Genomic DNA, 55477 nt, shown 5'->3' on the forward strand with positions numbered 1-55477 from the left:
CCACCGCCGCCGACAGCTCCACCGACTCGCTGATCGGCCTGCTCTCCGGCATCGGCGCCCACGTGGCCGAGTTCCTCGAACGACGCCGCGCCGAGGATCTCACCGTGGAACTCGCCCGCAGCAAGGACGAGTACCTCGGCCTGGTCGGCCACGAACTCCGCACCCCGATCACGTCCATCACCGCGTACGTCGAAATGCTGCGCGGCGCCGATCCCGGGACCATCGCCGAGGAACTCCCGGACCTGCTGGACGTCCTCAGCCGCAACAGCGACGCCCTGCGGGAGATCGTCGACCGGCTGCTCGACCTCGTGGCCCTCGACAGCGGGCACGCCAAGCTCGTCCGCGAGCCGGTTGATCTGACGGCGGTCGTGAGCGCCGCCACCGAGGCCGTGCAGCCCGCCGCCGACGCCGCCGGGCTGACGATGACGGCCGAACTGCGCCCGGGCACGACCGTCGCCGGCGATGCCGCACGCCTGCGACAGGTCGCCGACCAACTGCTCGACAACGCCGTCAAGCACACCAAGAGCGAGGGCCGGGTGATCGTGACCCTGACCCGGCCGGACCCGGCCGCCGCCGAACTGACCGTCACCGACACCGGAATGGGCATCCCGGTCGAGGACCATCCCCGCCTCTTCGACCGCTTCTATCGCTCCCAACGCACCCGTGACCAGCGCATCCCCGGCAGCGGACTCGGCCTGCCGGTCACCCGCGCCATCATCGAGTGGCACCGGGGGAAGATCCGCTACGTCCCCACCGGTGAGTCGGGCACCCGGGTCGTCGTGCGGTTACCGGTCGGGTGAGCTCACGGGGCCGTATCGGGCCCGGTGCCGTCGATGTGCCCGGTCTCCAGCACCTTCTCCACGCAGGCCAACAGGTCGGCTGGCAGGAAGGGCTTCAGCAGTACGTCCGTCGCCTGTCCCTCGGTCGGCCGAGCGTCTCCGGGGATCAGGCTGCCGCTCACGAAGATCACCGGAAGGTCCCTGGTCGCCGGATCGGCGCGCAGCGCCAGGCTGAGCTCGACGCCCGTCATCACCGGCATGTCGACGTCGCTGACCACCACCGCCGGATTGTGCTCACGCACCGCTTCCAGCGCCGTGCCCCCGTCGACCGCTTCGATCACGGTGTACCCCGCACGGCGCAGGATTCGAGCGGAGAGCTTCCGGATGTCATCGTCGTCCTCGGCCAGGACCAGGACTGTCATACGTCGCTTCTCTCAGGGAGGGAGTCGGCGCCTCTAGCGGAGCCAGGTGCCAGCGGTTCCTCCCAGCACAGTGCCACAGTTCCTATCGTCAGATCCCGGCGATCGGTGAGGAGGTCCGCGACTCGCGCTGCTGGCCGGGCCGGGCCGGGGAGTTCCCGGGCTCGGTCGTGTGCCGGGTCAGCAGGCGGCGGTGGACGGCGCCGGAGGTGGCGTTCAGCGACCAGCCGGTCGTGGTGGAGGCCAGCCGGATGCGGGTGATCGTGGCGTCCGGGCGGTCGGGGCAGGGATCGCCGGGCTGCGGTGGCGACGTGGTGCCGGAGATCCCGGTGGGGGCGCCGGTGATCCGGAAGTCGAGGTCGCCCTGCCCGGTGCGGGCGATCTCGTCGGAGAGGTCGTACCGGCCGAACTCGCGGTGATGGACCACCGGGCGAACCTCCCGGCCGCAGGTGGCCGTGTAGGTGTCGTCCGTCCAGAACTGGTGGTCGAACCTGATCCCGGCCGCCTTCGACGCCAGCACCGCCGCGCTCCAGCCGAACGCCTTCCGGATCTCGCCGCCCGCGACGTACCCGGTCTTCGTCTCGGGGTCGTACCGGACGGGCGCGGGGTGCAGCGCCACACCGGCCACGGCGAGCAGGGCAAGGCAGCACGAATACATGACGTCCCCCGTCGACGAACGTGTACCTGTCGGAACAACGATGCGCCATCCGGCGTGCGGCTCGCCCCGGATTCGCCGGCTCGCACCGCACGCGCCTCGCCCGGAGGGCCCGCCGGAGAGCCGGCGGGCCCACGTGCGGTGTTCGGTTACGCCGCGGTGCAGGAGACCGTCGGCCAGGTCCAGTTGCCGTTGGCCTGGATGGTGACGCCGAAGTTGTTGCCGCTGCCGTTGGGCTTGGCGACCATCTGCTGGGCGGTGGGCCAGGTCGCCGTGGTGTTCCAGGTGGCGATGACCTTCTCCGGCGACGGGAGGTTCAGGGTCACTGTCCAGTTGTTGGAGCCGGTCACCGCGATGTTGAGGTTGTAGCGGTCGCTCCACCGCTGGCCCGCGGAGAGCGTCGCGGTGCAACTGCCACCGCCGGGCGGCGGGGTCGTGGGGCCGGTCGTGGGGCCGCCACCACCGCCGGGCGCGACGGCACGGCCGGTGGACGGCGAGATCTCACCGGCGCACAGGCCGCGAGCGGCCAGTCCCTGCGCGATCCGCGGGATGGCGGCGACCGTGTTGGCCGGCCAGTCGTGCATCAGAATGATCTGCCCGTTGGTGAGGCGGCCGGCGGCGGCCACGATCGCGTCGGTGCTGGCGTTGTTCCAGTCCTGCGAGTCGACGTCCCAGATGATCTCGGTGAGGCCGTACTTCTGCTCGACCGCCCGGAGCGTCGCGTTGGTCTCGCCGTACGGCGGCCGGAACAGTTTGGGCGTGCCGCCGCCGGCGCCGGCGATGGCGGTCTGGGTACGGGAGATCTCCGAGTCCATCGTCGCCTGGCTCTGCTGGGTCAGGTGCGGGTGGGTGTAGCTGTGGTTGCCGACCCACATACCGGCGTCCACCTGCGCCCGGACCAGGCCGGGATTGGCCGCGGCGTACTGGCCCTCGTTGAACATCGTGGCCCGCAGGCCGTTGTTGCGCAGCGCGGTCAGCAGGTTCTGGGTGTTGCCGGCCGTCGGCCCGTCGTCGAAGGTCAGTCCGACGTATCCGTTGCAGGCGGCCGCCTGTACCGGGTCGGTATCGACACTCACGGTGATGATGCCGGCGGTCGCCACGACGGCCGCCAGGAGGGCTGCGATTCGCATGGGGAGCGTTCCTCTTCTCGGGTTGCGATTGCCGGTGGGGCCGACGTTGACAGGTAGGGACAGCTCGGCGTCGGTGTCACGCCGTGACCGGGATCTTTATTGACGACAGCTGATGTGTGCTGTCAGCGAGAGTATTGGCCCCGTGGGAGCGAAGTGTCAACAACTTTCGGACACATACCGGTAATACAAGGTCATGCGGCGATCGAATGAGAGGCTGAATCGCCAGCTCAGCAACCCTCACGTGGTATACGCGCGGGAGCTCGCTCCGGATCATCCGATTGTTTTCGGAGTTGACTTCCGAAACTTTCGGAGCCATGAGCGTAAATTCGATTGCCGAGCCGGATAACCTGTCCGCCGTGATCAACGCGGCGCATCTTTTGAGAACGTATGACGAGCAGCTTCGTACCGATGCCGAGACACCGGGTGCGATCTCGGTCGCCCGGCACGGACCGCTGCGGCTCGTGACCTTCGAGGGTGGCCGTGGGTTCGTCACCTATCGTGACCTCGGCGGGGCGGACGCCGACGCGATCCGGCGGCTCGTACCCGAGGCGCTCGCCCACTACCGGGCGGACCCCGGGATCAGCCGCGTCGAGTGGAAGACCCGCGGGCACGACCACGCGCCGGGCCTGCACGAGGCGCTGCTGGAGAACGGTTTCAGCGCGGACGAGCCGGAGTCGATCATGCTCGGCGAGGCGCGGCTGCTGGCCGTCGAGGTCGCGCTGCCCGAGGGCGTGACCCTGCGCCGGGTCACCGAGGAGGCGGACGTCCGGGCGATGAGCGCGATGCAGGACGAGGCCTTCGGTGACTCGCTGCGGGAGGAGATGGCGAACGCCCTGCTGCGCCGCCTCGCCCGCCAGGACGGGATGGAGTTGTGGGTCGCCGAGGCCGAGGGCCGGATCGTCAGCGCCGGCCGGCTGGAGCCGGTCGCCGGAACGGACTTCGCCGGGATCTGGGGCGGCGCGACCCGCAAGGAGTGGCGGGGCCGGGGCATCTACCGGGCGTTGACGGCCGCGCGGGCCCGTTCGGCCCTGCGGCTCGGCAAGACGCTCGTCAACAGCGACTCGACCGAGTACTCCCGCCCGATCCTCGAACGTTCCGGCCTGGTCAAGGTCTCGACCACGACGCCGTACCAGTGGCAGCGGTGACGGTGCCGGGTCACTCGGCCCGGACGTTGTCGAGGTCGACGGTGCCCGGGTTGATGTAGATCCACAGGATCCGGACGTCGGCCAGCGCCGTGCTGTCGCACGACATGGCGGAGAGCAGGTCGATCGTCGCGGTGGTGGTCGAGTCCTGGTTGATCCAGGTGAAGTTCGACTGGCACCAGGCGAGCCCGGCGCCGGTCTGCACCGCGATCGCCGCGTTGGTGCCGGCCGCCGGGCCGGTCCGCAGGTCGTACTTGAGCGCCGTACGGGTGGACAGGTCGATCGGCTCGGCGAAGGTGACGCCGAACCAGCCGCCGTCGGCCGCGTTGACGCGCAGCCCGTGGGTGCCGTCGGTGGCGAACTCGGTGGTCTGCTCGACCGTGCCGCCGTTGGCCTGCCAGGGGGCGGACGCCCAGCCCTCGGTGCCGGTCTCGAACGAGGCGAGCACCGCCACCGCGGCCGGGTCCGGCTTCACCGTGACCGTCACGGTTGCCACGTTCGACAGCCGTCCGGCCTGGTCCTTCACCGTGTAGGTGGCGGTCGCACGGCCGGTGAAGCCGGTGACCGGGGCGAAGGTCAGCTCGCCGGAGGCCGCCGCGGTGAACGTTCCGCCGCCGACCGTCAGGGTCCGTTGCCGCTGCGGCGCCGCCGGATCGAGATCGAGGCCGGCCGGCTGGATCCGGCTGCGGTAGCCGATGTCGTTCGCGGTCGGCTGGAGGGTGACCGGGGTGTCGAACTCGGTCACCGCGGTGTCGTGGTCGGCGACCGGCGGCAGGGAGCGCTGTCCCGACTCGATCTCGTGGGTGGCGTTGGTGATGTTCGTGCACACCGGGCTCGGGCAGTAGACGGTGAAGCCGTCGTAGTCCGGGTACGGCGTGCCGTCGTCCTGCGCCCCGGAGAGGATCCAGTACAGGAAGCCGTTGCCGCCGGTGCCGCTGAAATCGTTGAGCCACCGCTGGTAGACCGGGTTGCGGGTGTTCTTGTTCTTCCACCCGAACTCGCCCAGCATCACGGCCTTGCCCAGCTTCCCGGCCTCCCGGTTGTGCCGGGCGATGTACTCCGAGCCCCACTGCGGGGTGCGGTTGCCCCAGCCGTCCGGGTACAGGTGGTACGACATGACGTCGATGGCCGGCAGCTTCGCCAGCGCGATGCTGTCCACGCCCTCACCGCAGTTGTCGATCCAGTCCGGGGCGTCCGGGCCGTCGCAGAAGAAGCCCTCGTCGCCGACGCTGACCAGATGGTTCGGGTCGACGGACTTGATGTGCCGGGACATCTCGTCGGCCCACGCGGTGAGCGTCGGGGTGGTGCAGGCGGAGCTCTGCGGGTAGACGCCCGAGCCCTTGCAGCGCGGTTCGTTGCCCAGTTCCCAGGTCATGATCGTGGGGTCGTCCTTGTACTTCACCCCGGTGATCGTGTTGGTGCGGTTGAGCAGGTAGTCGAGGTACTCCCGGTACCAGCCCTTGATCACCGGGTCGGTGTAGAAGTCGTCGTGGTGCGCGCCGCCGCGCCAGCGTACGTACTGATCCATGCCGCCGAAGTCGGACCAGTTGTTGGTGAGCGGGAGCACGAGGCGCAAGCCGTGGCGCCGGGCCGCGTCGACGACGTAGTCGAGACGCTCCAGGCCGTTCGGACCGTCGTTGAAGGCGGGCTTCTCCCCGTCCCAGTACTGGAAGTAGACCCCGTCCGGGGCCGGTGCCACGGAGTTGGAGCCGTCGGCGTTGCCGATCGCACCGAACGCCCAGGTGCGCAGGACGGTGAAGTCCGCCGTCCGGGCGTCGGCGAGCACGTCGTCGACCATCGTCCGGCTCTTGTAGAACAGGTAGTAGTTGTTGGTGCCGCCGAAGCGGAACGTCTTCCCGTTCAGCTCGAGCCGGTGGCCGTCCCGGGTGACGAAGCCGGTCCGGCTGCCGCCCTGCGACGCCGTGGGCGCCGCGCCGGCCGGTGCGGTCGCGCAGAGCGAACCGATGAGGGCCGCGAGGGCAACGACGATGCGACTCCTCATGCGAACTCTCCCCTATATCGACTGTGGCCGATGCCACCGTAGGCCCGGGACTTTCGTCTGGTCAACGGCGTACGAGGAGAAAGTTAGGGAATTTAAGATAGGCCGGATCAGTTCGTCGTGCAGAGTTGGTCGTTGATCCGGAACTCGACCGGCCGGGGTCCCTTGACGTCACCGGACGCGTTGAAGCCCACCCAGACGGACTTGCCCGGAGCCACCTCGCCGTTGTGCTCCAGGCTGTACCCGGTCACGTCCTGGCCGATCACGACGAACTTCGCCTCCCAGCCGTTACGGAAGGTGTGCCCGGCCGACAGTGAGAACTTCAGGGTCCATCCGTACAGGATGGCCTTGCCGGTGTTGGTGATGACGATGTCCCCGGTGAAGTTCAAGGAGTCGCCGTAGGTCTGGTACCGGACATGGCAGACCGCCGGCTCCGCGGCGGCGGCCGGAGCGGCGGGTATCAGCAGGGCCGCGGCGAGAGCGCCGGTGACCGCATAAAATCGATTCATCACTATGAAACCCCCATGCTTGTGATATCGGTTCCAGTCGATTTATGGTTCCTTGGGCAGGGTGACTCACCGGACTGGATCCTGGCTGGACGGTGACTGGATGACGCGGTTTCACCGCCTTGCCCGGGGGTGAGAGCGTGCGGATTCAGGTGCTGGGACCGGTCCGCGCCTGGCTCGGCGACGTACCGGTGGAGCTGACCTCGGCCGGTCGGCGTGCCGTGCTGGGCCTGCTCGCCATCGCCGGCGGGCAGCCGCTGGGCCAGGCCGAACTCATCGACGCGCTCTGGGGTGACCGCCCGCCGCCGAGCGCGCCCAACATCATCCAGACCCACGTCAAACATCTGCGCCGGCTGCTGGAGCCGGGACGCGCGTCGCGTTCGCACAGCGCCCTGCTGCCCCGCGTCGGTGACGGGTACGCCCTGCGGGTCTCGCCCGACAACCTGGATCTGCTCCGCTTCCGGCGACTGCTCGCCGAAGCGGCCACGGCCCAGCAGGGTGGCGATCCACAGGGCGCGGCCGGGTTGTACGCCGAGGCGCTGGAGCGCTGGCAGGGCGCGCCGCTGATGGACGTACCGCTGCTGGCCGGGCATCCGAAGGTCGTCGCCCTGGCCGAGGAGCGGCATGCCGCGCTGGGCCGCTACGGCGAACTCATGATCACGTTGGGTGCGGTCGCCGAGGCGCTGCCGATCCTGGAGGAGGCCGCCGCGGCCCAGCCGCTGGACGAGGCCGGGCAGGCCCGGCTGATCCGCGCCTACGCCGTGGCCGGCCGCCGGGCGAAGGCGTTCGCGACGTTCCACGACACCCGTCGGCGGCTCGCCGACGAGCTGGGTGTCGATCCCGGTCACGCGCTGTCCGCCGCGCACGAGGCCGTCCTGCGGGATCCCGGCGAACCCCCGGCCGTCCCGGCCGCGACCCCGAAACCTCCGGCACCGGTACGGCCGACGCCCGCCCAGCTGCCCGCCGACGTACCGGGCTTCACCGGCCGCGACGAGGAACTCGCCGCCCTCGACCGGCTCGTCACGGAGAACGACGAGCAGCTCACCGCCGTGGTCATCGCGGCGGTCTCGGGCATGGCCGGCGTCGGCAAGACGGCGCTGGTGGTGCGGTGGGCGCATCGGGCCCGCTCCCGGTTCCCCGACGGGCAGCTCTACGTGAACCTGCGCGGGTACGACACCGAACAGCCGATGACCGCCGAGGACGCGCTCGCCGGGTTCCTCCGGGCGCTGGGCATGTCCGGTCCCGACATCCCGTCCGCGCGGGACGAGCGGGCCGCCGCGTACCGGAGCCTGCTGGACGGCCGCCGGGTGCTGATCGTGCTCGACAACGCCGCCTCGGCCGACCAGCTGCGGCCGCTGCTGCCCGGCACGCCGGCCTGCGCGGTGGTGATCACCAGCCGGGACACCCTGCCGGGCCTGGTCGCCCGGCACGGCGCGCGGCGGCTCGTCGTCCCGCTGCTGCCCCGGGACGAGGCGCTGATCCTGATCACCCGGCTGATCGGGGACCGGGTACGGGACGACGCCCCGGCCGCCGACGACCTGATCGGCCGGTGCGCCCGGTTGCCGCTGGCGCTGCGGGTCGCCGCCGAGCTGGCGATCGGGCGCCCCGAGGCGACCCTGCGGGGCCTGGTCACCGAACTCGCCGACGAGGACCGCCGGCTGAAGCTGCTGAACGCCGGTGGCGACCCGCAGACCGGGGTCCGCGCCGTGTTCTCCTGGTCCTACCGGCAGCTCTCGCCGGCCGCGGCGCGCGCTTTCCGGTTGCTCGGCCTGACCCCCGGGCCGGACGTGGCGGGACACGCGGCCGCCGCGCTGCTGGACACCGGGGTCACCGAGGCCGCCGAGCTGCTGGAAGTGCTGGCCCGGGCGCACCTGGTCCAGCACACCGGCGCCGACCGGTTCACGCTGCACGACCTGCTGCGGGCGTACGCGGTCAACCTCTGCGAGGAGATCGGCGACGGGAGCGCCGCCCTGGACCGGCTCTTCGACGCGACCCTGTTCACCGCGACCGAGGCGATGGACACGCTCTACCCGGCGGAGCAGCACCGGCGTGCCCGGGTCACCCGGCCCCGAACGCCGGTGCCACCGGTCGGCGACGTCGGCGGCGCGCAGGCCTGGCTGGACCGCGAACGGGCCAACCTGGTGGCGATGGTGGGCCACGCGGCCACCCACGGCCGGCCCGCGCACGCCGTCCACCTCACCCTCATCCTGCTGCGATACCTGGAGAGCGGCGGCCACTACCCAGAGGCGGTCGTCATGCACGAGCACGCGGTGCGGGCCGCCCAGCTCTCCGACGACGCCGCCGCCGAGGCGCGGCTGCTGACCAACGTGGCGGTCATGGACGTGCAACAGGGCCACTACGAGCAGGCGGACGCCCTGCTGCGGCGCGCGGTCGAGCTGGCCCGGGGGTGCGGCGACCACGCCGCGGAGGCGCGGGCCCTCGGCAACCTCGGCCACGTCGACCAGTGGCAGGGCCGGTACGACGAGGCCGCCGAACGGCTGCAGGAGGCGCTGGCGCTGTGCCGGCTCACCGGTGACCAGGCGGCGGAGGCGCGGGCCGTCGGCAACCTCGGCCAGGTGTACCGGCGCCAGGGCCGCGACGAGCAGGCGGCGGCCTACCTGAGCGAGTCGGTCCGGATCTGCCGTCGCATCGGTGACCCGGTCGGCGAGGGGTACGCCCAGGTCAGCCTCGGCGATGTGGCCGCACGGCAGCGGGACACCCGGCGCGCGGTCCGCTGCCACCGCGAGGCGCTGGCGATCTTCCGCCGTACGAACGAACGCGCCGGTACGGCGCTGGCCCTCGACGGCCTGGGCACGGTCACCCACGACGTCGTCTTCCTCCGCGAGGCGCTGGAGATCTTCCAGCAGCTCGGTGAGCGTGCCGGCGAGACCCGGGTCAGCAACAGCCTCGGCGAGGTGCTCACCACGACCGGACAACCGGAGAGGGGCCGGGAGGAGCACCTGCGGGCGCTCACCCTGGCGACCGAGACCGGGGACCGCTACGAGGAGGGCCGCGCGCACGCCGGCCTGGCCCGGGTGGCCGAGATGCTCGGCGACCCGGAGACGGCCGACCGGCACCGGACGCTGGCCTGGAGCCGGTACGCCGAGATCGGCGCGCCGGAGGCCGAGGAGATCCGTTCCATCATCGACCGGCGGCAGGCGTCCGGGACGCCGCACCGCTGAGCGCCGCGAGCGTCAGTGCGATTCCAGTCCGGGTCCATTGCGGCTGCCTAGCTTTCGTCTGGCAGGCCTGAACCGGCCCGTTCCAATGATTCGGAGAGGAATCCTGATGAGGGCACGGACGACAAGATGGACGGCCTCGGCCGCCGTTCTGATCACCGCGACGGCATCGGTCGTGCTGGGGCTCGGCAGCAGCGTCTCGGCTGCGGCCGTCACGTCCCTGCAGGCGTACGGGATCTTCGGTGCCGGCACGCGGATGCTGGCCTTCAAGACCGATACGCCCGGCCGCAACGACTGGGTTCAGCGGATCACCGGGCTCGTCGGCGACACCTCGGTGATCGGGATCGACATCCGGGTGCAGGACGGAAAGCTGTACGCCGTCGGCAACCTGGGTGGCATCTACACCATCGGGATCCCCAGCGCGATCGCGACGAAGGTTTCCCAGCTCCAGGTCACGCTGTACGGCACGAAGTTCGGCGTCGATTTCAACCCCGCGGCCGACCGGCTGCGCGTGATCAGCGACAACGGCCAGAACCTGCGGCACAACCTCGCCGACCACTCCACGATCGAGGACACCACGCTGACCACTCCGCCGGCGACCGGGCCGGCCAAGGCTGTCACCGCCGCCGCGTACACGAACAACGACCTGAACGGTACGACCGGCACCACCCTGTTCGTCATCAACACGGCCACCGACCAGGCCGCCATCCAGTCGCCCGCGAACTTCGGCTTCCTGGCCGCGACCGGCAACCTGGGCGGGGACGCCGCCCTGGACGCCGGTCTGGACGCCGGCTTCGACATCTACAGCGACCTGAGCAACGGCCGGACGGTCTCGTCGACCGGGTTCGCGGTCCTCACCCCGGCCGGGAACGACCCGACCTTCTACACCGTCGACCTGCTCACCGGGGCGGCGACCAGTGTCGGGGTGTTCCCCCTGGACGTCTCCGACGTCGCGGTGGCGCTCGACACCTACTGAGCGCCGCGGGACGGTTCATGACAGCCGGTGGTGGGCCCTGTGCCCACCACCGGCCGGGCGTTCGGCGGCCGGCCGGAGGTCCATGAAGGAGTACGGTGTCCGGGTGCCGATGAGGCTCGGGCTCCGGAAGGTGCGCGATGCGGGTTCAGGAGAGAGTTCGAGCCGGACACGAGTTCCGGCTGCTGGTGGTCGCCCCGGACCCGGACCTGCGCGGCTCGCTCGCGGCGCAGTTGAGCCTGGCCGGTTACCTGGTCACGTCGGCGTCGACCGGCGCCGGTGCGCTGCGGCTGCTCGCCGAGCATCGCGTCGATCTGATCGTGGTCGACGTCGAGATCCCCGATCTGACGGCCCTCGCCGAGGACCGGCCGACCTTCGCCGAGCGACCACCCGTGCTGTGCGTGGTGGCCTGCGAATTCCTGGGAACGCTGGTGCCGGCGCTCGGCACCGAGGTCGCGGACTACGTCACCAAGCCGCTGCGGGACGCCGAGCTGCTCGCCCGGGTTCAGGTGCTGCTGCGTGACCGGAGCGTCCGTCCGTCCGTGCTCCGGCACGGTGAGCTGCTGCTCGACGAGAGCACGTGCCGGGGCTGGCGCGGCGACCGGCCGCTCGGCCTGACCCCGGCGGAGTATCGGCTGCTGCGGCACCTGATGCTGAACGCCGGGCGGATCCTCTCCAAGGACCAGTTGGCCTGGCAGGTCTGGAGCGAGTCACGCGGGGTCAACGCCATCGAGCGGCTCGTCTCCCGGGTGCGCCGGAAGGTCGACGACACGTCGCCGCCGCTGATCCGGACGCACCGCGGATTCGGATACCTCCTGACCGGCGACGGCACCGGCGGCACGGCGCGATCGCTTGACTCGACGAGGGCACGGGGGTTGACTCCGAAGCGAAGAACGGCACCAATCCCACAAGCGGCCCTTTCGAGGAGGTACCGCACTGATGGTGCATGACACCCTTGCCGCTTTCCCGATGTCCAGGGCGGCACGATGTCCCTTCGACCCGCCGCCGGGCCTGCACGACCTGCGGGATCAGGCGCGGCTGACCCGGGTGCGGCTCTGGGACGGCTCCACCCCGTGGCTGGTCACGCGCCATGCCGAGCAGCGCGCCCTGCTGGCCGATCCGCGGGTGAGCTCCGACGCCACCCGCCCCGGCTACCCGTTCCCGGGCCCGGCCCGGCCGGGCGCCGACAAGATCGGGTTCATCCTGATGGACGACCCGGAGCACGCCCGGCTGCGGCGCATGGTCACCGCGCCGTTCGCGATCAGGCGGGTCGAGGCGCTGCGCCCGGCGGTGCAGAAGATCGTCGACGACCTGATCGACGACCTGCTCGCCGGTCCGAAGCCGGTCGACCTGGTAGAGGCGTTCGCCCTGCCGGTGCCGTCGCTGGTGATCTGCCGGCTGCTCGGCGTGCCGTACGCCGACCATGACCTGTTCCAGAGCCACAGCCGCAATTTGATCAGCCGCAGTGTCCCGGTCGAGGAGCGCAACGCGTCCTTCCGGGCGTTGCACGACTACCTGAGCCGGCTGCTGGAGCAGAAGGTCACCCGGCCCGGCGACGATCTGCTGTCCCAGCTCGTCGCCCGGGTCGAGGCCGGTGAGCTGACCCTCGCCGACGCGGCCGGTATCGGTGTGCTGCTGCTGATCGCGGGCCACGAGACCACCGCCAACATGATCGCGCTGGGCACCCTGGTCCTGCTCGAACAGCCGGACCAGCTGGCCCTGCTGCGCGACGGTGAGGACCCGAAACTGGTCGCCGGCGCGGTCGAGGAACTGCTGCGCTTTCTCAACATCACCCACACCGGCCTGCGCCGGGTCGCGCTCGCCGACATCGAGATCGCCGGGGTGATCGTACGCGCGGGGGAGGGGTTGATCTTCGCCAACGACATCGCCAACCGCGACCCCGACGCCTTCCCCGAACCGGCCGCCCTCGACCTGACCCGCGACGCCCGCCGGCACGTCGCGTTCGGCTTCGGTGTGCACCAGTGCCTGGGGCAGCCCCTCGCCCGGATGGAGCTGCAGGTCGTCTACAGCACTCTGTACCGCCGCATTCCCACCCTCCGCCGCGCGACCGGCCTCGACGACATCCCGTTCAAGAACGACGGTCAGGTCTACGGCGTCTACGAGCTTCCGGTGAGCTGGTGAAGTCATGAAGGTCAGGTTGGATCAGGACAGGTGCGTCTCCTCCGGCCAGTGCGTGCTCAACGCTCCGGCGGTCTTCGACCAGCGCGACGAGGACGGCGTCGCCGTCCTGCTCGTCGCCGACCCCGACGAGGATCAGGCCGACGACGTACGCCAGGCCGCCGCACTCTGCCCGGCGCTGGCCATCCTCGTCGAGGAGTGACCGCGGCCGACCCCCGGGCCGGTATGCGGCGGATCGCCGTCGTCGGCAACGGGGGAGCGGGCAAGACGACGCTGGCCAACCGGCTCGGCGCTCTCCTGGACCTGCCGGTGACCCACCTGGACGCGCTGCGCTACACCGACGACTGGGCGACGGTCGACGAAGGCACCTTCGTCGACCGTCAGCGGCGCGTCGTCGCCACCGAGCGATGGATCATCGACGGCAACTCGCTGGCCTCGCTGCCGATCCGGGTCGCCGCCGCCGACACGGTGATCGTGGTCGACCCGCCTCCGGTGGTCTGCCTGTGGGGCCTCCTGCGACGCCGATGGCGCTACCACGGCGGCCGGCACCCCGACGGGGTCCACGACCGCATCACGCCGGCCTTTCTCCGCTACGTGTGGCGCTACCGGCGCGACCACCTGCCGGGCGTGCAAGCGTGCGTCGCCGAGCACGGTGGCGATGCCGAGGTGATTCACCTGACCAGCCACGTGCGGGTCGACCTGTTCTACGAGGGGCTCGCCCACCACCTCGGGCGTGGGGCTCGATGATCCTGGCGGTCCCGGCCGGCGGTAGCGTGGTCGAGACCACGGCTACCTGTCGAAGGAGCACGTCGTGAAGTTTCGTACCGTCGTCGAGCCACCGGAGCCCATGCGCGGGTTGGAGGTTCCACCCGAGGTGGTGGAGGCGCTCGGCGGGGGTGCGCGGCCCCCGGTGACGATCACGATCAACGGGCATTCCTGGAAGAGCCGGGTCGCCATCATGCGCGGCCGCCACCTGCTCGGTCTGAGCAACGCCAACCGGCAGGCGGCCGGTGTCGCGGTCGGCGACGAGGTCGAGGTCGAGCTGGAGCTCGACAGCGAACCGCGGGTCGTGGTCGAGCCGCCGGACTTCGCTCAGGCTCTGGACGACGACCCGGTGGCCCGGGCCGCCTACGACGCTCTCGCGTACAGCCACAAGCGCGAGCACGTACGCGCCGTCGAGAGCGCGAAGAAGCCCGAGACGCGCCTGCGGCGTATCGAGAAGGCCATCGCCGCGCTACGAGGCTGACCGGACGGCCGGCGGTTCCGCGGTCATCGGGTCAGCGCCTCCGCCAGCTGGTCCAGTCCCAGCGAGCCGACCTCCATCGCCCGGCGGTGGAACGCGGGCCGGTCGCCGTGGAACGATGATCGGGCCGCCAGCCACACCCGCTCGCCCACCTTGTAGGTCAGCGCCTGCCCCGGCCTGCCCAGATAACGCGCGAGCTCCCCGGCCGCGTACGGGCGCTGGTGGCACCGGTCGCGCAGCAGCCGCAGCGCGGCGTCGGGCGTCCACGTCGCGCCGCCGCCGGACGGCACCGGCAGTCGCAGGTGCAGGCCGATGTCGAGCACGATCCGCGCCGCCCGCAGCAGCTGCGAGAGCAGATACCCGATTCGGGCGCCCGGCTGCTCGTAGCGCCCGAGCTCGTCCATGTACCGCTCGGCATACAGCGCCCAGCCCTCTTGACAGCCGCCGAGCCCGCCGAGCAGGTTCAGCCGCTTTCCGAGGCCGCCCCGGCAGGCCTCGTAGCCGATCTGGAGGTGGTGGCCGGGGACGCCCTCGTGGTACGCGATGCTGTAGGCGTACCAGGTGGGGAAGCTCGTCTGGTCCTCGGGGAGGAACCACCAGACGCGGCCGGGCCGTGCCAGGTCCCGCGACGGCCCGGTGTAGGCGGTGCCGCCCGACACGGTCACCCGGGACTCGATGCGCCGCAGCGGCTCGGGGATGTCGAAGTGCACGCCGTGCAACTGCTCGGTGGCGGCCTCCAACAGTTCCTGCAGCCACACCCCGAACGCGGCCCGGCTGTGCAGGGTGCCCGGCGCGTCGGGTCGGTTGAGCTGGTCGAGGATCTCGGGCACGCTCCCGCCCAGGGCCTTCGCCTCCGCGGTCAGTTCCGCCTCGATCGCGGTGAACTCGTCCCAGCCCCAGTCGTAGAGCTCGCGCAGATCCGGCTCGATGCCGAGAAAGGTCCGCACCCAGAGGGCGTACCGCTGCGGCCCGAAAGCCTCCGCGTCGCCTGCCCGCGGTGCCAGGTCCGCGGTCAGCGTCGCGGCGAGTCGCTGGTACGCCTCCCGCGCGCCCCGCGCCGCCGCCTGCAACGACGACCGCTGCCGTCCGTCGCCGTAGCGTTCCACCAGGGCGGTGTCGTCGTCGATCCAGTTGCGGCAGCGCCGCGTCACGAGCTCCACCTGGCGCCGCGTCGGCAGGTGACCGCGCTCGGCCGCGAGCAGGAGGCTGCGGGCGTATCCGTCCAGGGCGGCGGGGATCGCGGCCTGGCGTGCGGCGACACGGGCCCAGCCGTCCTCGTACGCTCCGCCCTCGGCGTCGAGGCCCGGCACCGCGGCCTCGACGGACTGGCGGATGAGCTGGAGCGGGCCGGTGGCCGCCGCGTGCAGTTCGCGCAGGTCCTCCCCGGCATCGTGGAAGGCGACGCGGGTGCGCAGCCGTTCGGCGAGGTGAGCGTGCAGCGGGTTCGCGGCGGGCAGGGTCTCGAGTTCGCGCAGGGCGCGGGCGGCGAGATCGGCGCGGGCCTGGTGGCCCTCCGGACCGTAGTCGGTGAGCCCGTCGACCTCCTGCTCCCCGACCTCGACCACCGCCGCGCAAGGGTCGAGGCGGGTCACATCGAGCAGGAGCCGGTCGGCGAAGTCCTCGATCACGAAGACGATCTTAACGCGCTGTCCTATTTGGCGCGGAGCGCTCGCGTCCGCATAGCCCGAATCGGCTGAGGTCCTCTGCTTGTGCCAGGTGGCGGTGGCGTGCGGCCGCACCCGCCGTCCCCGTCTCTCCGGATGCCGTTCTGTACGAGCCTGTTTCACGTCGATAACATGCGGCAAGCTCGATGTCTTCGAGGATTGTGCCGACCGTCTGCCGGGGGAGGCGGGTCATGGCGATCGATGCCTGGATGAAGCGACTGTGGGTGACCCTGGCGATCAGCCCGGTGGCTGCGGTTGCGGCGGTGCTCGTCGCCGCGCCGGCCGAAGGGGTGGTCCGGGGCGCCGGCGGACCCGATGCTGTCGCGGGCAGCTACCTGGTGATCTTCAAGGATGCCGCGGTGAGCCGCTCCGCGGTGGCCGCGAGGTCGGACGCTGTCACGGGCCGGCTCGGTGGCCGGGTCGAGCACGTCTACCGGCACGCGTTGCGGGGCTTCGAACTCTCCGCGTCGCCCGCGGCCGCACGGCGGATCGCGGCCGACCCGTCTGTCCGGTGGGTCACGCAGAACAAGCGGCTACGGGCGTCGGACGTTCAGGCACCCGCCCCGTCCTGGGGGCTCGATCGGATCGACCAGCGGGAGCTGCCGCTGGACGACAGCTACACCTATCCGAGACGGGCCGGGAATGTACGGGCGTACATCCTGGACACCGGGATCCGGCTGACCCACCAAGACTTCGGCGGCCGGGCGGTGTCCGGCTTCGACGCCATCGACGGCGGCGCGGCGGACGACTGCCACGGGCACGGCACGCATGTGGCCGGCACGGTCGGCGGCGAGGAGTACGGCGTGGCCAAGGGTGTCACCCTGGTGGCCGTCCGGGTTCTGGACTGCGCCGGTGAGGGTACGACGGCGCAGGTGGTGGCCGGCATCGACTGGGTCACCGGCGACCACGGCACGGGGCAGCCGGCGGTGGCGAACATGAGCCTCGGCGGTGACGCCGATGACGTGCTCGACGCCGCGGTGGCGGCCTCGATCGCCGACGGTGTCAGCTATGCCATCTCGGCGGGGAACGACGACCTCGACGCGTGCACCCATTCACCCGCGCGCACGCCCACGGCGATCACCGTCGGCGCGACCGGCGGCTACCTCGGTGGAAGCGACGACCGGGCGTGGTTCTCCAACTACGGCGACTGTGTGGACATCTTCGCTCCCGGCGTGAACATCGTGTCCGACGTCAACGACAGCGACACGGCGACCGATGAGTTCAGCGGCACCTCGATGGCGGCCCCGCACGTGACCGGCGCCGCCGCGCTGCTGCTGGCGAGGCAGCCGGCACTTACCCCGCGGCAGGTGCGTGATCATCTGGTCGTCGGCGCCACGGTCGACGTCGTCGGCGATCCCGGACCCGGCTCGCCCAACGCGCTGCTCTTCAACGACCCGCCGGAACACGATTTCACGGTGTCGGTGTCGCCCGGCTCCGCGACGGTGGACCCGGGCGGGTCGGCCACCACGACCGTGACGACCGCGACCACGGTGGGCGACCCCCAGGTCGTGCGCCTCTCGCTGGGCGACCTGCCGAGCGGAGTGACGGCGACGATCACGCCGTCGTCGGTCCTCTCCGGTGCTTCGGCGACCCTGCGGGTCACCGCCGCGGCGACGGTGCTGATGGGCACCTACCCGATCGTCGTCACCGGCACCGGAGATGTCACCGGGTTGCGGCACCGCGGCTCGTACGCGCTGGTGGTCAGCGGCCCGGCCGGCTGCGCCGTGACGAAGAGCGCCGACCTGGAGATCCCGGAGTCCGGCCCGGTGGAGAGCGCGATACCGATCCACGGTTGCGCGGGCCACGCGTCGCCGCAGAGCACGGTGCGGGTGCACATCGTGCACAGCTACCGGGGTGATCTGGTGGTGGATCTGGTGGCGCCCGACGGCACCGCGTACCTGCTGCACGACCAGACCGGTGGAAGCGAGGACGACCTCGACCTGACCGCCACCCTGGACCTGTCCGGCGAGCTCGCCGAAGGCGTCTGGAGGCTGCGGATCGAGGACATGTTCGTGCTGGACACCGGCCACCTCAGCGCCTGGGCGTTGAACCTGGCCCCACCGCCACCACCGCCGGGCTGCACCGGCACCAACCCGGCTGACGTGCTCGTCCCGGACTCCTCGACGGTGACCAGCGCGATCCCGATCTCGGGCTGCGGCCGCAACGCCTCCTCGCAGAGCACGGTGGAGGTGCACATCGTGCACGACTACCGGGGTGATCTGGTGGTGGATCTGGTGGCACCCGACGGCACGGCGTACCCGCTGCACGACCGGGCGGGTGGAGGTGCGGACAACCTCGACCTGACCGTCACGCTGAACCTCTCCGACGAGGTCGCCGACGGCGTCTGGAGACTGCGGGTGGAGGACGCGGAGGCGGTCTTCGCGGGCTACCTCGACTCCTGGACCCTCCGCCTCTGAGTCGTACGCGCGCGGGTCATCTCGCGCGACGAGTTCATCGCCATGGCCCGGAAGACCTGGGGATGACCGAGCCGGCCTAGAGCGAGTGGCTCTCCAATGCGTAGCGCACGCCGGTGAGCTGCTCGGAGACCGTCCAGAGGCGGGCGCCGAGCTGTGGGTCCCGGGCGTCGGCCGACGACTCGACGAGCTTCGGGTCGCCGCGCAGCTCGCCCGGGCCGGACGGGCCGTAGAAGTCGCCGCCGCGGACCGGGTCGGCGGTGGCGGCGTACAGGATCGAGAGGGCGCCGCGCGCCGCGCTCTGCGCGATCAACGGGGTGGCGAGGCGCAGCATCAGCCGGTTGGCGCCGACGGTGCCGGCCCGCTGCATGTTCGTCCTGGTGAAGCCGGGGTGGGCGAGCACACTGCGGATGGGGTTGCCGGCCGCGATGAGGCGGCGGTGCAGTTGGAGCCCGAACACCGCGTTGGCGAGTTTGGACTGGTTGTACGCGACCATCGGCCGGTATCCGGTGGCGCCGGTGAGGTCGTCGAAGCGGAGTTCGCCCTTGCGGTGCAGGCTCGACGAGACGGTGACGACGCGTGGGTCGCGGCCGGCGGCGAGCAGGTCGAGGAGCAGGCCGGTGAGGGCGAAGTGGCCCAGATGGTTGACCCCGAACTGCAGCTCGTGGCCCTGGGCGGTCAGGGTGCGGGGCATCCCCATCACACCGGCGTTGTTGATCAGGAGGTCCAGGTGACGGTGGTCGGCGCGCAGGTCGCCGGCGAAGGTCCGTACCGAGTCGAGGTCGGCGAGATCGAGCCGGCGGGCTTCGACGCCGGGTAGTAGGCGGGTGGCTCGTTCCGGATCGCGGACCGCGGCGATGACCTGGTCGCCGCGGTCGAGGAGGGCGCGGGCGGTGGCCAGCCCCAGACCGCTGGTGGTGCCGGTGATCAGCGAGACCGTCATACGGCACAGCATGTCGCTGATGGCACTGAGTGTCAATAGAGGCGCGTAGTATCGTGGCGCGGTGGCGAGCATGGCGGAACGCAAACGGCAGCTGGTGGCCGCCGAGATCACCGAGGCCGCGTTGCAGCTGTGCGCGGTCAAGGGCTTCGACACGACGACGGTCGACGAGATCGTGGTCGCGGCCGGCATCTCGCGGCGTACTTTCTTCCGGTACTTCTCCTCCAAGGAGGACGTGGCCATCCAGCTGCTGGCCTCGCTCGGCACCGACATGCGCGACGAGCTGCGGGCACGGCCGGCCGGCGAGCCGCCGGCCACCGCGCTGCGCCACGCCGTCGGCATGGCCATCGATCACTGCGTCGACGAGCCACTCAAATCGTTGCGGGTGGTGCAGCTGATTCTGCGTACGCCCGTGTTGCACGCCCGCATGCTCGAGCGGCAGGCGCAGTGGCGGGAAGGGCTGACCGCTGAGCTGGCCGTCCGTCTCGGCCGGGATCCGGTCACCGACCTGTTCCCGGAGATGGCGGCCGGGATGGCGCTGGCCGCGTTCGACGCGGCGATGCGGCACTGGAGCGTCAGCGACGGGGCGGCCGACCCGCAGGAGTTGACCGACCGGGCGTTCGCGGTGATCGGGCCGGCGCTCGATCAGGCCGGATAGTCGCTGCCCGGCGGCTGTGACCACCCGAGCTGTGGGCTGGATCACGGTTGAGGTTGACCTGAGGTCAGGGTCGAGGCTCGTCGCAGCGGCCCGGCGCGACCGGGCAGGACAGACCTCAAGGAGCAGGCCGGCATGCCCGAGACGACCCGCGAAATCATTGAAACCCGCTACAGCGACGGTACGACCGGTGTGGACCCGGAGCGCCCGGAGCTGCGAAAGGCGATCGAGGAGATCGTCGACTCCGGCTTCCTCGGGGTGTCGCTGCGAGTGCACGACGATCTGGGCGCATGGGCCGGCAGCGCCGGGGCGGCCGAACTGGGCGGGGCCGCGAAGCCGCTGACGAACGGGCAGGTGCGGATCGGCAGCAACACCAAGACGTTCACCGCGACCCTGGTGCTGCGACTGGTGGCCGAGGGCCGGATCGAACTGGACGCACCGGCGGCGTACCACCTGCCCGAACTCATGCTCGACGACCGGATCACCGTGCGGATGCTGCTGCAGCACACCAGCGGGTTGTTCAACTTCACCGGCGAGGTCTACGAGGACGGGACGGTCGTGCCGGGGATTCCCATCCCTTACGGCGCCACCGGCACGGAGTGGCTCGAAAAGCGATTCCGCAGCTATCAGCCGCGGGAACTGGTGGAGCTGGCGTTGTCCAAGCCGGCGCGGTTCGAGCCGGGGACGGGTTGGAGCTACTCCAACACCAACTACGTACTGGCCAGGCTGCTGATCGAGAAGGTCACCGGCCGTACGGTCGCGGAGGAGACGCGGCGGCTGATCCTGGAGCCGCTCGGACTGTCCGGCACCGTGCTGCCGGGCGCCTCGCCGGAGATCTTCGAGCCGTTCGCCCGTGCCTACTACCGGTATGAGGACTCCGGCGAGCAACGGACGATCGACGTCACCCGCCAGAATCCGTCCTGGATCGCCGGCGGCGGGGACATGATCTCGACCCTCCAGGACCTCCACACCTTCATCTGCGCGCTGCTGGGCGGCAGGCTCCTGCCGGCCCCGCTGCTGGCCGAGATGTGCACCCCACACCCGACGGGCATCCCGAACATGGGCTACGGCCTGGGCGTCTTCGTGGTGGACACGGAGCACGGCGACACCGTCATCTCCCACAACGGCGCCGCCGTGGGCCACGCGACGCTGATGTACGGCACGCCCGGCGGCACCAAGACGCTCACCGCGGCACTGAGCTGTGTGGACGACGCCGGCCTGGCCATCGCGCCCGCGTTCCTGGCCGCCCAGCGGAGACTCCTCAACCAGGTGTTCCGCGGTGAACCGATGGGCAAGGCAGGCTGAGCGGATGAGGAACGGGGTCACGATCGGACAGGCGGCGGGATTCGTCGGTGTCACGGTGAAGACGGTGCGGCACTATCACAAGCTCGGCCTGGTCGAGGAGCCCGAACGCGACAGCTCCGGTTACCGGCGGTACGGCTCGGCCGCCCTGCTGCGGCTGGTGCGGGTCCGGGCTCTGGCCGCCGCCGGGGTGCCGCTGGCCGAGATCGGGTCGCTGCTCGACGCCGACAGCGCGTCGTTCGCCGCCGCGCTCACCGGCGTCGAACGGCAGCTCACCGAGCGGATCAAGGAGTTGACCGCGCGGCGCGCCATGCTGCACCGGCTCGCCGACGGCGACCGGGCTCTGCTGCCCGACCGCGCTGTGGCGCTGCTGGAGCGAATGCTCGGGCGCGGCTTCTCCGCCGCGGAGGTGGCCTCCACCCGGGAGGGTTGGGTGCTGGCGAAAGCCCTGGTGCCGGAGGGCTTCGACGACTACCTGAGCCATTTCGAGCACGTCCTCGAAGACACCCGGCTGGTCGCGCTGACCGAGCGCGCGGTCGAAGCCGCGGCCTGGGATCCGGACGATCCCCGCCTCGACGAACTCGCGACGGCCGTGGCTGACCACTACCTCGCGAACCCGGCACTGCTGAAGACCGTGACCGGCCTGCGGGCCCGCACCGAGACCGCGACCAGGTACACCCTGATCGCCGAGCACGGTGCGGAGCAGACACCGGCCACGGCCAGGCTGGCCACGCTCTTCGAGGCCAGGCTCCGTGCCGAGGGCCTCCGCATCCCCCGCACTGGCTTCCACCCGCCATCATTGCCCGCGTGACCCTGAGCGTTCTGATCTATCTCGGTGCGACCGTATTCGCTGTGGTGTGCGTCCTGCGGCTGAGGGAATGGCGGTCGACGGGAGGTCGGGCCGGTGACGGCCGGCGGATCATCGCCCCTCGGCATCTGGCGCGGCTCGTCACGAGCGCCCTGCTGGCCGCGGCGTTCGGCATGGTGCTGATCACGGTGTTGGCCGCCGTTCTGGTGGAGAGCTACCAGGGGGAGAGGCGTTCCGGCGGCGCGTTCAGTGGGCTGCAGACGCTGGCGATGATGGTGGGCGTCTTCGTCATCGTGGTGCCGATCGCCAACTGGCTGGGACTGCGGGTGCTGGGTGTCCGTCCGGCCGGCCTTGCGGCGTTCGGCTCGTGGGTGCTGCTGGCCATGGCGCTGGTGTTCGCCCAGGAGCACATCCCGGGCGGGAAGATCCAGTCCGCCTGGTTCTACGGCTTCGTCGCGCTGGTCCCGTACGCCATCGCGACGGCCGCCGTCGTGTGCGTTCCACCGCAGGCCGAATGACGCGTCGCGTCCGTCCACTCTGTCCAGGACTGACACATCACGCGAATCATCCACATGATTATTGAGGAGATTGTTGACAATGTAGTCACGCGGGGGAAACCTTGCGCGGGAGTGGACCACACACACCCCGTAGGGGAGACCTCATGCAACGGTTGTGGGCGTCCTCCGGACGCATTGCTCTCGTCGCCGCCACGATCGCCCTCGCGGCGTTCGCCGTGCCGCGATCGGCCACGTCCCACCCCGGCGACCACCACGCCGACCCGGAGGACGCCGCGCTGGTGTTCGACCCGGACGACTACACGACGATCACCGTCTCCGTCGACGGCCGGCCCACGACCGTGCGCTGGTACAGGGAGATCTGCGACGTCGCGAGGCCGGTCGAGGCGGCGGCCCGGCAGACCGGCATCGGCGGTACGACCACCACCATCAGCAACACCCGGTGCGGATACCAGAGCATGAACGTCTTCGTGCCGGAGTCCGCCGTCCACGACCAGCGGGCGCCGATCTACCTCGCGGTCAACAACGCAGGCTGGATGGCCAGCTACCTCCGGGCCGGTGTCGCCGACGGCGCCGCCTACAACAGCGCCACCTCGCCGGTCGGCGGTGCGCTCAAGGCCGGATACGTCTACGTCGACGTCGCCAACCGCAGCCGCGGGCTGGTCGGCGCCGCCGGCGACTGGCCCGGCAAGTCGCCCGCCGCGGTGGTCGACGCCAAGGCCGCGGTCCGCTACCTGCGGCTCAACGACAAGCGGATGCCGGGCATTGCCGAGCGGATCGTGGTCAACGGCACCAGTGGCGGCGGCGCGCTCGCCTCGATCCTGGGCGCCTCCGGCAACAGCCCGGAGCACTACCCGTATCTCGCCCGGATCGGGGCGGCGGGTATCACCACGGACGGCCGCAGCACGATCCGCGACGACGTGTTCGCGATCAACGCGTACTGCCCGATCACCGACCTCGGGCACGCGGACCTGTCGTACGAGTGGCTGTTCAACGTGCTCGGCACCCGGACCGACCTGGGCCAGAACGGCGCTCCCGGGGACGCCGCGGCGATCGCGGCGCGGTTTCCGGCGTACGAGAAGAGCCTGGGTCTGGGGTTGAACGCCGGAAATCTGCTCGAGACCGTCAAGCGGGAAGTGATCCGGTCGGCGGAGATCTACCTGAGGGCGGACCCCGCGAACACGATCCCGCCGCTGGGTGGCACATTCGTCATCACCGGCGGCGGCTTCCCCGGTCAGCCGCCGACCACGAGGTCCTATGTGAACGATTGGATCGACGTCGACAACGCGACCGGCAGGGTCCGGTCGGTGGACGTGAAGAAGTACCTGGACTTCGTCGCCACCCAGGCCACCCTGAAGGGCACGCCCGCCTTCGACCCGCTGGGTGTCAACGGGAACACCACGAGCGGTGCCGAGACGAATCTGTTCGGGCCGGCCGACCAGCGGTACCTGAACTTCACCGAGTACAGCTGGGACCACAACAACGTCGCCGGCGACGGCAGCGGCCTCGACGACACCGGACTGACCTGGGCGCGGTACACCCGCAAGCGGAGCACCACGGTCGATGATCAGGTGCGCCTGATCGACCCGATGTCGTTCATCGGCACCGGTGCGGATACCTCGCCGTACTGGTACGTGCGGGTCGGCTCCCGGGACCGGGACACCTCGTTCATCGTCTCGATCAACCTGGACCGGGCCCTGGCGGCGGACCGGCAGGTGAAGGACGTCGACTACCGGCTGGCCTGGAACCAGCCGCACGCCGGCAACTACGACGTGCCGGAGGCGATGGCCTGGATCGCCGGGGTCGTCCACCGGGCCGGCGACCCGTTGGCTCGCTGACCGGTCTTCGCGGTCCCCGGCCTTGCGGGCCGGGGCCCGCGCCGGGCGGGCGGATTCAGACGGCACCGGCCCCCGAGGTCTCGGTGGGATTTGAACCCACGTCTCGCTTCCCCGAGGGGAGGGCCTAGCAACGAGATCTTCCCGTCGATCATCGCCGATCTCGTGGCGCGCCGCGCTCCCACGAGTCGTGTGGTGCCCGTTCCCGGATCATCGCTGCCGCAATCTCCACCTGGAGCTGATTGCAGAACTTCCAAAGCTCCTTCGCTGCTCGCGAGTACTGGAACAGGACTCGATCAACCTCGAATGCGTCAAGCTCGCCGGCCCGGTAGGCATCTACCGCCTCGCCAGCGCGGGCAACGAGGACTCCGAGCTCGGCTTGGTGATACTCCGCGACCACCGACCGAGCTTCTCGTCGCTCCGGCTTGGCAGACACGCGTACGAGGGTACTTAAAGGCGCAGACTCGCAACGACTCCATCGGACAGCTCACGCGGATCGCGGCAGGTGACGGCACTGCGGGCCGGGGGATTTGACGCCAGTCGGTCGGATTTATCAGGGGCGATCGCGCCGCTGCTTCGCCGCGAGGCCCATGTAATAGCCGGGCGCCTCGTGGACTCCATAGCGTTGCCAGAGTTCTTGGCGGCGATCATCGGGTACCCAGCGCACCTCGTAGTCGGGGCCGTCGTCATCACTTCGGAACGTTCCTTCGAGGATTTGGCGCAGCAGAGCGAAGGGCGGATAGTCTTCCTCGATCTCGATCGTTCCGTCAGCCCAGGTGAACAGAAGCCAGCATCCGATCTGCTTGACGAAGAACAGATTTCTGAATGGCGCGGCTTGGACGGCCAACCAACCGGCGACCGCGCCGTTGTGCACGAGTTCGGCGATCGCGCCGTCGAGGACCGCCAGTCGTGCGCTCAGGTCCCGATCGTCTTCGTCCACCGGGTCATCCTGGCATGGCAACGTCCTCAACTCGGCAAAGTCGTGCCCGCGTTCGCCGGTCGGCGAACGCGGATAGTGACGACCCGTCCGAGCCGGTGCTCGATGGCGGCGGCAAATCCGGATATCCGAGCTTGCGGTGGAGCCAATTCCGGCTAACGGCACATCCAGCCGGCGTGCCGGGTCACGCGGCCATGGCGAGTCACCCGGTCACCACCGCGGTCTACGCACAGCTCGCTGGTCTCGTGATCGATCCAGTAGGACTGCCCGACGTCAATGAAGGTCTGCTCTTGCAGGTGGAACCAGTGGTCCACCGCATCAACGAGGATCAGTCTGTCGGCGATTGCGCGCTTGACCATCTCACCCCTCGAACAGGCATCGAACCCGACGCATCCGCGTGATCGTACGCGATCCGAGGTACCTGGCATTCACCTATAATTTGCCAGCTCAGGGCACAGCACGCCAGCCGCGCCTATTCGCCGCAGATCGGTGCATCGGCCGTCGTGCGAGCCGTAGACCACTCGACGCGTCATTGTTGACCGTTCTCGCTACCGTCTCGGCCATGAGCAGCTATGTCGCCGGTGGATTCATCGGTGTGGCAGTGCTGGTTGTTGTGCTGATCGGGGTGCGGGTGGCCCGGCGCTGGTGGCCGCGGCGAGCCCTGGATCGCGACGACATTCGGCGCCAAGCCGCGCTCGCCACCAAGCAGCTCGCCAAAGGCAGCCGGCGTGCGAGACGGGGAACGATGCGTGGCGGTGGCACTGGCGTAGGGAGCGAGCCGAACAGTGCCGCCATGCTCAGCAACGACGGGCCCGTCGGACTTCCGTAGCCCACCCCACTGCCTCAACGGGTAAGAGCGCGCCTCCGGGGCCCGCCGGCGACGCTCTGTAACGCGCAGATCGTGGCAGATCCGGATGCCGAGCCGGTCGTCAGCTCACTGGAGAAGGCCGGCCGCGGCCTGCCATGAGGTGCGGTCGTCGGGCAAGGCGAGCCGCGCGAACGTCGCTTCCCATGCCAGGGCACGTCGCGATGCGACGTATCGATCCTGAGGCGGCTCGGCCAGGGCGTCACGCTGCCAGACGGGATCATGCTGAGCGATCGCTGCGGCGAATCGGCGCTGCCCTGCAGTGAGTGCTGCTGGCGACGGCAGACCATCGGGAAAGACAGCGCGCAGGTAGGGCTCACACAGCACGGCCTCCAATAGTTGTTCCTCGCCAACGCTGAGGCGCGTTGCGCCGTACGGCACCGATGCCACCGCTGCCGGTACGAGGCGGTCGACATCGCCGATTCTTCGGCACAACTGCTCTGCGAGCACGGCTGCCGCATGCGGCAACGCCGTCAGCGCCATCATGCCCTCGAACGCCTGCATGTCGAGGACGGCCGGATTTCTGGTGACCTCCGCTAACAACACCGCGGTCGCCTCCGGATCGTCGGCGAGCGCCGGAGCAAGCGCGGCGCACACTCGCACACCGGGGTGCGGGTCGCGCAGCCATGCTCGCGGCGCCCCGTCCAGTTCGCCCACACCCAGCAGCATCGAGGCGCGATGATAGGGGTCGTCCGAGGCGCACTCCGCCACGTGATACTCCAGCAATCGGGGCCGGTGCACCACCAAGTCGGGATGGTGGCTGAGCATCGCCGCAGCCGAGGCCGCATGGAGGCGCAGCCGCGGCGACGAAGCGGCCAGCAGCGGCTCGACTGCCGCGAACGCCTCGGGTAGCAGATCGAAGCAGTCGGTACGCGCTGCGGCGAGTAGCACCTGCCCCGGCGAGTCGGCCGCGGTCCACTCCAGAATGGAGCGGGGAACGAGCAGGTACGCGGCCAGCCAGGCTCGCACTTCGGGCTCGTTACGCCGCGACGCGGCCGCCCGGTCGAAACCTGCGAGCGCTACACCGGCAACCTCGCGCAGGAACCATAGGGCTGCGTGGCGCAAGGTTGGGTCGTCGCCACCGAACCCAGGCTCTCCGATCGTCCGGATGAAGAAACGCATGCCCTCGACCGTGGCGGGGGTCAGGCGGCCACCGCAGTAGAGCGCCGATGTCAGAAACGAGTACGGCGCCCGCCAAAACGGCTCGTCAAGCTCCTGGGGACGATCGTCGCCGCGACGCAGGGCATCGAGGAGAGCTTCGTCGTCAACGGACGGGCCATAGGCGTGAAAAGGCATGATTCATCGCCATTAGGGCGAGTGCTGCAACCGGCGGATCATGCCACAGACGGTAACAGCGAGCCTGGTGCACGGGCGCGCACGACCGGCGGCGGATGAGTGCTCTTATATGCCTTGGCCTAAACGGCGGTCAGGTAATAGGTGCCTCGTGTTCAGTGCTGTCGGGGCCCGCGATAACCCGGATCTGTAGTGGCCGGAATCCCGCCGGGTCGGTTTCGCCGACCGTGAACCCGGAAGTTGTAAGCAACGCGGCGACAGCTGGGATCATGGCGGCGGTGATGGCGCCGAAGAGCTCTATCGCTGGATCATCGAGGCGATTCGCCTCGAGGGCCTTGATAGCGTCTTGGACAACCGTCGGCGACGCTTTCCAGGCGATGAAGACACCACCCTCCACGAACGGGTCCACATTAATGGCCGCACCTACGACTGGATCCCCGGACTCGGTTCCTCCGTTGTCAAGGCGCCAAACAGGTAATCCGGCAGCCATTAGCACGTCCCGCGCAGCATCCGCGAGTCGTCGCCTTTCCTCCACGATCTCCGGAGCTGCTACCTCTGGCCCGATCATAAGGTCCGACGATATATGAAACAGCTAGTGTCCAGCCGCTATACCGAGTGATGTACTCACCGATGGCCAGCAGGCACGGACGGCGGCAAAAGAGGACGCGAGGGGCCGCAGTCTCGGTCGAGCGTCTGCCAGTTAGCCTGTAATCCGTGGGCGGGCGGATGCAATGAGCCAGAAGATACTGCGATCAATCGGCTGCTGGAGCGACCCGTCGGCGCCGAATGACTTGCCCGATGTCCGCGACTTCGTCGGTGACGGCTTGTCGGCCGAGGAACGCGACGCGGTGGTCGCCTATCTGCACTCGGGGACGGTGTTCGTGGCTTCCGCTGGATTTTCGGTTTGCCGCGTATGCGGCATTCGCAACGGCAGTACTGAACTGACCGACGGCGAGCACTTCGTCTGGCCGGAAGGCTTGAGTCACTACGTGGAGTCACACGATGTCCGCCTGCCGGAGGAAGTCCTGGCGGTCGCTCGCCGAGGCCCCGCTCGGCCCATCGATCCGTTCACGTTCGAGCGGGCATTGTTCGAGACTCGGGCGGTGGCAATCGATGAGCGGTGGTGGCGAAGTTTGCCGGCGATCATGAGTCGGCGCGACATGCAGCCGACCGATAAGCGGCAGTAAGCGCACCCAAGCGCGCGATCGGCGGTAAATTAGGACGTCTCGGAACCTCCGTACCTCAACAGCTGCCGCAAGAGGGCGCGCGACTCGCAAGCGGTTCTTGTCCGATCAAGAGCAGCGGCGAGCCGATCAGGGCCGCCGCCCGAGCCCTCCAGCACGGGGTCGGCCACTTCCTTCCCGGTCTGGCCGACCTGCGCGCCGCGCCGCCGGACCTCGGCGACCTGCCGGTCACCATCATCTCGGCCGCCCGCGCCCTGAAGAACGGCCGCCTCGTCATCGCCGAGGGTTCGGGTCACAACGTCATGCTCGATCAACCGGCCCTGGTCGTGGCCGGGATCGAGCGCCTCGTCACCGGGTCGTGCCGCGGCGGATCGACTCCGCCCGCCGGATCCGGTCAGGGGTGAACGGCAGGGCGGTACCCGCCCCCACCCGGCGGCCCGGCGTCTCGGCGTCGGTGTCCAGGCGCTTCGCGAGCGCCCGCAGCGTACGGTCGGCCGGCCGCACCGCGATCTCGAAGCGGCCCTCCCGGGGCGTCCGCGGCGAGTCGCCGCCCCAGCTCAGCAGCCCGTCACACTGCGCGACGATGTCCCGTATCACGATCAGCTGGTGGGGCAGGAAGCCGTCCCGGGCGCCGGGCGGGTACCAGCCCGGGCGGATGTCCAGGATGGTGCCCGTCGGGTCGGTGGTGAGATCGCCGGGGTGCAGCGCGTCGATCTCGTAGTGGAAGCGGCGGGCCGCGTAGAGCAGGACCGTTGCCGCAGGACCGGGGAGCAGGGCCACCGAGATGTCGGTGCCCTGCACCGGGTACGTCCGCAGGGCGGGGCCGGGACCGGCCGGCGCCGCCTGGGCCGGGTCCGGAAGGCCGGCCGTGGTCAGCAGGGCTCCCGCTCCCGCCGACGTCAGCAGGGTACGTCGCCGCATCAGGACACCTCTCGTCGCTTCAGCTGGAGCTGTTCGGTCTCGGCCAGCGTGGCCAGCCGGTCGGCGAAGCCACGGCAGAACTGGCGCAACTGCTCGTCCACGCTCGTCGGCGGATCGGCCAGGCCGCGTAGCAGCAGGGCTCTGGCCGCCGTCAGGATGTTGTCGCCGGTGCCGACGAGGATGCTCTGCGCCGCGGTCGCCGCGGCGTTCGGGTCGCTGCCGAACCGGCCGCGGTAGAAGCGGAGGTAGCGGGTGCCGCGGTCGGTCGCGCGCAGGTGACCGCCGAGAGTGCCGCCCGCGGCCAGCGCCGTGGCGGCGTGGTAGGCGTCCACGTCCGCGACCAGCCCGGCGAGATCCAGGGCGGCCGGGATCTCGCTCGTCGCCAGCTTCGCCGCGCAGTAGTCGCGGGCCGGCGTGGCCGGCTCGGTGAAGCGCCAGCCGCCGTAGAACGCGATCAGGTCGCCGCCCCACCCTGCGAAGTCCCCACGGCCCGGCACGGCCTGCGCCGGAGCGCGCAGCAGGGCCAGTGTGGCCGAGCCGAACCGGCTCACGTCCACGTCCACTCCGGCGACGGGGTCGCGGTAGGTGCGGACCCGGGCCAGCCCGGTGGCGTCCACATGGGCGATGAAGCCCGCGTCCGTGCCACCGGCGAGCCGCCGGTTCTGCCAGTTGTCGTAGCGGCCCGCGCGCAGGTACTCCAGCACCCGCTCCGCCGGAGCGCCCCGGTCGTAGGCCACCGCGAGGTCGTGCAGCCGGTCGAGCCAGTCGAGATAGTCGGCGAGCGGCGTCGCGGCGGAGCCGAAGGCGGGCTCGCCCGCGTCGGTGCCGGTCCGCTGCACGCACTTGTCGATCTCCAGGCCGGCGCTGCCGCCGCCGATCCGGATGGTGGAGATCTGGTCGTACGCCCAGTTGCCGGGCAGCGGGTAGGCCACGTTGCCGGTCCAGCCCGAGGTGATGCCGCTGACGAAGCTCCAGCGCGGGAACGCCTCGGCGGCCAGCCGGCTGCAGACGTTGCGGGCCCCGTAGACGCCGTGGGCGTAGCGGCCGCCGCGCTGGCGCAGCCCCGCCTCGACGCCGAGGAAGTGCGGGATCACGCGCTGGGTCACGTCGGTGTCGGTGGCGTCGTAGTCGACGGCGAAGTAGATGACCGCGCCCGCGTCGATGCCGTGCCCGAGCGCCACGTCATGGGCGGTGAGGGCGTCCGTGTAGCCCTGGTTCCAGCTGAAGTAGCTCGCCGAGTCCGCGAACGTCTGGTAGATGGGGAACAGGCTCAGGCCGTTGGCGGCCATCGTGGCGAGCTCGCCGGGCTTGATCTTCTTGTCCAGGCTGGTGCCCTCGACGTTGGTCAGGTACCGGCCGATGGTCCGGTAGCCGGCCGCCCGCAGCGTCTGGGCGCGGGCCGCGGTGACCTCGTCGATGGTGTCGGCGGCCGTGCCCGGACGGGCCTGGTCGCCGGTGCTGATCAGCAACGACGCCCAGGTCGGGAAGTCGCCCTCGCCGTTCTCGGTGAGGTGGCAGAAGGTCTGCAGCGCGCGGGCGTCGGCGGCCAGCGCCTCGTCGAAGTCGCCGGTGAAGCGCTGGGCGGCCGGGTAGTGCGTGAGCACCGCCGAGAACAGCCGCACCCAGGGGCCGGAGGAGCCGGCCTTGATCAGGCCCTTGGCTTTGACGCCGGCCTGGGTCAGCGGGCCGAAGTTGCCGTTCGCCTGCGCGTCGGTCAGGCCGCCCTCGTACTGCACCGCGAAGATGAGGGTGGTGAGCAGGTTGCGGGAGCGCCGGCCGTCGCAGGGCAGCACGAAGAACGCCGACCGGTTCAGGTAGCGGCTGTTCAGCCACTGCTGTGCGGCGCGCAACTGCGGGGATCCGTCGGCGGCCAGCGTGTAGGCGTCCACACTGAGCAGCGCCTTGCAGACCTTCGGGGCGACGGTGCCGTCGATCCGGTCGGCGAGGCCGGCGTCGGTCATCAGGGCCGCCACCGCCCCGGCCGTCGCCGTGCCGAAGACGCCGTTGAGGGCGCCGGGATCGTAGCCCTTGCAGGTGGCGCCGCCCTGGACGATCTTGATCAGGTTCGCGTTCGTCTCGCTCGGACCGATCGGCCCGTGCGCGGTCAGCTTCGCCAGGGTGGTCGAGCCGAAGTTGTCGGCGAGCGCGGTGATCCCCAGCTCGTGCTGCAGCGCCCGGGTCAGCGCGAACATGGTCTGCTGGCCCGGACTGCCGTCCTCGGCGATCGGGACGTAGTCCGAGACCTCGGCATAGGTGGTGTTGACCCAGTGCTGGACCGCCTCTACGGCAGTATTTATCGGCATCTCGCCCCCAACGACCGCAGATTTACGAAGATCATTGCACGGATGGACCACACGGCACTGGCGCCCCCTGTTACTCTCCGGTAACTTGAGGGAAACGAGGTTTGTCTATGCGTCGTCTCGTGGTCGTACTGTCGCTGTTCCTGATGTCCCTCGTGGTGGTCGCGGCACCCGCCTCGGCGGCCACCACCGGTTTCCACTGGAACGACATCACCGCCACCGACGGGGTGAAGCTCAAGTCCAACGTGATCGAACCGGGCGCTCCCGGCCTGCACCCCGGCGTCGTGCTCGTGGCGAGCTGGGCCCTCAACGACCTCCAGTACCTGGCGCAGGAGAAGCGGCTCGCCGAGGCGGGCTACGTCGTCCTGTCGTACACGACCCGCGGGTTCTGGCTCTCCGGCGGCACGATCGACGTGGCCGGTCCCAAGGACGTCGCGGACGCGTCGAGCGCGGTCGACTGGCTGATCGCGAACACCGGGGTGGACCCGGGCCGGATCGGCATCGTCGGGCTCTCCTACGGCGGCGGGATCAGCCTGCTCGCCGCCGCGCACGACGCACGCATCCGCGCGGTGGGCTCGCTCAGCGGCTGGAGCGATCTGGAGGCCTCGCTGCGCGGTGGCGAGACCCGCCGGTCGCAGGCGGCGTGGTTCCTGCAGACCGCGGGGCGGCTCGCCGGGCGCCCGTCGCCGGAGATGAACCGGGTGCTCGACGACTACTGGGCCGACCGCAACGCCGAGGGCCTCCAGCAGTGGGCGCGGCAGCGGTCCGTCCGGTATTCGATCGACGCGATCAACCGCAACCATCCCGCGGTCCTCATCACGCAGAGCTTCGGGGACAGCATCTTCCCGGCGAACCAGATGCTCGACTTCTACACCGCGCTGAACACGCCCAAGCGCATCGAACTGGCACCCGGTGACCACGCCACCGTGGAGCTCTCCGGCCTCGCGGGCCTGCCGAACCACGCGTGGACCAGTGTGCGGCGCTGGCTCGACCAGTACCTGGCTGGCGTCGACACCGGCGTCGGCGAGGAGCCCGGTGTCGTGCTGCGCCCGCACAACTCCTCGGCCGTCGAGCACTACCGCGACTGGGCGCACGTCGCCGGGCACAGCGATCGTCTGCTGCTCGGCGCGCCGCGTGGCGTGATCGCCACCGGCGGACTGAGCCCGGTGTCGACGGTGACCACGTGGAGCAGGCGGATCCGGGCCGGTCATCCCACCGTCGCCGAGGGCGGGGTGGCCCTGCTGACCAATGGGCTCGAGGGGCTGACCGGGATCCCGCCGATCGTGTCGCTGCCGCTGGTGTCGCGCCGTGACGCCGGGGTGTGGGTGTCCGACACCGCGCCGGCCGGTGGCTGGAAGGTTCGCGGAGTGCCGTACCTGCACGCGCCGGTGACCTCGTCACGCCCGGCCGGCACCGTGATCGCCTACCTGTACGACGTGAACGCCGTCGGGATCGGCAAGCTGTTCTCGCACGCGCCGGTCACCTGGAGCGGCTCCTCCACCACCGTGGAGCTGCCGCTGCAGGTCACCGCGTACGACCTGCCGTCCGGCCACCGGCTCGCGCTGGTCATCGACACCAAGGACACGCTCTACCTCGACGCCAACGTCAGGAACTCGGCCATCACCTTCGGCAGCGGATCGTGGCTGGACGTGCCGATCGCCTGACGGGAAGCTCACGGATCATCGCGCCCGGCGGAACTGGCCGGGCGCGAGGCCGTACTCCCGCTTGAACGCCTTGGCGAAGGCGAACGCCGAGGTGTAGCCGACGCGTTGCGCGACGGCCTGGAGCGGTCTGTCGGTGTCCCGCAGCATCCGGGCCGCCAGGGTCATCCGCCACCAGGTCAGATAGCCCAGCGGAGGCCGGCCGGCCAGCGCGGTGAACCGGCGGGCGAACGCAGCCCGCGACAGTCCCGCGATCGCGCCCAGCGCCTCGACCGTCCACTGCCGAGCCGGCTCCTCGTGGATGCCGCGCAGCGCGGCCGTGATCGCCGGATCGTTCAGCGTCGCGGCCCAGCCGGTGGTCGGGCCCGCCGAGGACCGCTCGGCGAGCCAGCCCCGCACGATGTAGAGCAGCATCACGTCCAGCAGCGCCGCGACGACCGCCTCGGTGCCGTGATCAGGATCGGTCACCTCGTCGCCGAGCAGGTTGACCGCCGCGTGCAGCGGCGAGCGGTGACCGAGGCGGGCCGGCAGATGGACGAGCTCGGGAAGCTCCGCGAACAGCGGGTGCGGCCGGGTCCGGTCGAGCGTGTACGCGCCGCACAGCAGGACCGTCAGGGCGCCCGGTCCGTCGTCACGCACCGGCCTGACCTGCGAGAGAGCGCCGGAGGGTACGGCGTCGAGCGGCGTCGACAGACTGTCGGCCAGCGCGTGCCCGCACCCGTGCGGCAGGCACACCACGTCACCCACGCCCAGCGGGACGGGCGGGCCGCCGGCCGGGATCAGCCAGCACGACCCTTCGAGCACCACGTGGAAGCCGGCCCCGGAGAACGGCTCGGCCCGCACGCCCCACGGCGCCCGCTTGCGGATCTCGGCGGAGTGCGGCCGCCCCGTGCGCATGGCGCCGATCGCGTCGCTGAGAACGTCCACGGGTCCGATCGTATCGACCGTCCCCACTCAGCGAGACGATCGGACATCGACGGGAGACGGCGAGCCATGGGCCGCGGCCACCGATCTTCCTAGCGTGAGAGTCATGAAAACGGTGAAGGACCTGAACAGCCAGTACACCGCGGTCGCGACCGCCACCGGCCGCGACGGCCGCGCCTTCAGCTCGGACGGCCTGCTGGACGTCAAGCTCGCACTGCAGCGGGAACTGGGCGGCCCCGGCGGCGGCACCAACCCGGAGCAGCTCTTCGCGGCCGGCTGGGCCGCCTGCTTCGCCACCTCGATGCAGCTGGTGGCGCGGCAGCGGAAGATCGACGTCGAGGGCCTGTCGGTCACCGCCGAGGTCGGTCTCGTCCCCAAGGAACAGGGCGGCTTCACGCTCGCGGCCGTCCTGCGCACGACGCTGCCGGCGAGCGTGCCGGCGGAGGTCGGCCGGGAGCTCATCGAAGCCACCCACCAGGTCTGCCCCTACTCCGGCGCCACCCGCGGGAACATCCCGGTCGAGCTGCTCTGACCGGCGCCGGGCCCGGCACGTACGCAGATTTGCGTACGTGCCGGGCCGCCGTGCGACGGACGACCGGCCGGCCGTCGCTCCGGACGATGGTGCGGTACGGATCGTCGTCGGAGGGGCGCAATGGCATTGGTACGGGGACCGCGGGTGCCGGGCGGCCGGATCGAGCGGATCTGCTGGATCGCGGGTCTGGTGCTGATCGCGGCCGGGGTGTTCCACCTCGCGGTGTTCGCCGTCGCCGGTGGGCCCTGGCACGGGCCGGTGTCGTGGCGTAAACCGATCACTTTCGGGCTGTCCTTCGGCCTCACCCTGATGACCGTCGCCTGGCTATCGGCGTACCTGCCGTTGCCCGCCCGCCGGCGCGGACTCCTGCTCGCCGTCTTCGCGGTGGACTGCTGCGTCGAGGTCGCCGGGATCACCCTGCAGGCGTGGCGGGGGGTGCCCTCGCACATCAACCGGGAGACCGCGTTCGACTCGGCGGTCTCCACGGTGCTCGCGATCGGCGGCGGGGTGCTCGTGGTGGTGCTGGGGCTGATGAGCCTGGCGGCGTTCCGGGCCCGGGTCGCACCGAGCATGCGGGTGGCGTTGCGGGCGGGATTCGCGTCGCTGCTGATCGGGCTGGTCTCCGGGGCGGCGATGATCGCCCGAGGGGTGGTCGAGGTCAACGGTGGGGATCAGCAGCGGGCGTACGAGGTCGTCGGGTTCCTCAAACCCGTACACGCGATGGGCCTGCACGGCGTCCTGGTGCTCCCGGCACTGGCCTGGCTCCTGTCGTTCACCCGCTGGGACGAGGCCAGACGGACCCGTGCCGTCGTCGTGGCGGTGGCCGGCTACGGCGCCGCCACCATCGCGGCCCTCGCGTACTCGCTGGCCTGAGAGGATGCTCGGGTGAGCTGGGCGAGGTTCGGGCAGCCGGCGCGGGCGGACCTGGCGCTGGCCACGCTGCTCGCGGTGGCCGCCGCGGTGGGCAGCGGGGTCGCCGCCCGGCTGGGCCACGCCGCCGTGCCGCTCGACCGCACCGGTTACACCCTGGTGATCGTGGCCGCCCTGGCCCTCGCGGTGCGCCGCCGGTGGCCGCTGGTCACGCTCGCGGTGACGGGGCTGTGCGCCGCCGGTTACCTCGCCGTGGGCTACGCGTACGGCCCGATCCTGCTGCTCGTCATGTTCGCCGTGTACAGCGCGGTCCGGCACGCCCCGACCCGGGCCGCGCTCTGGTGCGCGGGCGCGGTGCTGTCGCTGCTGCTGATCCACCTGTTCACCTCGGACGGCCGGCCCGGCTGGCCGGGTGTGGTCCCGGTCGTCGCGTGGGTGGTCGTACCGGCCAGCGTCGGATACGGGCTGCGGCTGCGACAGGCCGCGGCCCAGCAGGCGCGGGTCGAGACGATCCGGCAACGCGTGGACGACGAGCGGCTGCGCATCGCGCAGGAGGTCCACGACATCGTCGGGCACGGTCTGGCCGCCATCAAGATGCAGGCCGACATCGCGCTGCACGTCCTGGACCGCAATCCCGGGCACGCCCGCCCGGCGCTGGAGGCGATCAGCCGCAGCAGCCGGCAGGCCCTCGACGAGCTGCGGTCGACGCTGGCCGCCACCCGTCGCGTCGACGGCGACGAGCACAACCCGCCGACCGGTCTCGGCGGGCTCGACCAGCTGCTGCGGCGGATGGCCGACGCGGGGGTGCGGGTCGACCTGCGTACCCACGGCGAGCCGGGCACGCTGTTGCCGGCGGCCGTCGACCTCGCCGCGTACCGCGTCGCCCAGGAATCGCTGACCAACGTGCTGCGGCACGGCGGAGGCGGGCAGGCCGACCTCACCATCCGGTACGAGCCCGACGGCATCGCCATCACCGTGAGCAATCCGCTGACCGGCACCCCGGCCGCCGGTACCGGGTCCGGGATCGCCGGCATGCGCGCCCGCGTCGAGGCGCTCGGCGGTCAGGTCACCGCCGGTCCGCGGGACGAGCGCTTCGAGGTCCACGTCCGGCTGCCGCTCGGGGATCCGGCATGATCCGGGTGCTCGTCGCGGACGATCAGGAGCTGGTCCGGTTCGGGCTGCGCACGCTCATCGACAACGAGGACGGCCTGACCTGTGTCGGCGAGGCCGCGGACGGGCTGAGCGCGGTGGCCGAGGCCGTCCGGACCCGGCCGGACATCGTCCTGATGGACATCCGGATGCCCGGCGTCGACGGCCTGGAGGCGACCCGCCGGATCACCGCGGACCCCGGACTGGCCGCGACCCGGATCATCGTGCTGACCACTTTCGAGCACGACCAGTACGTCTTCGACGCGCTGCGGTCCGGGGCCAGCGGCTTCCTGCTCAAGGACACCACCCCGGCCGACCTGCTCCGCGCGATCGCCACCGTCGCGGACGGTGGCGCGCTGATGTCGCCGTCGGTCACCCGGACCCTGGTTCGCGAGTTCGTGACGCTCACCCCGCGCACCCTGTCGCCGCATCCGCTGCTGCCCACGCTGACCGCCCGGGAACGCGAGATCATGGTGCTCGCCGCCGAGGGCCTGGCCAACGACGAGATCGCCGGACGGCTGGCGATCAGTACGGCCACCGCCCGCACCCACATCAGCCGCGCCATGGTCAAGCTCGGCGCCCGCGACCGGGCCCAGCTGGTGGTCTTCGCCTACCAGTCCGGCCTGCTCAGCTGAGCGACGCTGCTCAGCGACGGGACAGCAGGGCCGGTCGCTGCCATCACCGGTCATCAGCTTCGATCTGCTCGACGACGCTTCGACCGTACTGGAGGAAGCCGTCAGTAAGGTCGTGGAATGACCACCGCACGCTCCTTCGACCCACGGACCGGAAGGTCCGTGCCGGCCCTCGCGGACTCCACCCACGCCGAGGTCGCCGCCGCGGTCGCCGCGGCCGCGGCGGCTTTCGCGGAAACGCCACCCGGCGTACGGGCCGGGTGGCTGGAGGCGATCGCCGACGCGCTCGACGCCGGCCGGGACGCCGTGGCCGAGCTCGCCGACCAGGAGACCGCCCTCGGCCTTCCCCGGCTGTCCGGTGAGGCCCAGCGGGCCGCCGCGGCGCTGCGCTTCTACGCCTCGGTGACCCGCGAGGGCTCCTGGCTGGACGCCGTGATCGAAACCGGTGGCGACCTGCCCGACCTGCGCCGGGCCCGGGTCCCGCTCGGCCCGGTCGCGGTCTTCGGCGCGAGCAACTTCCCGTTCGGCTTCGGCGTGCTCGGCCACGACACCGCGACCGCCCTCGCCGCCGGCTGCACCGTCGTGGTCAAGGCGCACCCGGCGCACCCGCGGCTGTCGGCGGCGCTTTTCACGCTGGCCCGCGACGCGCTGAGCGCGGCGGGCGCGCCGGACGGTTCCCTGACCCTCATCTCCGGGTACGAGGCCGGGAGCCGGCTGGTGAGCCATCCGGACATCACGGCGGTCGCGTTCACCGGCTCGCTGCGCGGCGGACTCGCCCTGTGGCGCCAGGCCGCCGAGCGTGACCGGGCGATCCCGGTCTACGCGGAGATGGGCACGGTCAACGCCGCCGTGGTGACCGGAGCCGGTGCGGCCACCCGGGCTCCCGCGATCGCGGCCGGGTTCGTCGCGTCGTTCACCCAGGGCATGGGCCAGTTCTGCACCAAACCCGGGCTGCTGCTCGTGCCCGCCGGAACCGGCCTGCCCGCCCTGGTCGCGCGGGCCCTCACCGAGGCCGCGCCAGAGGGCTGGATGCTCACCGAGCAGATCGCCGACGCGTACGCCACCGGGGTCGGTTCCTTCCTGGCGGCCGGAGCGAAGGTGCTGGCCCGCGCCACGCCGGCCGGCGGTGGCTGGGCCGCCGAGCCGTGCGTGCTCGGTGTGGACCTCGCCGCCGTGACCGGCCTGCTCGAGGAGTGCTTCGGGCCGGTCGCGCTGGTCGCCGAGTATTCCGGCGACGCCGAACTGCGTGCGGTCCTGGACGCCCTGCCCGGCAGCCTCGCCGCGGCGGTGCACGGCGGCGGCCCCGGCGATCCGGCGGTGCCCGGCCTGGTCGCCGCGCTGTCGCGGACCAGCGGCCGGGTCGTGGTCGACGGCTGGCCCACCGGCGTGACCATCGGCTGGGCCCAGCACCACGGCGGCCCGTGGCCGGCCACCACCGCGCCGGCGCACACCTCCGTCGGCGCCGCCGCCCTGCAGCGGTTCCTGCGGCCGGTGACCTATCAGGACGTACCCGATCCGGCCCTGCCTCAGGCGCTGCGGGACGCGAACCCCTGGGGTGTACCGCGCCGCGAGGTGCGCCGGTGACGCCGCTGTCCGGCCTGGTCGTCGCGGATTTCAGCCGGGTGCTCGCCGGCCCGCTCGCCACCATGACCCTCGCCGACCTCGGCGCCGTCGTGATCAAGGTCGAACGCCCGGGATCGGGCGACGACACCCGGTCCTGGGGGCCGCCGTGGGGCGACGGGTCGTCGTCGTACTTCGAGGGCCTCAACCGCAGCAAGTACAGCATCGCCCTGGACCTGTCCCGGCCCGGCGACCGGGAGACCGCCCTCGAACTGGCCGCGCGGGCCGACGTCGTGGTGCAGAACCTGCGACTCGACCGGTTCGAACTGGACTACGCGTCGGTCGCGGCCGCCAACCCCGGCGTCGTGTACTGCTCGATCACCGGGTTCGGGCCCGACGCCGGCCTTCCCGGGTACGACTTCGTGGTCCAGGCCGTCGGCGGGCTGATGAGTGTCACCGGCGAGACGGACGGCGAACCGCTCAAGGTCGGCGTCGCACTCGTCGACGTGCTCACCGCCAAGGACGCCACCATCGGCATCCTGGCCGCCCTGAACCGCCGCCACGAGACCGGGCTGGGCGACCACGTCCAGGTCGACCTGCTCTCCAGCCTGCTCGGCGGGCTGGTCAACCAGGCCTCCGGCTACCTCGCCACCGGAGTCGCGCCGGGACGTCTGGGCAACCGGCACCCGTCGATCGCCCCGTACGAGACGCTGCGCTGCTCCGACGTACCCATCGCCGTGGCCTGCGGCAACGATCGCCAGTTCGCCCGGCTCTGCCGGATCCTGGACCGGCCGGCCCTCGCCTCGGACGCCCGCTTCATCGACAACCCGTCCCGGGTCGCCCACCGGCCGGAGCTGGTCGCGGCGCTCGAGGACGCCCTCGCCGCCGCGACCGCAGCCGTTTGGGAGGAGCGGCTGACCGCGGCCGGCATCGCCGCCGGCGTGGTCCGCGACATCGGCCAGGCCCTCGACCGCGCGTCGGCGCTCGGCCTCGACCCGCTGCTGGAGACCGGCTCCGGCACCCAGATCCGCCACCCCGTCCGGTACGCCGTCGCCCGGCCCGAACCCGCGAGCCGCCCACCACACCTGGGCGAGCACGACGACCTGGTCCGATCCTGGCTGGCGGGCCGGGCCGACCTCGCACACCCCGGAAAGCGGCCCGCATGAACCCCGCCGACCCCGCCCGTCGGGTTATGGGCGCAGCGCGTCGCGAATCGTCTCCAGGTCGTGGATGCGTGTGGGTGGTTGACCACGGCCGACGCCGTGCCACAACTGCGCGGGGGCGGTTGCCGACAGCACCGCGCGTAGCGGCTCGTGGCGGCTGAACTTGGCGCGCATCGCGTCGCGCATCACCAGGTTCCTGCACTCGTCCCACCGGCGCAGCTGGGCGTCGTCCAGCAGCACGAGTTTTCGGTGCCTGCGCGCGGTCGCGCCGTCGCCGCGCGCCAGTTCCGTGTCGCTCTCCAAGGCGAACCGCTCGGCCAGGACCGGGTCCACCAGGGCGATCTTCGCCGCCTGGAACGCGTGCTCGACCGTGCGGTAGGTGCGCTCGCCCAGCGTGAACTCGGCGGGCCAGAAGTTCGACAGCATCCGTCGCCAGTGCGGCACGCCGGCCAGCGCGGCGTAACGGGCCGGGTCGGTGATCCGCTCATGGACGCCCTGCCCGGGTGGCGGATCGGCCGACCCGGAGAAGTAGTACAAGCGGTCCTCAGTCGTCGTCACGGCCGGCACACTATGGCCCGGGTACGACACAAATCCGCGGCCGAGCGCCCGCGGGCACGTCCGGCTCTGCGGGCGCGTGTCGGATTCCTCACAGAAATCGTGGTCGATTCGCTGGAATGGCGGGTTCAAGATCGGCATCGAACAGGGGGACAGAGACAGTCCAACTGTGCTGAGAGGAACCTCCCATGCGTACCTTGCCCCTGGTAGCCATCGCACTCACGGTGACGGCGCTGACCGGCTGCACCGAGGCCGGACCGAAGAGCGTCACGGGTGACGCCGGACCAGCCGGCAGCCCGCCCCCGGTGGTGACCGCCATCCCGTCGTCGCCGTCGTCGTCGCCCAGCGCGACCGCGTCCACCACCGGTAAACCCACCGCCACGAGCACCGCGTCGCCCGCGGACGGGATCCGCGGGACCGACTGGGACAACGCCACGCTCACCAACCTCGGGACCTACGGTGAGATGCGCTTCAAGAACGGCAAGGCGACGAAGGGCGCGAACACGTGCACGATGCTTCCCGGCGGCGCGAAGCCGTTCTACGCCGACTACATCACCGAGGAGCCGGCGAACGCGCCCTCCGTCGAGGACGCGCTCGTGCTCGTCGAGTGCGGCTCCGACGCGTACGAGCAGATGCTCATGCCCGCCCACCTCACCTCCGAGCGGAACGTCTGGTGGGCCGCCGGCGGCGTGATCAAGGCGGACCCGCCGCCGGGCCCGGGCAAGCGGATGACGTTCGTCTCGTACCGGGTCGAGAACGAAACGATCGTGACGACCGTCCGTAAGCCGGACGGCAGCACGCAGGTGCGCCGCTACCGGTACGACAACATCCGGTGGGAGCGGTTCTAACCCGTACGCACGCCCCGCAGGATCGCCTCGGTGTGGTCGGTGTCGTCGACCTGCCGGATCTGCACGTACAGCCCGTAATCGCCGGTCGGCGGCGTGATCAGAGCCTCGGTGAAGGAGACGCTCGTGCCGCCGCACCCGGTCCAGCGCCGCACGACGGCCGTGCGGGCGCCCAGGTGCGGGCGCGGATCGGGCTGGCGGGTGCACGTCGAGTGGTCGGGCAGCGCCGGGGTGGCGCCGCGCAGCGCCGGGCTCACGCCGGCGAAGACGCCGGGCACCGGGCTCGCCGGGTCGTCCCAGGCGGTCAGATCGGTGCCGACGACCAGGCCGTGCGCGCGGCCGTCCGCCAGGCGCAGCGTCCGCGGGTTCCAGCCGGTGCCGCGGACCTGCTTGGCCCAGGCGGCCGGCACCCACACCGAGACCTCGCCGGAGGCGTCGGTCACCCGGGTCCAGGTGGGTACGGCGTCGAACGCGCTCCCCGCCCCCAGCAGCACCGCGCTCAGGGCGGCGGTGACCGCCAGCCGGCGCGCGACGGCGGGCCGCCGCCGCGGTGCCGGTGCGGTGAGCGCCGCCTCCAACGCGTCGGCGAACGCCGCCGCGGACGGCCATCGGCGCGCCGGCGCGGACGCGAGGGCCCGCATCACCACGTTGTCGACCGCGGCCGGAACACCGGGCCGCAGCCTCGACGGGCGTACCACCGGCTGCGCGGCGGCCGCGGGCACGGCCTGGATGGAGGCGGGCAGCGTGGGGGTCCGCCCGGTGAGCATGTGGTAGGTGAGCGCGCCCAGCGCGTACACATCGGTGCGCTCGTCGAGGCCGCCGCCGAGCAGCGCCTGCTCCGGCGCCATATAGCCGGGCGACCCGGCCACGACGGTGAAGCCGGACCCGTGCGCGAGCGCCTTCGCCAGTCCCAGGTCGCCGACGAGCACCCGGTTCTCGTGGAAGAACACGTTGGACGGCTTCAGGTCGCGGTGCACGATGCCGAGCCCGTGCAGGACGGCGACACCGTGGGCGGCCTCCACCGCGACGCGTAACGCCTCGCGCACCGGCAGCGGACCGTCCTCGAGGCGTTCCGCGAGCGTGCCGCCCGACGCGTACGTCATGACCAGATAGGGCCGCCCGTCCGGCAGCTCACCCACGTCGAGCACCCGGACCAGCCGGTCCGACTCGGCGCGGCGCATGATCCGGGCCTCCTCGGTGAACCGGGCCCGCACGTCGAGCTGGTGCGTCCAGTTGTCGGCCAGCACCTTCACCGCGACCGGGCTGCGCAGCTCCTCGTCGTCGGCGAACCACACAGTGGCGAACGCGCCGGAACCGAGGCGCCGCCCGACGCGATATCTACCGATCAGTTCAGGCACCGACACGGCCGTACTATAGGGCGCTCACGGGGGAGGGGCGCCATGGCGTTCAATGAAGAGATCGAGGCCCTGGCCACGGCGGCGGCCGGCGGTGACCGGGCCGCGCTCGACGCGCTGCTGATCCGGATCGGACCGGACACGTTGCTGCGCTGCGGCCGGATCCTGCCGTGCCGGCAGGACGCCGAGGAAGCCTGCCAGGACGCGCTGCTGCGGGTCGCGCAGAACATCACCCGGTTCAACGGCGATTCCACCTTCGCCACCTGGCTGTACGTCGTCGTCGCGAACTGCGCGCGCCAGACCTACCGCTCGCTGAAGCGCCGGGCCGCGGAACGCACCGGCGCCGAGTTGCCCGTCGATCTGCCGGATCCGCGCACCACCAGCGTGATCGCCGGCTCGCGGCTGATGCTGCTCGACGCGCTGGAGCGCCTGGAGACCGAGCGTCCCGGCCTGGCGACGGCGCTGGTGCTGCGCGATCTGAGCGAACTGGACTACGAGGAGATCGCGGCCCAGCTCGCCATCACCGTCGGCGCGGCCCGCTCCCAGGTGCACCGCGCCCGCCAGCACCTGCGTGAGTCACTCGACGGAGCCTTGGCGTAGAGGCGAGCCGCGTACCTGCCTAGACTCTGCCGGGTGATCGTGCGGAAGGCCGGCGTGACGGATGTGGCGGCCCTCGCGGACCTGCAGGACATCGAACCGGACAGGCTCGCGGCGTTCGCCGACTGGGTCGCCGCCCATGCGGAGACGCACCTGCCGTTCGTCGCCGAGGTCGATGGGCGGGTGGTCGGCGCCGCCTGGCTGCTCGTCGCGGAGCGGGTGCCCCGCAACGACTCGCTGGACCGGCGCTACGGCGACGTCCAGTCGGTCATGGTCCGTGAGCAGTACCGCGGCCAGGGTCTCGGCACCGCGCTGATGGCCGCGATCCTGACCGAGGCCCGCGCCCGGAACCTGGCGCACGTGACCGTCCACTCCGGCCGTCGCGCGGTCGACTTCTATCTGCGCAACGGCTTCGGTCACCACCGCCGGCTCCTGCTCTGGGAGCCGGCCGCCCCCTGAGCCGCCACCGTCTCGCCTACCCTGGTGCGCGGTCAGCCAGGGGCATCGGGGAGGCACGGATGACGGACGTCGACTGGTCGCGGATGGGGTACAGGTCGTGGTCGGACCTCGCCGCGGTACAGGCCCGGCTCGCGGCCGGCGCCGACCCGAACACTCTCGTGCGCGGGCACGGGCGACCGCTGCACCACGCGGCGCGGGAGGGCTCGGCCGAGGTGGTGGCGGAGCTGGCCCGGCTCGTCGACGACGTGGACGCCGTCGACGACGGACGCACCGCGCTCTGGCTCGCCGTGCACGCCGGCAAGCCCGCCAACGCCCGGGCGCTCGTGGCCGCCGGCGCGGACCCCGACCGGCCGATGATGGCCGGCTGGTCACCGGCGCGGTTGAGCCTGGCCGGGGCGACGCCCGACCTGTTCGGGACGAGCGCGACGCTGACGGCGACGGAGACCGCCGCCGTCGCTGAGGCGCGCGGGCTCATCGGCGCGCTCGCCGAGATCGATGGTGACGGCATGAGCCTGTGCTGCGTGGGCGGCATCGACGCCGCGGAGGCGGTACGGCGCCTGGGCGCCACGGTGGTCCAGGACGAGATCGTCGTCGAGGACATGTGGGACGCCACCGGCGACGAGTCGATCCGGACGCTCGGCGTCACCGATGTGCCCGGCGGCTGCGTCGTCAGCCAGCCGTGGGCGTACGGCGCGTCGATGCCGCTGGTCGCGCTGCTGCTGTCGGCCGGCACAACCTGCTACGGCATGTACGCCAACCCCAAGAGCGGCAATCAGGGCGCGTCGGTGCACGACGGTGTCGTCACCGGCTGGGACCTGCATCCGGGCGGCGGATGGCCGGCGGCCGACGCCTCCGCCGCCGAGGTCCTGCGCGCTTTCCTCTACCAGCACCACGCCGTCGAGTACTGCTGCGCCTACGCCGGAGTGCGCCCCGCCGACGCTCGTCCGTTCACCGAGCCCGATCGGTGGGTGCGGCTGCCCACCCGCGACTGGTGGGCGGTCTCGGTGAGTTGATCGGCGTGCGAGCCCGCGGCTAGCTGATGATCGCCTCGCGGCGGGCCAGCACCGCCTCGACGATCGCGCGCGGCGCCGTGGCCGGGTCGCCGGCCTGGTAGGGCGGCTGCGGCTGGTACTCGTGGGCGAGCTGGACGACCTGTGCGGTGAAGTCACCGGCGATGCGACCGGCCAGGGTGAAGGCCATGTCCAGTCCGGCCGAGACCCCGGCGGCGGTGAGATACTTGCCGTCGGCGACGACCCGTTCCTGAACCGGTACGACGCCGAACGTGGCGAGCTGGTCGTGGACGAGCCAGTGCGTGGTGGCCCGCCGGCCGGTCAGCAGCCCCGCGGCGGCGAGCAGCAGCGAACCGGTGCACACCGAGGCCGTCCAGGTGCTGTGCCCGTCCGCGTCGCGCAGCCATCGCCGGACCGGGCCGTCCCCCATGTGCGCCGGCTGCCCCGGCCCGCCCGGGATCACGATCACATCCGGTCGGGGTACGTCGGCGAGCGCGGCGTCGGCGTACAGGCGCAGGCTGCCGACGTCGTTGCCGACCGGGCCGGTGCGCTCCGCGACGAAGGTGACGCGCGCGCCGGGCAGGTGGCTCAGCACGTCGTACGGGCCGACGACGTCCAGGGCGGTGAACCGGTCGTAGAGCAGAATCGCGATCTGCACGTACCTCTCCAATCAGAATCGGCGCCGGTACTCGGCGGCCGGGACGCCCAGCGCGCGCACCATGGCGCGGCGCATCGCCTCGGCTGTTCCGTACCCGCAGCGGCCGGCGATCCGGTCGACGCCGTCGTCGGTCTCCTCCAGCAGGCGGCGGGCGGTCTCCACCCGTACCCGCCCGACGTAACGACCCGGCGGCTCGCCCACCTCGGCGGCGAACGCCCGTGCGAACTGCCGGGGTGACAGGTTGGCGCGCTGGGCCAGAGCGGTCACGCTCAGATCCGCGTGCGGGTTGTCGGCGATCCACCGCTGCACCTCACGCAGGCCGGGACGGGTCGCGAGCTGGGCGGAGAGCTGAGCGCTGAGCTGGGTCTGGTTGGCCGGTCGGCGCAGGAACACCACCAGGTGGCGGGCGATCTCCAGGGCCGCGTCCCGGCCGAGGTCCTCCTCGACCAGAGCCAGTGCGAGATCGAGGCCGGCGGTCACCCCGGCCGACGTGGCGATCGACCCGTCCCGTACGAAGATCGGTTGGGGGTCAACGGTGACGTCGGGGTACCGCCGGGCCAGGGTGTCGCAGACCCGCCAGTGGCTGGTGGCCCGGCGTCCGGCCAGCAGACCGGCCTCGGCCAGGAGGAACGCGCCGCTGCACACCGAGACCACCCGCCGGGCCCCGGACGCGTGCGCGCGCAGCCACTCGACGATGGACGGATTCGGCTCACGGGTGCCCTCGCCGCCGGGGACGACCACGGTGTCCGGTGCCGCCACGTCGGCGAGATCCCGGTCCGGCACGAGGGTCAGGCCGCTCGACGTCCGCACCGGAGCACCGCCCGGACCGGCGGTGGTCACGTGGTACGCCGACGGACCGGCGCCCGCGAACACCTCCAGCGGGCCGGTCACGTCCAGACTCTGCACACCCGCGAACAGCAGGATCAGTATGTCACGGCCAGACATGCCACCCAGCCTGCTGCCCGGCGGCGACGGCGGCAATGTCGAAGATCCCACCTTTCCTGCCACGGCTAACCTCTGTGGCCATGAGCTACGCGGGGAGAATCAGGCCGGTCCTCGACCGGGTCTACGTCGGAGCCCGATCGAGCGGCCGTGATCGCGTCCTGGCCGTCTACGCCGAGCACGACCTGCGACCCGGCTTCGAGAGCAGCTTCTACTTCGGCCTGCTTGCCCGCCCCATGCCGGCGGAGAGCTTCGCGGCGGCGACCACCTACAGCGGTGCGGACATGGCCACGCAGGTGGAGCAGGGCACCGCGGTGGTGGACGCCGACGGGACGTGGCGGCTCACCGACCGTGGCCGGGCCGTGGCGCTGGCCGTGCAGCGGGCGCTCGGCGAAGCCGCGGCCGAGCGCTGGAATCCCGGCCCGCCGTTCGACTCGGTGCTGCCCGGACCGGCCGCGCTGCCCCGTCTCGCCGATCTGGTGGGGCGGCTGCTGGCGGCGGGGCAGGCCACCGGAGGCCCGGCCTTCCGGGCGCTGACACCGGTGTACGAGCCGGTGGACGCGTCGCCGGCGGTGCGCCTGACGACCCGGCTGGGTGCGCTGCGCCACCACCGCGCGGACGCGCACCGGGCGGCGTGGCAGGCCGCCGGCCTGACCCTGGAGCAGCTGAGGGCGCTGCCCGCCGGTCCTGAACGGCAAGCCATCGAGGACGAGACCAACCGTCGCGACGAGCCGATCTACCAGGTTCTGGACCAGGAGGAGCGGATCGAGCTACTGGCCGGACTCGGCGCCCTGCCCTGACGTCCGCTCTTGATCTGGGGCGCGCGACAACGACATCGTTCGCTCCGCGAACCGGAACGGGATCCAGTTGCTCTGCGTCCGCGCGGTCGCGGCCGGGTCGTTGCAGCAGACAAACCACTAGGTTCCTAGGATGCTTTAGGCGATGTGGCGGTGAGCAACAAGCCGGCCGGTGAGCAACAACCCGGCCGGTGAGCAACAACCCGGCTGGTGGCAGCGACAAGGCTGGTGGCAGCGACGCGGTTGTCGGTAACGACTGGGACGGTGCCGGCGATGCGGAGACGGTCGAGATCACCGTGGCGCCGGCTCAGCTCGCGGCCGCCCTGTTCGCTCAGGAGTCCGCCGCCGACGGCCTGCTGCGGGCCCACCCGGCAAACCGGAGCGCACCGGGCTGAGCCGCCCGCCCGTCCGCGATCAGGTCAGCACGCGGCGCGGATCTCGGGCAGGATCCAGAGGGTGAACCGTCCGACCGGACCGAGGAGCGAGTCTGATGGAACTGGGTCTGCACATCGCCGACTTCACCTGGAGTGACGGCCCGGCCCGGCTGGGCCCGGCGCTCGCCGGGCACGTGCGCGCCGCCGAGGACGCCGGCATCGCCAGGATCACCGTGATGGATCACTTCTGGCAGATCACCGGTGTCGGCCCGGTCGACCACGAGATGCTGGAGGCGTACGCCACGCTGGGTTTCATCGCCGCGCACACCACCCGGGCGCGGCTGCACGCGCTGGTCACCGGTGTGACCTACCGCGAGCCGGGCCTGCTGGCCAAGCAGATCAGCACGCTCGACGTGCTCTCCGGCGGGCGGGTCGGGCTGGGCATCGGCGCCGCCTGGAACGACGAGGAGTCGACCGGTCTAGGGTTCGCGTTCCCGCCGGCGAGCGAGCGGTTCGAGCGGCTGGAGGAGACGATCCAGATCTGCCTGCAGATGTGGTCCGATTCGGACAGCGAGTTCAAGGGCCGGCACTACCAGCTCGGCCGCACGCTCAACGTTCCGCAGAGCATCCAGCGGCCCCGGCCGTACCTGATGATCGGCGGCGGCGGTGAGAAGAAGACGCTGCGCCTGGTCGCGCGGTACGCCGACGCCTGCAATCTCGGCGGCGACGCCGAGGTGCTCGCCCACAAGCTGAACGTGCTGCGTCAGCACTGTGACGCCGTCGGCCGCGATTACGACGAGATCGAGAAGACCGGCATCTTCGCGATGGACCCGGCCACGACCACCGACGACATCGTGCGCAAGGTGGACGAGCTGCGTGGGCTCGGTTTCACCGTGGCGTACATCTATGCCCGCGACATCACCGACCGGGCGAGCATCATCGGCCGCGTCGGCGCGGCGGTGCCGCGCCTGACCTGAAGCCCCGATCAACCGCGTCAATACCATTTCTCCGGTACGAACAACGGAGTCCCAGGGTCAGGCCTCTCGGCCCAAGCGCTGTGCCAGCCCCACGCGGCCGGCGCCCGAGGAGCGGAACGTGCGCCGGTACGCCGACGGGACGACCCCCGCCTCGGCCGCCAGGTGCCGCCGCAGGGAGGTGGCGGTGGCGAAGCCGACCTCGTGGGCGACCCGTTCCACCGGCAGGTCGGTCGACTCCAGCAGTTGGCGTGCCCGCCGCAGCCGCTGCTGGGTCAGCCATCGGCCGGGGCTCAGGCCGGTCTCCTCGCCGAAGCGCCGGGCGAAGGTCCGGGTGCTCATCGCGGCGTGCGTGGCCAGGTCGTCCAGCGACAGTGGAAGCTCCAGCCGCCGCAGCGCCCAGTCGCGGGTCGGTCCGGTGCCGGTTTCGCCTGCCGCCGGCAGCGGCCGTTCGATGTACTGCGCCTGCCCGCCGTCCCGATAGGGCGGCACCACGCAGCACCGGGCGACGTGGTTGGCGAGCTCGCTGCCGTGGTCCTTGCGCAGCAGGTGCAGGCAGACGTCGACGCCGCTCGCCGCTCCGGCGGAGGTCAGCAGATCACCGTGGTCGACGAAGAGCACGTCGGCGTCCAGTTCGACCCTGGGGAACATTTCCCGGAACCGGCCGGCGAGCGCCCAGTGGGTGGTGACCCGCCGCCCGTCGAGGAGGCCGGCGGCGGCCAGCAGGAAGGCGCCGGTGCAGATGGAGACCAGGCGGGTGCCGGGGCGGACGCGGGACAGGGCGGCGAGGGCCCGCGGGTCCGGGGCGGTGGCCAAGGCGAGGGGGATCGCGTACGGCGGGATGACCACGGTGTCCGCCTCGGCCAGCACCTCGGGGCCGTGCCCGGGGATGACGGTCAGGTCCGCGTCGGTGCGCACGGGCTTGCCGTCCACGCTCGCGGTCAGCACCTCGTAGCGGCCGCCGGCGGAGCCTAGGACCCGGTGCGGGATGCCGAGCTCGAAGGGGTAGACGCCGTCGAGGGCGAGGACGACGACCCGGTGCGCGCCGGGTCGCGGCACCGGGTGCATCCAGCGGTCCAGTTCCTCCGCGCGGTCGTCGGCCGGGTCGATGCGCATGGCAAGAATGTATCGGAGGATGACCTTCCTGCCATCGCCTCGGGGCGGGCCGTGCGGCCAGGATCGAGGAATGACTTCGACGGACAAGCCGGAGAACCGCGACTCCCCGGACGGCGCCCCCGTGATGCTCGCCCTGCACCAGACGGCCCTCGGTGGCCCCGAGGTGCTGCGGCTGACCGAGCTTCCACGGCCTGCGCCCGGCCCCGGGGAGATCCTCGTCGCCGTGCACGCGGCCGGGCTCAACCCCACGGATTTCAAACACCGCGCCTCGCGCGTCTTCCTGCCGCCTCCGCCGTTCACTCTCGGCTGGGACGTCTCCGGCACCGTGGCGGCGACCGGTTTCGGGGTCACCCTCGTCCGCCCCGGTGACGAGGTGTTCGGCATGCTGCCCTACCCGTACGGGGCCGGCTCGCACGCCGAGTTCGTGACCGGTCCGGCCCGCGCCTTCGTCGCCAAGCCGGCCGGGATCGACCACGTCCAGGCGGCCGCGCTGCCGCTGGCCGCGCTGACCGCCTGGCAGGCGCTGGTCGAGACCGCGGGTGTCCGGGCCGGGCAGCGGGTGCTGATCCACGCCGCGGCCGGCGGTGTCGGCCATCTCGCCGTACAGATCGCCAAGGAGCGCGGCGCGCACGTGACCGGGACGGCGAGCGCCGCCAAGCATGACTTCCTGCGCGAGCTGGGCGCGGATTCCTGCATCGACTACCACTCCGGGGACTTCACTGGCGGCGGGGAGCGTTTCGACGTCGTCCTGGACGCCGTGGGTGGAGAGACCACCCTGCGGTCGGTGGAGGTGCTCCGCCCCGGCGGGCTCCTCGTCTCCCTGCTGCCGGTCGCCGGGGACACCCTGGCCGCGGCGGAACGGGCGCGGGTCCGCGCCGTGGTGCTGCTGGTCGAGCACGACCAGGCCGGGATGCGTGCCGTTGCCGAACTCGTCGACCGGGGCCGGCTCCGTGCCCACGTCTGCGCCACGTTCCCCCTCGCCGAGGGCGCCCGGGCCCACGCCGCGGGTGAGACCGGTCGTACCACCGGAAAGATCGTCATCATCGTGCGCTGAAAGCGGCGAGATTTCAGAGAAAATCTGGTCTCGTGGTACTAGACATTCTCTACCGACGCGCGTAGCCTTTCTGACGTTCGCGGCAGAGTTTGTTGGCGAACGGCCGTCGTACGTGAATGGGGCCAGGAAGTTGCGAGGGGCTCCGGCACCGGCGGACAGCACCACAGGAATCGGGAACCAGCGGAAGGGACGGTGCTTTTTGACCCGTAAGCCCTGGGCCCCGGTCGCTTCGACGCCGGGGCCCTCGTCCTGCCCTGACCGCCCGCGGCGCCCTACTGCAAGCCGGTGCGGACCGAGGTGATCCGCTGGGTGTTGAACCCCAGCCAGTGCATACGTCCGACGTAGCGGGCGTGTTCGATCTTGAGGCAGCGATCGACCACGAGGTCCAGGCCGCCGTCCTCGGCGATGGCGTTGCCCTCCTCGTTGATCACGCCGAACTGGCACCAGAGCGCACCGGCACCGATCGTCACCGCGTCCCGGGCGATCTGCGGCAGCGCGCCCGGCGCGCGGAAGACGTTGACCACGTCGACCGGTCCGGGCAGGTCCGTCAGGCTCGGATAGCCGCGCTCTCCGAGGATCTCCTTCTCCCGGGGGTTCACCGGGATCACCCGGTAGCCGTGCCGCTTCAGGTAGAAGCCGACGAAGTAGCTGGCCCGCAGCTCGTTCGCGGAGAGCCCGACGATCGCGACGGTCTTCGCGGTGTGCAGGATCCGCTGGATCGTGGTGACGTCCTGGTACTGGGCGAGATCGGTCATCGTGCTCCCTCCAGGGCCTGCTCCAGATCCCAGATCAGATCGTCGACGGACTCGGTGCCGACCGACAGCCGTACGGTCCCCGGCCCGACGCCGGCCGCGCGCAGCTCGTCGTCGCCGAGTTGCCGGTGTGTGGTGCTGGCCGGGTGGATGATCAGGCTCTTCGCGTCGCCGACGTTCGCCAGGTGCGACCAGAGCGTGACGCCGCGGATCAGGTCCTGCCCGCCTTCGCGGCCGCCGGCGCAGTCGAACGAGAACACCGCCCCCGGGCCGAGCGGCAGGTACTTCTCGACCAGCGGCCGGTACCTGCTGCCGGGCAGGCCCGGGTACGTGACGTTCGAGGCGAGCGGGTGCGCGTCGAGGAACTCCGCGACCTTGTGGGCGTTGGCGACGTGGCGCTCCATCCGCAGCGACAGCGTCTCCAGGCCCTGCAGGAACAGGAACGCGTTGAGCGGCGCGAGCGCGCCGCCGAGGTCACGCAGGGTCTCGGCGCGCAGCTTCATCAGGTAGCCGTAGGTCCCGAACGTCTCGTGGAACCGCAGGCCGTGGTACGCGGGGGAGGGCTCCGCGATCACCGGGAAGCGCCCGTTCGACCAGTCGAACGTGCCGGCGTCGGCGACCACGCCGCCGATGCTGGTGCCGTGCCCGCCGATGAACTTCGTCGCGGAGTGGATCACGATGTCGGCGCCCCACTCGATCGGGCGGCACAGGTACGGCGTCGCGAACGTGTTGTCCACGATCAGCGGCAGGTCATGCTCGTGCGCGATCGTCGCCACGGCCGCGATGTCCAGCACGTTCCCGCCGGGGTTGCCGATCGTCTCGCCGAAGAACGCCTTCGTGTTCGCCCGGACCGCCTTGCGCCACTCCTCCGGATCGTCCGGGTCCACCCAGGTCAGCTCGACGTTCAGTTTCCCGAACAGGTGCTTGAACTGGTTCACCGTCCCGCCGTAGAGCGCGGCCGAGGCGACCACGTGGTCGCCCGGCTGCAGCAGGGTGAAGAACGCGGCCGCCTGTGCCGCGATCCCGCTGGAGAAGGCCACCGCGCCGGCGCCGCCCTCCAGGTTCGCCACCCGTTCCTCGAAGACGGCGACGGTCGGGTTCATGATCCGCGAGTACGTGTTTCCGTACTCCTGGAGATTGAAGTAGGCGGCCGCGGACTCCGGGTCCTCGAAGACGTAACTGGTGGTCTGGAAGATCGGCACCGCGCGGGCGCCGGTGTTCGGGTCGGGCCGCTGCCCGGCGTGCAACTGCCGGGTCTCGAACCCGTACCGGTGGTCTTCGCTCATGCTCGGCTCCCGTTCAGGAATCGGCGGACGAGGGGCGTCTGGCGGGCCTCTTCCAGCAGGAAACAGTCGTGGCCGTACGGCGCCTCGATCAGGTGGTTCTCGACCGGCTTGCCGGTCTCGGCGAGGGCCCGCTCGATCCGGGCCGACGCCGCCGGTGGGTACAGCCAGTCGGAGCTGAACGAGATCAGCAGGGTCCGCGCCCGTACCCCGGCCAGCGCGCTCGCCAGTGAGCCGCCGTGCTCCCGGGCCAGGTCGAAGTAGGTCAGCGCGCGGGACAGGTGCAGGTAGGTGTTGGCGTCGAAGCGCCGTACGAACGAGCCGGCCTGGTGGTGCAGGTAGCTCTCGATCTCGAATTCCGGCTCGGCGAGCGTGTAGCGCAGGTCGTCGGCGAACCGCAGCCTCCGGCCGAAGCGGTCGTCGAGGGAGGGCGCCGACAGGTACGTGATGTGTCCGACCATCCGGGCCACGCCCATGCCGGCGTCGGGTGCCCGGCCGGTCCCGTAGTAGTCGCCACCCTGCCAGGCGGGATCGCGCATGATGGCTTCCCGGGCGATCGCGTTCCAGGCCAGGCCCTGTGGTTGCAGGGCGTGGGTGGAGGCGATCACCACGATGGCGTCGACCTGGTCGGGGAAGAGGACCGCCCACTGCAGGGCCTGCATCCCGCCGAGTGAGCCGCCGGCCACCGCGGCCAGTCGTTCGATCCCGAGCACGTCCAGGAACGCCCGCTCGCAGCGCACCATGTCGGCGACGGTGAGGACCGGGAAGTCCGATCCGTACGGCCGGCCGGTCGCCGGGTCGACGGAGGACGGACCGGTCGTGCCGCGGCAGCCGCCGAGCAGATTCGTGGAGACGACGAGGAAGCGGTCGGTGTCGAACGCCTTGCCCGGCCCGATCATGCCGTCCCACCAGCCGATCCCCTTGGGGTCCGCGGCGGCTCCGAACCCGTCGCGGGTGCTCTCGGCCGGGGGTGTCGCCGCGATTCCCGCCGCGTGGGCGTCACCGCTGAGCGCGTGGCAGACCAGGATCACGTTGTCGCGGGCCGGTGACAGGGTGCCGTACGTCTCGTAGGCGACCCGGACCTGCCGCAGTTCCCGGCCCGAGTCGAGCCGCAGCGGCGTCGGCAGGTCCAGGTATCGAGTCTCGACGGTGCCGACGGATCCGGGGTCCATAACCTCCCGAAGTTAGGTCAGGCCCGGCCGTTATGTCTAGTACCCCGATGGGTCTTGTAGAACTATCGGTGGAGGGGAAGGATTCCAGGTCATGGCCACCATCGATAACGGAGTCAACGTTCAAGCGCTGCTCGAGGCGCGGGAAGCGCTCAAAGGGGCCCCGGAAGCGGCCCAGTTCACCTGGCGCGCGTCCAGCAAGTGGCAGAAGGGCGCGCACAGCACCACCAGTATCGAGAAGTTCTTCGGCCTTGGCCAGGAACAGACCCACAAGAGTGAATCCGTGTTCGCCGCGGATCACCCGGAGATCTTCGCCGCCGAGGACAACGGCATCACCCCGATCGAATACCTGCTCGTCGGCCTGGCGAGCTGCCTCACCGCCGGCGTGGCGTCGGTCGCGCAGAATCGCGGCATCCAGTTGCGCTCGGTCGAGTCCACGGTGGAGGGCGGTCATGACATCCGCGGCATCCTCGGGGCCGACAGCGACGTCCGCAACGGCTTCAACGACATCAAGGTGACTTTCAAGATCGACGCGGACGCCTCCGCGGAGGAGATCGAGGCCCTCGTCGCGCAGTCGCAGAAGCGGTCGGCGGTCTACGACGCGCTGACCAATCCGACCAGCGTCACGGTCGAAGTGGCCTGACCCATCGAACGGGTGACCACGGTCGTCGTCGGCGCGGGACACGCCGGGCTGGCGGCCAGCCACTTTCTGACCGGCCGATCCATCGAGCACGTCGTCCTCGAGCGCGGCGAGGTCGCGAACTCGTGGCGGCGTGAGCGCTGGGACTCACTGCGGCTGCTCACGCCGAACTGGCTGAGCCGGCTGCCGGGCCACCACTACAGCGGCCCGGACCCGGACGGGTACATGACCTCCGGCGAGGTGGCCGAGTTCATCGAGCACTTCGCCGGCGTCACACGGGCCCCGGTGCGGACCGGCACGGCCGTCACCGCCATCCGGCGGGCCGGCACCGGATACCACGTCGTCACCAGCGGTGGTGAGCTGTCGTGCCGGTCGGTCGTGCTGGCCACCGGAGCGTGCAACGTGCCCGTCGTGCCCGCGTTCGCCGCCGCCGTCCCGGCCGGGGTGCGGCAGCTGACCCCGTTCGGCTACCGGGGCCCGGAGGATCTCGGCGAGGGCGGCGTGCTGGTCGTCGGCGCGTCCGCGACCGGTGTGCAGATCGCCGCCGAGCTGCGCCGGTCCGGCCGGCCGGTGATCCTGTCGGTGGGCGAGCACGTCCGAATGCCCCGC

General features: G+C 71.2%; 56 protein-coding genes (1 of these 56 cut by a window edge). 34 read left to right on the plus strand and 22 right to left on the minus strand.

Annotated features, from left to right (window positions below; genetic code table 11):
• Window positions 1–800 (plus strand): sensor histidine kinase (locus CHC09_RS34225; protein WP_143232767.1); only part of this gene is annotated, 800 nt, incomplete at its 5' end.
• Between the two features lie 2 nt (window positions 801–802).
• On the opposite strand, the gene CHC09_RS34230 is transcribed toward CHC09_RS34225, so the two are convergent.
• The 3 genes from CHC09_RS34230 to CHC09_RS34240 all read right to left on the minus strand — a co-directional run bounded on the left by CHC09_RS34230 (window position 803) and on the right by CHC09_RS34240 (window position 2983).
• Window positions 803–1201 (minus strand): response regulator, encoded by a 399-nt coding sequence (locus CHC09_RS34230; protein WP_089297411.1) that lies wholly within the window; start codon window positions 1199–1201, stop codon window positions 803–805.
• Between the two features lie 88 nt (window positions 1202–1289).
• The gene (locus tag CHC09_RS34235) at window positions 1290–1856 is read right to left on the minus strand and encodes a hypothetical protein (protein ID WP_089297412.1); all 567 of its coding nucleotides are present in this window, start codon (window positions 1854–1856) and stop codon (window positions 1290–1292) included.
• 146 nt (window positions 1857–2002) lie between these two features.
• Entirely contained in the window at window positions 2003–2983 is a 981-nt protein-coding gene (locus CHC09_RS34240; RefSeq protein WP_089297413.1) for a polysaccharide deacetylase family protein, read from the minus strand.
• Between the two features lie 356 nt (window positions 2984–3339).
• Between CHC09_RS34240 and CHC09_RS34245 the strand changes: the two genes are divergently transcribed.
• Window positions 3340–4128, plus strand: a complete 789-nt coding sequence (locus CHC09_RS34245; protein ID WP_239138706.1) for a GNAT family N-acetyltransferase — start codon at window positions 3340–3342, stop codon at window positions 4126–4128.
• 10 nt (window positions 4129–4138) lie between these two features.
• Here CHC09_RS34245 and CHC09_RS34250 read toward each other — a convergent pair whose 3' ends face one another.
• Window positions 4139–6127 carry a cellulase family glycosylhydrolase gene (locus tag CHC09_RS34250; RefSeq protein ID WP_089297415.1) on the minus strand — a complete coding sequence of 663 codons (1989 nt, stop codon included), beginning with the start codon at window positions 6125–6127 and terminating at the stop codon, window positions 4139–4141.
• 107 nt (window positions 6128–6234) lie between these two features.
• A complete protein-coding gene (locus CHC09_RS34255) occupies window positions 6235–6633 on the minus strand; it encodes a cellulose binding domain-containing protein (RefSeq protein WP_089297416.1) in 399 nt (132 codons plus the stop codon).
• Window positions 6634–6770: 137 nt separating this feature from the next.
• On the opposite strand from CHC09_RS34255, the gene CHC09_RS34260 reads away from it, so the two are divergent.
• The 7 genes from CHC09_RS34260 (at window position 6771) to CHC09_RS34290 (ending at window position 14167) form a co-directional block, all read left to right on the plus strand.
• Entirely contained in the window at window positions 6771–9812 is a 3042-nt protein-coding gene (locus CHC09_RS34260) for an AfsR/SARP family transcriptional regulator (protein WP_089297417.1), read from the plus strand.
• A gap of 106 nt (window positions 9813–9918) precedes the next feature.
• The gene (locus CHC09_RS34265) at window positions 9919–10785 is read left to right on the plus strand and encodes a DUF4394 domain-containing protein (RefSeq protein ID WP_089297418.1); all 867 of its coding nucleotides are present in this window, start codon (window positions 9919–9921) and stop codon (window positions 10783–10785) included.
• Window positions 10786–10922: 137 nt separating this feature from the next.
• A complete protein-coding gene (locus tag CHC09_RS34270; protein ID WP_089297419.1) occupies window positions 10923–11732 on the plus strand; it encodes a response regulator transcription factor in 810 nt (269 codons plus the stop codon).
• Window positions 11722–12924, plus strand: a complete 1203-nt coding sequence (locus CHC09_RS34275; RefSeq protein WP_089297420.1) for a cytochrome P450 — start codon at window positions 11722–11724, stop codon at window positions 12922–12924. The genes CHC09_RS34270 and CHC09_RS34275 overlap by 11 nt, the downstream gene beginning before the upstream one ends.
• A 4-nt stretch (window positions 12925–12928) precedes the next feature.
• On the plus strand, window positions 12929–13123 hold the full coding sequence (locus CHC09_RS34280) for a ferredoxin (protein WP_089297421.1): 195 nt from the start codon (window positions 12929–12931) through the stop codon (window positions 13121–13123).
• Entirely contained in the window at window positions 13120–13668 is a 549-nt protein-coding gene (locus tag CHC09_RS34285) for a P-loop NTPase family protein (protein WP_203833326.1), read from the plus strand. Before CHC09_RS34280 ends, CHC09_RS34285 begins: the two co-directional genes overlap by 4 nt.
• A gap of 64 nt (window positions 13669–13732) precedes the next feature.
• Window positions 13733–14167, plus strand: a complete 435-nt coding sequence (locus CHC09_RS34290; protein ID WP_203833325.1) for a YdeI/OmpD-associated family protein — start codon at window positions 13733–13735, stop codon at window positions 14165–14167.
• A 23-nt stretch (window positions 14168–14190) separates the two neighbouring features.
• Here CHC09_RS34290 and CHC09_RS34295 read toward each other — a convergent pair whose 3' ends face one another.
• Window positions 14191–15792 (minus strand): DUF885 domain-containing protein, encoded by a 1602-nt coding sequence (locus tag CHC09_RS34295; RefSeq protein ID WP_089297422.1) that lies wholly within the window; start codon window positions 15790–15792, stop codon window positions 14191–14193.
• Between the two features lie 227 nt (window positions 15793–16019).
• Here CHC09_RS34295 and CHC09_RS34300 point away from each other — a divergent pair, with 227 nt between their 5' ends.
• On the plus strand, window positions 16020–18245 hold the full coding sequence (locus CHC09_RS34300) for a S8 family serine peptidase (protein WP_239138705.1): 2226 nt from the start codon (window positions 16020–16022) through the stop codon (window positions 18243–18245).
• A 76-nt stretch (window positions 18246–18321) separates the two neighbouring features.
• Here the strand turns inward: CHC09_RS34300 and CHC09_RS34305 are convergent, their stop codons facing one another.
• Entirely contained in the window at window positions 18322–19185 is an 864-nt protein-coding gene (locus CHC09_RS34305; protein ID WP_239138704.1) for an oxidoreductase, read from the minus strand.
• Between the two features lie 70 nt (window positions 19186–19255).
• On the opposite strand from CHC09_RS34305, the gene CHC09_RS34310 reads away from it, so the two are divergent.
• The 5 genes from CHC09_RS34310 to CHC09_RS34330 all read left to right on the plus strand — a co-directional run bounded on the left by CHC09_RS34310 (window position 19256) and on the right by CHC09_RS34330 (window position 24300).
• Window positions 19256–19840 (plus strand): acyl-CoA-like ligand-binding transcription factor, encoded by a 585-nt coding sequence (locus tag CHC09_RS34310; RefSeq protein WP_089297546.1) that lies wholly within the window; start codon window positions 19256–19258, stop codon window positions 19838–19840.
• 132 nt (window positions 19841–19972) lie between these two features.
• Window positions 19973–21142, plus strand: a complete 1170-nt coding sequence (locus CHC09_RS34315) for a serine hydrolase domain-containing protein (RefSeq protein ID WP_089297423.1) — start codon at window positions 19973–19975, stop codon at window positions 21140–21142.
• Window positions 21143–21146: 4 nt separating this feature from the next.
• A complete protein-coding gene (locus CHC09_RS34320; protein ID WP_089297424.1) occupies window positions 21147–21950 on the plus strand; it encodes a MerR family transcriptional regulator in 804 nt (267 codons plus the stop codon).
• Complete coding sequence (locus CHC09_RS34325; protein WP_089297425.1) at window positions 21947–22465, plus strand: hypothetical protein; 519 nt, start codon at window positions 21947–21949, stop codon at window positions 22463–22465. The genes CHC09_RS34320 and CHC09_RS34325 overlap by 4 nt, the downstream gene beginning before the upstream one ends.
• Window positions 22466–22608: 143 nt before the next feature.
• Window positions 22609–24300, plus strand: coding sequence for a subtype B tannase (locus tag CHC09_RS34330; RefSeq protein ID WP_089297426.1), 1692 nt, complete (start codon window positions 22609–22611; stop codon window positions 24298–24300).
• A gap of 550 nt (window positions 24301–24850) precedes the next feature.
• Here CHC09_RS34330 and CHC09_RS34340 read toward each other — a convergent pair.
• A complete protein-coding gene (locus tag CHC09_RS34340) occupies window positions 24851–25237 on the minus strand; it encodes a hypothetical protein (RefSeq protein ID WP_089297428.1) in 387 nt (128 codons plus the stop codon).
• A gap of 152 nt (window positions 25238–25389) precedes the next feature.
• Window positions 25390–25593: a hypothetical protein gene (locus tag CHC09_RS34345; RefSeq protein WP_089297429.1), complete on the minus strand. Its 204-nt coding sequence runs from the start codon at window positions 25591–25593 to the stop codon at window positions 25390–25392.
• Between the two features lie 203 nt (window positions 25594–25796).
• Here CHC09_RS34345 and CHC09_RS45670 point away from each other — a divergent pair, with 203 nt between their 5' ends.
• The gene (locus tag CHC09_RS45670) at window positions 25797–26063 is read left to right on the plus strand and encodes a hypothetical protein (RefSeq protein WP_143232768.1); all 267 of its coding nucleotides are present in this window, start codon (window positions 25797–25799) and stop codon (window positions 26061–26063) included.
• A gap of 105 nt (window positions 26064–26168) precedes the next feature.
• On the opposite strand, the gene CHC09_RS34350 is transcribed toward CHC09_RS45670, so the two are convergent.
• Both CHC09_RS34350 and CHC09_RS45675 read right to left on the minus strand, forming a co-directional pair.
• Complete coding sequence (locus CHC09_RS34350; protein ID WP_089297430.1) at window positions 26169–27395, minus strand: hypothetical protein; 1227 nt, start codon at window positions 27393–27395, stop codon at window positions 26169–26171.
• Window positions 27396–27525: 130 nt separating this feature from the next.
• Window positions 27526–27960 carry a hypothetical protein gene (locus CHC09_RS45675; RefSeq protein ID WP_143232769.1) on the minus strand — a complete coding sequence of 145 codons (435 nt, stop codon included), beginning with the start codon at window positions 27958–27960 and terminating at the stop codon, window positions 27526–27528.
• A 163-nt stretch (window positions 27961–28123) separates the two neighbouring features.
• Here CHC09_RS45675 and CHC09_RS34360 point away from each other — a divergent pair, with 163 nt between their 5' ends.
• Entirely contained in the window at window positions 28124–28579 is a 456-nt protein-coding gene (locus CHC09_RS34360) for a hypothetical protein (protein ID WP_089297432.1), read from the plus strand.
• Window positions 28580–28924: 345 nt separating this feature from the next.
• Here the strand turns inward: CHC09_RS34360 and CHC09_RS34370 are convergent, their stop codons facing one another.
• The gene (locus CHC09_RS34370; RefSeq protein ID WP_239138703.1) at window positions 28925–29497 is read right to left on the minus strand and encodes a hypothetical protein; all 573 of its coding nucleotides are present in this window, start codon (window positions 29495–29497) and stop codon (window positions 28925–28927) included.
• Window positions 29497–31800, minus strand: a complete 2304-nt coding sequence (locus tag CHC09_RS34375; RefSeq protein WP_239138702.1) for a glycoside hydrolase domain-containing protein — start codon at window positions 31798–31800, stop codon at window positions 29497–29499. The genes CHC09_RS34370 and CHC09_RS34375 overlap by 1 nt, the downstream gene beginning before the upstream one ends.
• A 107-nt stretch (window positions 31801–31907) precedes the next feature.
• Between CHC09_RS34375 and CHC09_RS34380 the strand changes: the two genes are divergently transcribed.
• On the plus strand, window positions 31908–33461 hold the full coding sequence (locus CHC09_RS34380; protein WP_089297434.1) for a S15 peptidase family protein: 1554 nt from the start codon (window positions 31908–31910) through the stop codon (window positions 33459–33461).
• A gap of 15 nt (window positions 33462–33476) precedes the next feature.
• Here CHC09_RS34380 and CHC09_RS34385 read toward each other — a convergent pair whose 3' ends face one another.
• Window positions 33477–34385 carry an AraC family transcriptional regulator gene (locus CHC09_RS34385; protein ID WP_089297549.1) on the minus strand — a complete coding sequence of 303 codons (909 nt, stop codon included), beginning with the start codon at window positions 34383–34385 and terminating at the stop codon, window positions 33477–33479.
• A gap of 103 nt (window positions 34386–34488) precedes the next feature.
• Between CHC09_RS34385 and CHC09_RS34390 the strand changes: the two genes are divergently transcribed.
• The 6 genes from CHC09_RS34390 (at window position 34489) to CHC09_RS34415 (ending at window position 40291) form a co-directional block, all read left to right on the plus strand.
• Entirely contained in the window at window positions 34489–34914 is a 426-nt protein-coding gene (locus CHC09_RS34390) for an organic hydroperoxide resistance protein (protein WP_203833324.1), read from the plus strand.
• Window positions 34915–35034: 120 nt separating this feature from the next.
• Entirely contained in the window at window positions 35035–35787 is a 753-nt protein-coding gene (locus CHC09_RS34395; RefSeq protein ID WP_089297435.1) for a hypothetical protein, read from the plus strand.
• A gap of 12 nt (window positions 35788–35799) precedes the next feature.
• Window positions 35800–36918: a sensor histidine kinase gene (locus tag CHC09_RS34400; RefSeq protein ID WP_089297436.1), complete on the plus strand. Its 1119-nt coding sequence runs from the start codon at window positions 35800–35802 to the stop codon at window positions 36916–36918.
• The gene (locus CHC09_RS34405) at window positions 36915–37568 is read left to right on the plus strand and encodes a response regulator (RefSeq protein WP_089297437.1); all 654 of its coding nucleotides are present in this window, start codon (window positions 36915–36917) and stop codon (window positions 37566–37568) included. The genes CHC09_RS34400 and CHC09_RS34405 overlap by 4 nt, the downstream gene beginning before the upstream one ends.
• A 117-nt stretch (window positions 37569–37685) precedes the next feature.
• Window positions 37686–39149, plus strand: coding sequence for an aldehyde dehydrogenase family protein (locus CHC09_RS34410; RefSeq protein ID WP_089297438.1), 1464 nt, complete (start codon window positions 37686–37688; stop codon window positions 39147–39149).
• On the plus strand, window positions 39146–40291 hold the full coding sequence (locus CHC09_RS34415; RefSeq protein WP_089297439.1) for a CaiB/BaiF CoA transferase family protein: 1146 nt from the start codon (window positions 39146–39148) through the stop codon (window positions 40289–40291). The genes CHC09_RS34410 and CHC09_RS34415 overlap by 4 nt, the downstream gene beginning before the upstream one ends.
• 24 nt (window positions 40292–40315) lie before the next feature.
• Here the strand turns inward: CHC09_RS34415 and CHC09_RS34420 are convergent, their stop codons facing one another.
• Window positions 40316–40846 (minus strand): NADAR family protein, encoded by a 531-nt coding sequence (locus tag CHC09_RS34420; RefSeq protein WP_179277409.1) that lies wholly within the window; start codon window positions 40844–40846, stop codon window positions 40316–40318.
• 185 nt (window positions 40847–41031) lie between these two features.
• Here CHC09_RS34420 and CHC09_RS34425 point away from each other — a divergent pair, with 185 nt between their 5' ends.
• A complete protein-coding gene (locus tag CHC09_RS34425; RefSeq protein ID WP_089297441.1) occupies window positions 41032–41691 on the plus strand; it encodes a hypothetical protein in 660 nt (219 codons plus the stop codon).
• Here CHC09_RS34425 and CHC09_RS34430 read toward each other — a convergent pair.
• Window positions 41688–43052: a serine/threonine-protein kinase gene (locus CHC09_RS34430; RefSeq protein ID WP_089297442.1), complete on the minus strand. Its 1365-nt coding sequence runs from the start codon at window positions 43050–43052 to the stop codon at window positions 41688–41690. The genes CHC09_RS34425 and CHC09_RS34430 overlap by 4 nt on opposite strands.
• Before the next feature lie 36 nt (window positions 43053–43088).
• Between CHC09_RS34430 and CHC09_RS34435 the strand changes: the two genes are divergently transcribed.
• From CHC09_RS34435 to CHC09_RS34445, 3 genes are read left to right on the plus strand one after another with little or no spacing between them, the layout of a single operon-like run.
• A complete protein-coding gene (locus tag CHC09_RS34435) occupies window positions 43089–43643 on the plus strand; it encodes an RNA polymerase sigma factor (protein WP_089297443.1) in 555 nt (184 codons plus the stop codon).
• A 33-nt stretch (window positions 43644–43676) separates the two neighbouring features.
• Window positions 43677–44099: a GNAT family N-acetyltransferase gene (locus CHC09_RS34440; protein ID WP_239138701.1), complete on the plus strand. Its 423-nt coding sequence runs from the start codon at window positions 43677–43679 to the stop codon at window positions 44097–44099.
• 59 nt (window positions 44100–44158) lie between these two features.
• Window positions 44159–45112, plus strand: a complete 954-nt coding sequence (locus CHC09_RS34445; RefSeq protein ID WP_089297444.1) for an ankyrin repeat domain-containing protein — start codon at window positions 44159–44161, stop codon at window positions 45110–45112.
• A gap of 19 nt (window positions 45113–45131) precedes the next feature.
• Here the strand turns inward: CHC09_RS34445 and CHC09_RS34450 are convergent, their stop codons facing one another.
• A complete protein-coding gene (locus tag CHC09_RS34450) occupies window positions 45132–45767 on the minus strand; it encodes a DJ-1/PfpI family protein (protein ID WP_089297552.1) in 636 nt (211 codons plus the stop codon).
• A gap of 12 nt (window positions 45768–45779) precedes the next feature.
• The gene (locus CHC09_RS34455) at window positions 45780–46712 is read right to left on the minus strand and encodes a GlxA family transcriptional regulator (RefSeq protein WP_089297553.1); all 933 of its coding nucleotides are present in this window, start codon (window positions 46710–46712) and stop codon (window positions 45780–45782) included.
• Between the two features lie 80 nt (window positions 46713–46792).
• On the opposite strand from CHC09_RS34455, the gene CHC09_RS34460 reads away from it, so the two are divergent.
• The 3 genes from CHC09_RS34460 to CHC09_RS34470 all read left to right on the plus strand — a co-directional run bounded on the left by CHC09_RS34460 (window position 46793) and on the right by CHC09_RS34470 (window position 48857).
• Window positions 46793–47509 (plus strand): hypothetical protein, encoded by a 717-nt coding sequence (locus CHC09_RS34460; protein ID WP_089297554.1) that lies wholly within the window; start codon window positions 46793–46795, stop codon window positions 47507–47509.
• A 188-nt stretch (window positions 47510–47697) separates the two neighbouring features.
• The gene (locus tag CHC09_RS34465) at window positions 47698–47901 is read left to right on the plus strand and encodes a hypothetical protein (protein WP_089297445.1); all 204 of its coding nucleotides are present in this window, start codon (window positions 47698–47700) and stop codon (window positions 47899–47901) included.
• Window positions 47902–47996: 95 nt separating this feature from the next.
• Window positions 47997–48857, plus strand: a complete 861-nt coding sequence (locus tag CHC09_RS34470) for an LLM class F420-dependent oxidoreductase (protein ID WP_089297446.1) — start codon at window positions 47997–47999, stop codon at window positions 48855–48857.
• 57 nt (window positions 48858–48914) lie between these two features.
• Here the strand turns inward: CHC09_RS34470 and CHC09_RS34475 are convergent, their stop codons facing one another.
• Window positions 48915–49970 (minus strand): GlxA family transcriptional regulator, encoded by a 1056-nt coding sequence (locus CHC09_RS34475; protein ID WP_089297447.1) that lies wholly within the window; start codon window positions 49968–49970, stop codon window positions 48915–48917.
• Window positions 49971–50040: 70 nt separating this feature from the next.
• Between CHC09_RS34475 and CHC09_RS34480 the strand changes: the two genes are divergently transcribed.
• Entirely contained in the window at window positions 50041–51024 is a 984-nt protein-coding gene (locus CHC09_RS34480; protein WP_089297448.1) for an NADP-dependent oxidoreductase, read from the plus strand.
• A 272-nt stretch (window positions 51025–51296) separates the two neighbouring features.
• Here CHC09_RS34480 and CHC09_RS34485 read toward each other — a convergent pair whose 3' ends face one another.
• From CHC09_RS34485 to metX, 3 genes are read right to left on the minus strand one after another with little or no spacing between them, the layout of a single operon-like run.
• Window positions 51297–51779 carry a CoA-binding protein gene (locus CHC09_RS34485; protein WP_089297449.1) on the minus strand — a complete coding sequence of 161 codons (483 nt, stop codon included), beginning with the start codon at window positions 51777–51779 and terminating at the stop codon, window positions 51297–51299.
• Window positions 51776–53062 (minus strand): O-acetylhomoserine aminocarboxypropyltransferase/cysteine synthase family protein, encoded by a 1287-nt coding sequence (locus tag CHC09_RS34490; RefSeq protein WP_089297450.1) that lies wholly within the window; start codon window positions 53060–53062, stop codon window positions 51776–51778. The genes CHC09_RS34485 and CHC09_RS34490 overlap by 4 nt, the downstream gene beginning before the upstream one ends.
• Window positions 53059–54231 carry a homoserine O-acetyltransferase MetX gene (metX, locus tag CHC09_RS34495; RefSeq protein ID WP_089297451.1) on the minus strand — a complete coding sequence of 391 codons (1173 nt, stop codon included), beginning with the start codon at window positions 54229–54231 and terminating at the stop codon, window positions 53059–53061. The genes CHC09_RS34490 and metX overlap by 4 nt, the downstream gene beginning before the upstream one ends.
• 91 nt (window positions 54232–54322) lie before the next feature.
• Between metX and CHC09_RS34500 the strand changes: the two genes are divergently transcribed.
• Both CHC09_RS34500 and CHC09_RS34505 read left to right on the plus strand, forming a co-directional pair.
• Window positions 54323–54871, plus strand: a complete 549-nt coding sequence (locus CHC09_RS34500) for an OsmC family protein (protein WP_089297452.1) — start codon at window positions 54323–54325, stop codon at window positions 54869–54871.
• Between the two features lie 12 nt (window positions 54872–54883).
• On the plus strand, window positions 54884–55477 hold the 5' end (the start) of the coding sequence (locus tag CHC09_RS34505) for an NAD(P)-binding domain-containing protein (protein ID WP_203833323.1). Its footprint extends 615 nt past the window's final position; the window shows 594 of its 1209 coding nt (coding positions 1–594); its start codon is at window positions 54884–54886; its stop codon lies off the right edge, out of view.

The organism is Actinoplanes regularis (assembly GCF_900188005.1).
Classification (GTDB): domain Bacteria; phylum Actinomycetota; class Actinomycetes; order Mycobacteriales; family Micromonosporaceae; genus Actinoplanes; species Actinoplanes regularis.

Excerpts from the sequence above, each read along its gene's own strand:
- CHC09_RS34315 (WP_089297423.1), top strand. The coding sequence starts at position 19,973 with ATGCCCGAGACGACCCGCGAAATCATTGAAACCCGCTACAGCGACGGT.
- CHC09_RS34300 (WP_239138705.1), top strand. The coding sequence starts at position 16,020 with ATGGCGATCGATGCCTGGATGAAGCGACTGTGGGTGACCCTGGCGATC.
- CHC09_RS34375 (WP_239138702.1), bottom strand. The coding sequence starts at position 31,800 with ATGCCGATAAATACTGCCGTAGAGGCGGTCCAGCACTGGGTCAACACC.
- CHC09_RS34240 (WP_089297413.1), bottom strand. The coding sequence starts at position 2,983 with ATGCGAATCGCAGCCCTCCTGGCGGCCGTCGTGGCGACCGCCGGCATC.
- CHC09_RS34350 (WP_089297430.1), bottom strand. The coding sequence starts at position 27,395 with ATGCCTTTTCACGCCTATGGCCCGTCCGTTGACGACGAAGCTCTCCTC.
- CHC09_RS34405 (WP_089297437.1), top strand. The coding sequence starts at position 36,915 with ATGATCCGGGTGCTCGTCGCGGACGATCAGGAGCTGGTCCGGTTCGGG.
- CHC09_RS34490 (WP_089297450.1), bottom strand. The coding sequence starts at position 53,062 with ATGAGCGAAGACCACCGGTACGGGTTCGAGACCCGGCAGTTGCACGCC.
- CHC09_RS34390 (WP_203833324.1), top strand. The coding sequence starts at position 34,489 with ATGAAAACGGTGAAGGACCTGAACAGCCAGTACACCGCGGTCGCGACC.
- CHC09_RS34265 (WP_089297418.1), top strand. The coding sequence starts at position 9,919 with ATGAGGGCACGGACGACAAGATGGACGGCCTCGGCCGCCGTTCTGATC.
- CHC09_RS34320 (WP_089297424.1), top strand. The coding sequence starts at position 21,147 with ATGAGGAACGGGGTCACGATCGGACAGGCGGCGGGATTCGTCGGTGTC.
- CHC09_RS34230 (WP_089297411.1), bottom strand. The coding sequence starts at position 1,201 with ATGACAGTCCTGGTCCTGGCCGAGGACGACGATGACATCCGGAAGCTC.
- CHC09_RS34250 (WP_089297415.1), bottom strand. The coding sequence starts at position 6,127 with ATGAGGAGTCGCATCGTCGTTGCCCTCGCGGCCCTCATCGGTTCGCTC.
- CHC09_RS34370 (WP_239138703.1), bottom strand. The coding sequence starts at position 29,497 with ATGCGGCGACGTACCCTGCTGACGTCGGCGGGAGCGGGAGCCCTGCTG.
- CHC09_RS34330 (WP_089297426.1), top strand. The coding sequence starts at position 22,609 with ATGCAACGGTTGTGGGCGTCCTCCGGACGCATTGCTCTCGTCGCCGCC.
- CHC09_RS34410 (WP_089297438.1), top strand. The coding sequence starts at position 37,686 with ATGACCACCGCACGCTCCTTCGACCCACGGACCGGAAGGTCCGTGCCG.
- CHC09_RS34345 (WP_089297429.1), bottom strand. The coding sequence starts at position 25,593 with ATGGTCAAGCGCGCAATCGCCGACAGACTGATCCTCGTTGATGCGGTG.
- CHC09_RS34275 (WP_089297420.1), top strand. The coding sequence starts at position 11,722 with ATGGTGCATGACACCCTTGCCGCTTTCCCGATGTCCAGGGCGGCACGA.
- metX (WP_089297451.1), bottom strand. The coding sequence starts at position 54,231 with ATGGACCCCGGATCCGTCGGCACCGTCGAGACTCGATACCTGGACCTG.
- CHC09_RS34395 (WP_089297435.1), top strand. The coding sequence starts at position 35,035 with ATGGCATTGGTACGGGGACCGCGGGTGCCGGGCGGCCGGATCGAGCGG.
- CHC09_RS34360 (WP_089297432.1), top strand. The coding sequence starts at position 28,124 with ATGAGCCAGAAGATACTGCGATCAATCGGCTGCTGGAGCGACCCGTCG.
- CHC09_RS45675 (WP_143232769.1), bottom strand. The coding sequence starts at position 27,960 with ATGATCGGGCCAGAGGTAGCAGCTCCGGAGATCGTGGAGGAAAGGCGA.
- CHC09_RS34470 (WP_089297446.1), top strand. The coding sequence starts at position 47,997 with ATGGAACTGGGTCTGCACATCGCCGACTTCACCTGGAGTGACGGCCCG.
- CHC09_RS34255 (WP_089297416.1), bottom strand. The coding sequence starts at position 6,633 with ATGAATCGATTTTATGCGGTCACCGGCGCTCTCGCCGCGGCCCTGCTG.
- CHC09_RS34475 (WP_089297447.1), bottom strand. The coding sequence starts at position 49,970 with ATGCGCATCGACCCGGCCGACGACCGCGCGGAGGAACTGGACCGCTGG.
- CHC09_RS34310 (WP_089297546.1), top strand. The coding sequence starts at position 19,256 with ATGGCGGAACGCAAACGGCAGCTGGTGGCCGCCGAGATCACCGAGGCC.
- CHC09_RS34480 (WP_089297448.1), top strand. The coding sequence starts at position 50,041 with ATGACTTCGACGGACAAGCCGGAGAACCGCGACTCCCCGGACGGCGCC.
- CHC09_RS45670 (WP_143232768.1), top strand. The coding sequence starts at position 25,797 with ATGAGCAGCTATGTCGCCGGTGGATTCATCGGTGTGGCAGTGCTGGTT.
- CHC09_RS34270 (WP_089297419.1), top strand. The coding sequence starts at position 10,923 with ATGCGGGTTCAGGAGAGAGTTCGAGCCGGACACGAGTTCCGGCTGCTG.
- CHC09_RS34500 (WP_089297452.1), top strand. The coding sequence starts at position 54,323 with ATGGCCACCATCGATAACGGAGTCAACGTTCAAGCGCTGCTCGAGGCG.
- CHC09_RS34235 (WP_089297412.1), bottom strand. The coding sequence starts at position 1,856 with ATGTATTCGTGCTGCCTTGCCCTGCTCGCCGTGGCCGGTGTGGCGCTG.
- CHC09_RS34380 (WP_089297434.1), top strand. The coding sequence starts at position 31,908 with ATGCGTCGTCTCGTGGTCGTACTGTCGCTGTTCCTGATGTCCCTCGTG.
- CHC09_RS34280 (WP_089297421.1), top strand. The coding sequence starts at position 12,929 with ATGAAGGTCAGGTTGGATCAGGACAGGTGCGTCTCCTCCGGCCAGTGC.
- CHC09_RS34445 (WP_089297444.1), top strand. The coding sequence starts at position 44,159 with ATGACGGACGTCGACTGGTCGCGGATGGGGTACAGGTCGTGGTCGGAC.
- CHC09_RS34435 (WP_089297443.1), top strand. The coding sequence starts at position 43,089 with ATGGCGTTCAATGAAGAGATCGAGGCCCTGGCCACGGCGGCGGCCGGC.
- CHC09_RS34460 (WP_089297554.1), top strand. The coding sequence starts at position 46,793 with ATGAGCTACGCGGGGAGAATCAGGCCGGTCCTCGACCGGGTCTACGTC.
- CHC09_RS34485 (WP_089297449.1), bottom strand. The coding sequence starts at position 51,779 with ATGACCGATCTCGCCCAGTACCAGGACGTCACCACGATCCAGCGGATC.
- CHC09_RS34305 (WP_239138704.1), bottom strand. The coding sequence starts at position 19,185 with ATGACGGTCTCGCTGATCACCGGCACCACCAGCGGTCTGGGGCTGGCC.
- CHC09_RS34455 (WP_089297553.1), bottom strand. The coding sequence starts at position 46,712 with ATGTCTGGCCGTGACATACTGATCCTGCTGTTCGCGGGTGTGCAGAGT.
- CHC09_RS34425 (WP_089297441.1), top strand. The coding sequence starts at position 41,032 with ATGCGTACCTTGCCCCTGGTAGCCATCGCACTCACGGTGACGGCGCTG.